General features: G+C 72.9%; 51 protein-coding genes and 2 pseudogenes (2 of these 53 running past the window's edge). 25 read left to right on the top strand and 28 right to left on the bottom strand.

Annotated features, from left to right (window positions below):
• Both ACIGXJ_RS12625 and ACIGXJ_RS12620 read right to left on the bottom strand, forming a co-directional pair.
• On the bottom strand, positions 1-411 hold the 5' portion of the coding sequence (locus ACIGXJ_RS12625; protein WP_399643639.1) for an EamA/RhaT family transporter. The gene continues 120 nt to the left of window position 1, outside the view; the window shows 411 of its 531 coding nt (coding positions 1-411); its start codon is at positions 409-411; its stop codon lies off the left edge, out of view.
• A gap of 69 nt (positions 412-480) precedes the next feature.
• A complete protein-coding gene (locus ACIGXJ_RS12620) occupies positions 481-798 on the bottom strand; it encodes an SH3 domain-containing protein (protein ID WP_399643637.1) in 318 nt (105 codons plus the stop codon).
• A gap of 180 nt (positions 799-978) precedes the next feature.
• On the opposite strand from ACIGXJ_RS12620, the gene ACIGXJ_RS12615 reads away from it, so the two are divergent.
• Complete coding sequence (locus ACIGXJ_RS12615; protein ID WP_399643635.1) at positions 979-3,066, top strand: PQQ-binding-like beta-propeller repeat protein; 2,088 nt, start codon at positions 979-981, stop codon at positions 3,064-3,066.
• Between the two features lie 52 nt (positions 3,067-3,118).
• On the opposite strand, the gene ilvD is transcribed toward ACIGXJ_RS12615, so the two are convergent.
• The 4 genes from ilvD to ACIGXJ_RS12595 form a co-directional block, all read right to left on the bottom strand.
• Positions 3,119-4,972, bottom strand: coding sequence for a dihydroxy-acid dehydratase (gene ilvD, locus ACIGXJ_RS12610; RefSeq protein WP_399643633.1), 1,854 nt, complete (start codon positions 4,970-4,972; stop codon positions 3,119-3,121).
• A 110-nt stretch (positions 4,973-5,082) separates the two neighbouring features.
• Complete coding sequence (locus ACIGXJ_RS12605) at positions 5,083-5,688, bottom strand: TetR family transcriptional regulator (RefSeq protein ID WP_399643630.1); 606 nt, start codon at positions 5,686-5,688, stop codon at positions 5,083-5,085.
• Positions 5,685-6,509 carry a sugar phosphate isomerase/epimerase family protein gene (locus tag ACIGXJ_RS12600; RefSeq protein WP_399643628.1) on the bottom strand — a complete coding sequence of 275 codons (825 nt, stop codon included), beginning with the start codon at positions 6,507-6,509 and terminating at the stop codon, positions 5,685-5,687. The genes ACIGXJ_RS12605 and ACIGXJ_RS12600 overlap by 4 nt, the downstream gene beginning before the upstream one ends.
• Positions 6,510-6,622: 113 nt before the next feature.
• A complete protein-coding gene (locus ACIGXJ_RS12595) occupies positions 6,623-7,552 on the bottom strand; it encodes a Ppx/GppA family phosphatase (RefSeq protein ID WP_399643626.1) in 930 nt (309 codons plus the stop codon).
• Between the two features lie 104 nt (positions 7,553-7,656).
• On the opposite strand from ACIGXJ_RS12595, the gene ACIGXJ_RS12590 reads away from it, so the two are divergent.
• The gene (locus ACIGXJ_RS12590) at positions 7,657-8,481 is read left to right on the top strand and encodes a hypothetical protein (RefSeq protein WP_399643624.1); all 825 of its coding nucleotides are present in this window, start codon (positions 7,657-7,659) and stop codon (positions 8,479-8,481) included.
• A 27-nt stretch (positions 8,482-8,508) separates the two neighbouring features.
• Here the strand turns inward: ACIGXJ_RS12590 and ACIGXJ_RS12585 are convergent, their stop codons facing one another.
• Positions 8,509-10,227, bottom strand: a complete 1,719-nt coding sequence (locus ACIGXJ_RS12585) for a hypothetical protein (protein WP_399643621.1) — start codon at positions 10,225-10,227, stop codon at positions 8,509-8,511.
• A gap of 232 nt (positions 10,228-10,459) precedes the next feature.
• Between ACIGXJ_RS12585 and radA the strand changes: the two genes are divergently transcribed.
• A complete protein-coding gene (gene radA / locus ACIGXJ_RS12580) occupies positions 10,460-11,869 on the top strand; it encodes a DNA repair protein RadA (RefSeq protein WP_399643619.1) in 1,410 nt (469 codons plus the stop codon).
• Between the two features lie 81 nt (positions 11,870-11,950).
• A complete protein-coding gene (gene disA, locus ACIGXJ_RS12575) occupies positions 11,951-13,075 on the top strand; it encodes a DNA integrity scanning diadenylate cyclase DisA (protein ID WP_399643617.1) in 1,125 nt (374 codons plus the stop codon).
• A gap of 185 nt (positions 13,076-13,260) precedes the next feature.
• On the opposite strand, the gene ACIGXJ_RS12570 is transcribed toward disA, so the two are convergent.
• Positions 13,261-14,136, bottom strand: coding sequence for a hypothetical protein (locus ACIGXJ_RS12570; protein ID WP_399643614.1), 876 nt, complete (start codon positions 14,134-14,136; stop codon positions 13,261-13,263).
• A 577-nt stretch (positions 14,137-14,713) separates the two neighbouring features.
• Here ACIGXJ_RS12570 and ACIGXJ_RS12565 point away from each other — a divergent pair.
• The 5 genes from ACIGXJ_RS12565 to cseC all read left to right on the top strand — a co-directional run bounded on the left by ACIGXJ_RS12565 (position 14,714) and on the right by cseC (position 19,495).
• Complete coding sequence (locus ACIGXJ_RS12565; RefSeq protein WP_399643612.1) at positions 14,714-15,664, top strand: A/G-specific adenine glycosylase; 951 nt, start codon at positions 14,714-14,716, stop codon at positions 15,662-15,664.
• 185 nt (positions 15,665-15,849) lie between these two features.
• Positions 15,850-16,389, top strand: coding sequence for a SigE family RNA polymerase sigma factor (locus tag ACIGXJ_RS12560; RefSeq protein WP_399643610.1), 540 nt, complete (start codon positions 15,850-15,852; stop codon positions 16,387-16,389).
• On the top strand, positions 16,377-17,054 hold the full coding sequence (locus ACIGXJ_RS12555) for a hypothetical protein (protein WP_399643608.1): 678 nt from the start codon (positions 16,377-16,379) through the stop codon (positions 17,052-17,054). Before ACIGXJ_RS12560 ends, ACIGXJ_RS12555 begins: the two co-directional genes overlap by 13 nt.
• 12 nt (positions 17,055-17,066) lie before the next feature.
• On the top strand, positions 17,067-17,768 hold the full coding sequence (gene cseB, locus ACIGXJ_RS12550) for a two-component system response regulator CseB (RefSeq protein ID WP_399643606.1): 702 nt from the start codon (positions 17,067-17,069) through the stop codon (positions 17,766-17,768).
• Positions 17,769-18,151: 383 nt separating this feature from the next.
• A complete protein-coding gene (cseC, locus tag ACIGXJ_RS12545) occupies positions 18,152-19,495 on the top strand; it encodes a two-component system sensor histidine kinase CseC (RefSeq protein ID WP_399643723.1) in 1,344 nt (447 codons plus the stop codon).
• A gap of 39 nt (positions 19,496-19,534) precedes the next feature.
• Here cseC and ACIGXJ_RS12540 read toward each other — a convergent pair.
• Positions 19,535-19,952: pseudogene (locus tag ACIGXJ_RS12540) on the bottom strand (helix-turn-helix transcriptional regulator); the annotation flags it as partial.
• A 171-nt stretch (positions 19,953-20,123) separates the two neighbouring features.
• Complete coding sequence (locus tag ACIGXJ_RS12535; RefSeq protein WP_399643604.1) at positions 20,124-21,689, bottom strand: MDR family MFS transporter; 1,566 nt, start codon at positions 21,687-21,689, stop codon at positions 20,124-20,126.
• Between the two features lie 139 nt (positions 21,690-21,828).
• Between ACIGXJ_RS12535 and ACIGXJ_RS12530 the strand changes: the two genes are divergently transcribed.
• A complete protein-coding gene (locus ACIGXJ_RS12530; protein WP_399643602.1) occupies positions 21,829-22,416 on the top strand; it encodes a TetR/AcrR family transcriptional regulator in 588 nt (195 codons plus the stop codon).
• A 17-nt stretch (positions 22,417-22,433) separates the two neighbouring features.
• On the opposite strand, the gene ACIGXJ_RS12525 is transcribed toward ACIGXJ_RS12530, so the two are convergent.
• Entirely contained in the window at positions 22,434-23,192 is a 759-nt protein-coding gene (locus ACIGXJ_RS12525; RefSeq protein ID WP_399643600.1) for a M23 family metallopeptidase, read from the bottom strand.
• A gap of 459 nt (positions 23,193-23,651) precedes the next feature.
• Here ACIGXJ_RS12525 and ACIGXJ_RS12520 point away from each other — a divergent pair, with 459 nt between their 5' ends.
• Both ACIGXJ_RS12520 and ACIGXJ_RS12515 read left to right on the top strand, forming a co-directional pair.
• The gene (locus tag ACIGXJ_RS12520; RefSeq protein ID WP_399643598.1) at positions 23,652-24,287 is read left to right on the top strand and encodes an HAD family acid phosphatase; all 636 of its coding nucleotides are present in this window, start codon (positions 23,652-23,654) and stop codon (positions 24,285-24,287) included.
• Positions 24,288-24,351: 64 nt separating this feature from the next.
• Positions 24,352-27,300 carry an NACHT domain-containing protein gene (locus ACIGXJ_RS12515; RefSeq protein ID WP_399643596.1) on the top strand — a complete coding sequence of 983 codons (2,949 nt, stop codon included), beginning with the start codon at positions 24,352-24,354 and terminating at the stop codon, positions 27,298-27,300.
• Positions 27,301-27,367: 67 nt separating this feature from the next.
• Here the strand turns inward: ACIGXJ_RS12515 and ACIGXJ_RS12510 are convergent, their stop codons facing one another.
• Positions 27,368-29,893, bottom strand: a complete 2,526-nt coding sequence (locus tag ACIGXJ_RS12510) for an ATP-dependent Clp protease ATP-binding subunit (protein WP_399643594.1) — start codon at positions 29,891-29,893, stop codon at positions 27,368-27,370.
• Between the two features lie 430 nt (positions 29,894-30,323).
• Between ACIGXJ_RS12510 and ACIGXJ_RS12505 the strand changes: the two genes are divergently transcribed.
• Entirely contained in the window at positions 30,324-30,950 is a 627-nt protein-coding gene (locus tag ACIGXJ_RS12505; protein WP_399643592.1) for an SCO3374 family protein, read from the top strand.
• On the opposite strand, the gene ACIGXJ_RS12500 is transcribed toward ACIGXJ_RS12505, so the two are convergent.
• From ACIGXJ_RS12500 to ACIGXJ_RS12455, 10 genes are all read right to left on the bottom strand, one after another.
• Positions 30,929-31,267, bottom strand: a complete 339-nt coding sequence (locus tag ACIGXJ_RS12500) for an Lsr2 family protein (protein WP_356697109.1) — start codon at positions 31,265-31,267, stop codon at positions 30,929-30,931. The genes ACIGXJ_RS12505 and ACIGXJ_RS12500 overlap by 22 nt on opposite strands.
• Before the next feature lie 309 nt (positions 31,268-31,576).
• A complete protein-coding gene (locus tag ACIGXJ_RS12495) occupies positions 31,577-32,110 on the bottom strand; it encodes an amino-acid N-acetyltransferase (RefSeq protein ID WP_399643590.1) in 534 nt (177 codons plus the stop codon).
• A 9-nt stretch (positions 32,111-32,119) separates the two neighbouring features.
• A complete protein-coding gene (locus ACIGXJ_RS12490) occupies positions 32,120-32,551 on the bottom strand; it encodes a BlaI/MecI/CopY family transcriptional regulator (protein WP_399643588.1) in 432 nt (143 codons plus the stop codon).
• Positions 32,552-32,737: 186 nt separating this feature from the next.
• Positions 32,738-32,914: a hypothetical protein gene (locus tag ACIGXJ_RS12485; RefSeq protein WP_399643586.1), complete on the bottom strand. Its 177-nt coding sequence runs from the start codon at positions 32,912-32,914 to the stop codon at positions 32,738-32,740.
• Positions 32,915-32,980: 66 nt separating this feature from the next.
• Positions 32,981-33,637: a hypothetical protein gene (locus tag ACIGXJ_RS12480; RefSeq protein ID WP_399643720.1), complete on the bottom strand. Its 657-nt coding sequence runs from the start codon at positions 33,635-33,637 to the stop codon at positions 32,981-32,983.
• Between the two features lie 123 nt (positions 33,638-33,760).
• Positions 33,761-34,558 carry a type III pantothenate kinase gene (locus ACIGXJ_RS12475; RefSeq protein ID WP_399643584.1) on the bottom strand — a complete coding sequence of 266 codons (798 nt, stop codon included), beginning with the start codon at positions 34,556-34,558 and terminating at the stop codon, positions 33,761-33,763.
• Between the two features lie 17 nt (positions 34,559-34,575).
• A complete protein-coding gene (gene nadC, locus ACIGXJ_RS12470; protein WP_399643582.1) occupies positions 34,576-35,544 on the bottom strand; it encodes a carboxylating nicotinate-nucleotide diphosphorylase in 969 nt (322 codons plus the stop codon).
• Between the two features lie 5 nt (positions 35,545-35,549).
• Entirely contained in the window at positions 35,550-37,271 is a 1,722-nt protein-coding gene (locus ACIGXJ_RS12465; protein WP_399643580.1) for an L-aspartate oxidase, read from the bottom strand.
• Positions 37,268-38,260: a pantoate--beta-alanine ligase gene (gene panC, locus ACIGXJ_RS12460; RefSeq protein WP_399643578.1), complete on the bottom strand. Its 993-nt coding sequence runs from the start codon at positions 38,258-38,260 to the stop codon at positions 37,268-37,270. The genes ACIGXJ_RS12465 and panC overlap by 4 nt, the downstream gene beginning before the upstream one ends.
• Positions 38,257-39,192, bottom strand: a complete 936-nt coding sequence (locus ACIGXJ_RS12455) for a Rossmann-like and DUF2520 domain-containing protein (RefSeq protein WP_399643575.1) — start codon at positions 39,190-39,192, stop codon at positions 38,257-38,259. Before ACIGXJ_RS12455 ends, panC begins: the two co-directional genes overlap by 4 nt.
• Before the next feature lie 184 nt (positions 39,193-39,376).
• On the opposite strand from ACIGXJ_RS12455, the gene ACIGXJ_RS12450 reads away from it, so the two are divergent.
• Both ACIGXJ_RS12450 and ACIGXJ_RS12445 read left to right on the top strand, forming a co-directional pair.
• Positions 39,377-40,561, top strand: a complete 1,185-nt coding sequence (locus tag ACIGXJ_RS12450; protein ID WP_399643573.1) for a threonine aldolase family protein — start codon at positions 39,377-39,379, stop codon at positions 40,559-40,561.
• Positions 40,562-40,650: 89 nt separating this feature from the next.
• Complete coding sequence (locus tag ACIGXJ_RS12445; protein ID WP_399643571.1) at positions 40,651-41,754, top strand: DUF5937 family protein; 1,104 nt, start codon at positions 40,651-40,653, stop codon at positions 41,752-41,754.
• A 49-nt stretch (positions 41,755-41,803) separates the two neighbouring features.
• On the opposite strand, the gene ACIGXJ_RS12440 is transcribed toward ACIGXJ_RS12445, so the two are convergent.
• From ACIGXJ_RS12440 to ACIGXJ_RS12430, 3 genes are all read right to left on the bottom strand, one after another.
• Positions 41,804-42,436 (bottom strand): AAA family ATPase, encoded by a 633-nt coding sequence (locus ACIGXJ_RS12440; RefSeq protein WP_399643569.1) that lies wholly within the window; start codon positions 42,434-42,436, stop codon positions 41,804-41,806.
• Between the two features lie 44 nt (positions 42,437-42,480).
• A complete protein-coding gene (locus ACIGXJ_RS12435) occupies positions 42,481-43,152 on the bottom strand; it encodes a response regulator (RefSeq protein WP_399643567.1) in 672 nt (223 codons plus the stop codon).
• An 80-nt stretch (positions 43,153-43,232) separates the two neighbouring features.
• Positions 43,233-44,435, bottom strand: coding sequence for a sensor histidine kinase (locus ACIGXJ_RS12430; RefSeq protein WP_399643565.1), 1,203 nt, complete (start codon positions 44,433-44,435; stop codon positions 43,233-43,235).
• Between the two features lie 189 nt (positions 44,436-44,624).
• Between ACIGXJ_RS12430 and ACIGXJ_RS12425 the strand changes: the two genes are divergently transcribed.
• On the top strand, positions 44,625-45,635 hold the full coding sequence (locus ACIGXJ_RS12425) for an SAM-dependent methyltransferase (RefSeq protein ID WP_399643718.1): 1,011 nt from the start codon (positions 44,625-44,627) through the stop codon (positions 45,633-45,635).
• 12 nt (positions 45,636-45,647) lie between these two features.
• Here ACIGXJ_RS12425 and ACIGXJ_RS12420 read toward each other — a convergent pair whose 3' ends face one another.
• Positions 45,648-46,799, bottom strand: a complete 1,152-nt coding sequence (locus tag ACIGXJ_RS12420; protein ID WP_399643563.1) for an NADH-quinone oxidoreductase subunit D — start codon at positions 46,797-46,799, stop codon at positions 45,648-45,650.
• 31 nt (positions 46,800-46,830) lie between these two features.
• Here ACIGXJ_RS12420 and ACIGXJ_RS12415 point away from each other — a divergent pair, with 31 nt between their 5' ends.
• Both ACIGXJ_RS12415 and ACIGXJ_RS12410 read left to right on the top strand, forming a co-directional pair.
• Positions 46,831-47,334 (top strand): PH domain-containing protein, encoded by a 504-nt coding sequence (locus ACIGXJ_RS12415; protein WP_399643561.1) that lies wholly within the window; start codon positions 46,831-46,833, stop codon positions 47,332-47,334.
• Positions 47,331-48,668 (top strand): PH domain-containing protein, encoded by a 1,338-nt coding sequence (locus ACIGXJ_RS12410; protein WP_399643559.1) that lies wholly within the window; start codon positions 47,331-47,333, stop codon positions 48,666-48,668. Before ACIGXJ_RS12415 ends, ACIGXJ_RS12410 begins: the two co-directional genes overlap by 4 nt.
• A gap of 57 nt (positions 48,669-48,725) precedes the next feature.
• Here ACIGXJ_RS12410 and ACIGXJ_RS12405 read toward each other — a convergent pair whose 3' ends face one another.
• Positions 48,726-50,027: a hypothetical protein gene (locus ACIGXJ_RS12405; RefSeq protein WP_399643557.1), complete on the bottom strand. Its 1,302-nt coding sequence runs from the start codon at positions 50,025-50,027 to the stop codon at positions 48,726-48,728.
• Positions 50,028-50,246: 219 nt separating this feature from the next.
• Here ACIGXJ_RS12405 and ACIGXJ_RS12400 point away from each other — a divergent pair.
• The 7 genes and pseudogenes from ACIGXJ_RS12400 to ACIGXJ_RS12370 form a co-directional block, all read left to right on the top strand.
• A pseudogene (locus ACIGXJ_RS12400) lies at positions 50,247-51,533 on the top strand (phosphatidylglycerol lysyltransferase domain-containing protein); the annotation flags it as partial.
• A 200-nt stretch (positions 51,534-51,733) separates the two neighbouring features.
• Positions 51,734-52,159 carry a hypothetical protein gene (locus tag ACIGXJ_RS12395; protein ID WP_399643556.1) on the top strand — a complete coding sequence of 142 codons (426 nt, stop codon included), beginning with the start codon at positions 51,734-51,736 and terminating at the stop codon, positions 52,157-52,159.
• A 100-nt stretch (positions 52,160-52,259) separates the two neighbouring features.
• The gene (gene folP, locus ACIGXJ_RS12390; RefSeq protein WP_399643554.1) at positions 52,260-53,189 is read left to right on the top strand and encodes a dihydropteroate synthase; all 930 of its coding nucleotides are present in this window, start codon (positions 52,260-52,262) and stop codon (positions 53,187-53,189) included.
• A 148-nt stretch (positions 53,190-53,337) separates the two neighbouring features.
• Positions 53,338-53,841: a nuclear transport factor 2 family protein gene (locus ACIGXJ_RS12385; protein WP_399643552.1), complete on the top strand. Its 504-nt coding sequence runs from the start codon at positions 53,338-53,340 to the stop codon at positions 53,839-53,841.
• A gap of 282 nt (positions 53,842-54,123) precedes the next feature.
• Complete coding sequence (gene folB / locus ACIGXJ_RS12380) at positions 54,124-54,483, top strand: dihydroneopterin aldolase (protein ID WP_399643550.1); 360 nt, start codon at positions 54,124-54,126, stop codon at positions 54,481-54,483.
• Positions 54,480-55,091 (top strand): 2-amino-4-hydroxy-6-hydroxymethyldihydropteridine diphosphokinase, encoded by a 612-nt coding sequence (gene folK / locus ACIGXJ_RS12375; protein WP_399643548.1) that lies wholly within the window; start codon positions 54,480-54,482, stop codon positions 55,089-55,091. The genes folB and folK overlap by 4 nt, the downstream gene beginning before the upstream one ends.
• A 51-nt stretch (positions 55,092-55,142) precedes the next feature.
• A complete protein-coding gene (locus ACIGXJ_RS12370; RefSeq protein WP_399643546.1) occupies positions 55,143-55,631 on the top strand; it encodes a DUF3180 domain-containing protein in 489 nt (162 codons plus the stop codon).
• Between the two features lie 42 nt (positions 55,632-55,673).
• On the opposite strand, the gene folE is transcribed toward ACIGXJ_RS12370, so the two are convergent.
• On the bottom strand, positions 55,674-55,997 hold the 3' portion of the coding sequence (gene folE, locus ACIGXJ_RS12365; protein ID WP_399643544.1) for a GTP cyclohydrolase I FolE. It continues 282 nt past the right edge of the window; the window shows 324 of its 606 coding nt (coding positions 283-606); its start codon lies off the right edge, out of view; its stop codon occupies positions 55,674-55,676.

Here is a 55,997-nt window from a genome sequence, read left to right as displayed (position 1 = left end):
CGAGCGGACGAAGTAGGCCAGCAGGGAGCCGACGAAGCCGATGGTGAGCAGGCCGCGCAGGGATGCCTGGCGGGCGGGGTCGGGGCGCTTGCGGAAGCTGTCCCAGGTGTGGCCGAAGGCGAGCGCGCTGCACGCGGCGAACATCACGGTGACCAGGAGGGTGACGAACGTGCCGATGTCCGCGATCTGGAGGCCCTCGTAGGCGAACCGCAGGACCAGGCAGGAGCCCGCGGCGAGAGCGAGCGAGCCGGCGGACACGGCGACGCGGCGGAGGGGGTAGCCGTTGTCGTGCTCCACCCAGCTCGTGCCGAAGAACCGGAGGGGCTCGGGCGCGGGGGTCCCCGGCCGGGAGCCCGCCGCCTGCTCCTGGATGCCGTTGCCGCCGGGGTCTCCGTGCTGTTCGTCGCTCACGGGTCGATTATGCGGGCGGGAGTCGATCACGCGGGCGGTAGGGGCGGGCTCCGATCCGTGACCCGGGGGTCAGATGCAGCGGGAGGCGACGTAGCCGTCCGTGCCGGTGTTCACGTAGGCGTCGGAGACGTACTCGCCGTCGTCGATGTTGTCCCAGATGTTCGACGTGCCGTACGGGCCCGACACCCATGTGCCGGGGGTCTGGCAGAAGATCGCGACCTTGGAGCCCTCGGGGAGGACCCGGACGATGCGGTAGCCCGTGCCGGGGCCGCTGCGGACGTTCAGGCGGACGCCCGGGGCGACCGAGTAGTAGCGCAGCATGGTCGAAGCGGTGGCGGACACTTCCTCGTTCGCACCTTCGGCTTCCGCTGCGTGCTCGACTGACATGGAGAACCTCCCCCGTTGGGCCCCACGGTCGGCGCTGGGGCTTGTTGAGCCTTCTGATCACGCCACTGATCAGGCGTGCAGAACTCGTACGCGGAGGCTAGCAAGCCGCCTCCGTCTCGTACGAGTCATCGACTAGGCTCCGTGCGTCGCGCGCGCGGACGAACAGCACGGGGGTGGTCCATGGCGCCGCAGAGCAGCACCGGGGTGGGGGCGGAAGCGGAACTTCCCGAATACGCCGGGCACTACATGCTGGAGTCATGTCTCGGCTCCGGCGGCATGGGCGTCGTGCATCTGGCGCGCAGCACCTCGGGGATGAAGCTCGCCGTGAAGGTGGTGCATGCCGAGTTCGCGAGGGATCCCGAGTTCAGGGGGCGTTTCCGGCAGGAGGTGGCGGCGGCCCGGCGGGTGAGCGGTGCCTTCACCGCGCCCGTGGTGGACGCCGATCCGGAGGCCGGACGGCCGTGGATGGCGACCCTGTTCATCCCTGGGCCGACGCTTTCGGATCAGGTGAAGCGGAACGGGCCCATGAGCGCTGAGCAGTTGCGGCGGCTCATGGCCGGGCTCGCCGAGGCGCTGCGGGACATCCACCGTGTGGGCGTCGTACACCGGGACCTCAAGCCGAGCAATGTCCTGCTGGCCGAGGACGGGCCCAAGGTCATCGACTTCGGCATTTCTCGGCCAAAGGACAGCGAACTGCGGACCGAGACGGGGAAGTTGATCGGTACGCCGCCGTTCATGGCGCCGGAGCAGTTCCGGCGGCCCCGGGAGGTCGGGCCGGCCGCGGACATCTTCGCGCTGGGGTCGGTGATGGTGCACGCGGCGACCGGGCGCGGGCCGTTCGACTCCGACAGCCCGTACGTCGTGGCGTACCAGGTCGTGCATGACGAGCCGGATCTGGCGGGTGTGCCGAGCGGTCTGGTGCCACTGGTGGCGCGGTGCCTGGCGAAGGAACCGGAGGACCGCCCCAGTCCGGACGAGCTCATGCGGGAGCTGCGGGCGCTTGCCGCCTCCTACGACACCCAGGCGTTCATCCCCACCCAGCGGACGGGCGGGGAGCCCCGGCCCGAGCCACGTCCCGCCGCACCGGACCGCCCGGCTCGCAGGCGCTGGACCCGGCGGATGGCCGTCGGCGCCGTCGCGCTGGGGCTCGTGGTGGCGGGTGCCGTCGTGGCCGTGCAGCGGGCGGCGGACGACGGACCGGGTCCCGGCGGCCGTACGGACAAGGCGTCGGCGGAGATCCTCGCCTGGGAGGCGAAGGCCGTGGCGGGGACCGCCACCGCGCCCCAGTGTTCGTACGGCGATGGTGTGCTGCTGTGCGGGCAGCAGGACGCGGTCTTCGCTCTGGACCCGTCCGACGGCACCTTGCTGTGGCGCCATGCGGGCCCCCGTTCCCGGCGCAGTGCGCCACCGCTTCTGTCCGGTGGGCTCGTGCAGCCCATGGCCGAGGAGAGTGACGTCCTGGAGGGGCTCGACCCTTCCTCGGGCACGGCGCGTTGGCGTCGTGCGATGCCCGCCCACGAGGGCATGGAGTCGGCCGGGGGCATGCTGTTGTTCACCGGGGCCGACGGGACGGTCACCGGTGTGGACAGCGCCTCGGGCGAGACCCGGTGGAGCCGCACGCTCCAGGGCCGGGGTTCCCCGTTCTTCACGTCGTTCGCCGGTGACGCCCTGGCGTATGCGACCAGCACCTCCGACGACGGGTTCACCACCGTCACCGCCGTGTCCCCGCAGACGGGTGCGGTGACCTGGGAAGCCCGGCTGCGGGGGACGTTGAAGCCGGTCGGCTCCGAGGGCGGCGCGGTCTTCTTCCTCGCCGTGGACCGGCTGTCGGGGGACACGAGCGCCGTCGTCCGCTACACGCCGCGGACCGGGGCGGAGCGCCGGGTGGAGCTGCCCGTGCCGCGCATGGTGGCGCGGGCCGGGGTGCACGGCGACGCCGTCTACGTCCTGTCCGCCGGAGGGGCGTTGGATGCCGTCGACCTGTCGACGGGCGCACGGGCCTGGTCCGTCGAGACGTCCCTCAGCCGCGGCTCCGGCCCGGTGGCCGACGGCCGGCACGTCTACTTCACCGCCCCCGACGGGCGGCTCCTCGCCGTGGACGCGCGCGACGGGCACCTTCTCGGCCAGACGCCCCCGCGTCCCAGCGCCGCCTCCGACAGGGTGCCGGGTGAGCTGCCCGAACCCGTCCTCAAGGACGCCCGCGTCTACGCCTCCGCCCCCGACGGCACCGTCTTCTCCGTGCCGGCCCGCGATCCCGCGGCCTGGTGACACGGCAAGGGCCGCCTCCCCGGTGGGGGAAGCGGCCCGGGCGGGTGGTGGGTCAGCCCAGCTTGGTCACGTCGCGGACCGCGCCCTTGTCGGCGCTGGTGGCCATCGCGGCGTAGGCGCGCAGTGCGGCGGAGACCTTGCGGTCGCGGGACTTGGGGGCGTAGACGCCGCCCAGGGCCTGCTCGCGGCGGGTCAGTTCGGCCTCGTCGACCAGCAGCTCGATCGTGCGGTTGGGGATGTCGATGCGGATGCGGTCGCCGTCCTCGACGAGGGCGATGGTGCCGCCGGAGGCCGCCTCGGGGGAGGCGTGGCCGATGGAGAGGCCCGAGGTGCCGCCGGAGAAGCGGCCGTCGGTGATCAGGGCGCAGGTCTTGCCGAGGCCGCGGCCCTTGAGGAAGGAGGTGGGGTAGAGCATCTCCTGCATGCCGGGGCCGCCCTTGGGGCCCTCGTAGCGGATGACGACGACGTCACCGTCGGTCACCTGCTTGTTGAGGATCTTCTCGACGGCTTCCTCCTGGGACTCGCAGACGACCGCGGGGCCCTCGAAGGTCCAGATGGACTCGTCGACGCCGGCCGTCTTCACGACGCAGCCGTCGACGGCGAGGTTGCCCTTGAGGACCGCGAGTCCGCCGTCCTTGGAGTAGGCGTGCTCGACGGAGCGGATGCAGCCGTTCTCGGCGTCCGTGTCGAGGGCCTCCCAGCGCTCGGACTGGGAGAAGGCCTCGGCGGAGCGCACACAGCCGGGGGCCGCGTGCCACAGTTCCTCGGCCTCGGGGGACGGGGAGCCGCCGCGGACGTCCCATGTCTTGAGCCAGTCGGCCAGGGACGGGCTGTGCACGGAGTGGACGTCCTCGTTCAGCAGGCCGCCGCGGTGCAGCTCGCCCAGCAGGGCGGGGATGCCGCCGGCGCGGTGGACGTCCTCCATGTAGTACGTACGGTCCTTGGCGACGTTCGGGGCGACCTTCGCCAGGCACGGCACGCGGCGCGAGACGGCGTCGATCTCCTCCAGGCCGAAGGGGACGCCCGCCTCCTGGGCGGCGGCCAGCAGGTGCAGGATCGTGTTGGTGGAGCCGCCCATGGCGATGTCGAGGGCCATGGCGTTCTCGAAGGCCGCGACGGTGGCGATGTTCAGCGGGAGGACGGAGTCGTCGTCCTGCTCGTAGTAGCGGTGGACGAGGTCCATGACCGTGCGGGCGGCGTCGACGTAGAGCTGCTTGCGGGCGGTGTGGGTGGCGAGCACCGAGCCGTTGCCGGGCAGGGAGAGACCGATGGCCTCGGTCAGGCAGTTCATCGAGTTGGCGGTGAACATGCCGGAACAGGAGCCGCACGTCGGACAGGCGTTCTCCTCGATGCGGAGGATGTCCTCGTCGGAGATCTTGTCGTTCACGGCGTCGGAGATCGCGTCGACCAGGTCGAGCGTGCGGACCGTGCCGTCGACGAGGGTGGCGCGGCCGGCCTCCATGGGGCCGCCGGAGACGAACACCGCCGGGATGTTCAGGCGCAGGGCCGCCATCAGCATGCCCGGGGTGATCTTGTCGCAGTTGGAGATGCAGACCAGGGCGTCGGCGCAGTGCGCCTCGACCATGTACTCCACCGAGTCGGCGATCAGGTCGCGGGAGGGCAGGGAGTACAGCATGCCGCCGTGGCCCATGGCGATGCCGTCGTCGACGGCGATCGTGTTGAACTCGCGCGGGATGCCGCCGGCCTCCTTGATCGCCTCGCTGACGATCCGGCCGACCGGCTGGAGGTGGGTGTGGCCCGGCACGAACTCGGTGAAGGAGTTCGCCACGGCGATGATCGGCTTCCGGCCGATGTCCGCACCGGGTACACCGGAGGCGCGCATAAGGGCGCGGGCGCCCGCCATGTTGCGGCCGTGGGTGACTGTGCGGGACCTCAGCTCGGGCATCGTCGCTCGCTCCTTCGGAGAGATAGGGCTGTCATCGAGCGTACGCCGGTCTTCCAGGGGTCGGGACGAAGTGTCCGGAATACGGGACAACGGTCTCAGCGGGGGGCGGCTCAGCCGCCGGTCAGATGCCCCTGCACCACGGGCGCCACCCGCCGGATGATCTGCTCGGCGTCCGCGGAGGCCAGCGGCTCGACCTTGATCACGTAGCGCAGCATCGCCGTTCCGACCAGCTGCGCCGCCGCCAGCTCCGCGCGCAGCTCGGCGTCCGGCAGGTCCAGCTGCACGGCGATCCGGCGCAGCAACTGGGAGGCGACGAGGCGGCGGAAGACGGCGGCCGCGGTGTCGTTGTTCACGGCGGACCGCACGATCGCGAGCAGCGGCGTCCGGGTGGTGGGGTTCTCCCAGATGCCGAACACGAACCGGGTCAGCCGCTCCCCCACGCCGTCCAGGGGGCCGTCGGCGATCGCCTCTGGGGCGTTCAGGGCGGGCGCGAAGGCGACCTCGATCGCCGCCTCGAACACCTGCTCCTTGGTGCCGAAGTAGTGGTGGACCAGCGCGGAGTCGACTCCGGCGGCCTGGGCGATGCCGCGGACGGACGTCTTCTCGTAGCCCCGTTCGGAGAACTCCGCCCGGGCCGCGCCGAGGATGCGGTCGCGGGTGTCCGCGGACTCGGTGCGCGGCGGGCGGCCGCGCCTGCGGGGGGCCGCCTCGGTCATCGCCGGGGCGCCTTCGCCGCGGACGCCAGGTGCAGCCGGGTGAAGGCGAGCGCCTCGGCGAGGTCGGCCTCGCGCTCCGCGCCGGACATGGCGCGGCGGGTGTTGACCTCGATCACGACATGGCCGTCGAAGCCGGTCGCGGCGAGGCGTTCCAGGACCTCGGCGCAGGGCTGGGTGCCGCGGCCGGGCACCAGGTGCTCGTCCTTGGCGGAGCCACGGCCGTCGGCGAGGTGGATGTGGCCGAGCCGGTCGCCCATGCGGTCGATCATCTGCAGCGCGTCGGTGCGGGCGGTCGCGGTGTGGCTGAGGTCGATCGTGAAGTGCCGGTAGTCGTCCTTGGTGACGTCCCAGTCGGGGGCGTAGGCGAGCATCTCGCGGTCGCGGTAGCGCCAGGGGTACATGTTCTCGACCGCGAAACGTATGTCCGTCTCGTCCGCCATCCGCCAGATGCCGGTGACGAAGTCACGGGCGTAGGAGCGCTGCCAGCGGAAGGGCGGGTGCACGACGACGGTGCTCGCGCCGAGCTTCTCCGCCGCGGTGCGGGCCCGCTGGAGCTTGGTCCAGGGGTCGGTGGACCACACGCGCTGGGTGATGAGCAGACAGGGGGCGTGCACGGCGAGGATCGGGACGCCGTGGTGGTCGCTGAGCCTGCGCAGGGCGTCGATGTCCTGGCTGACCGGGTCGTTCCAGACCATGACCTCGACGCCGTCGTAGCCGAGGCGTGCGGCGATCTCGAAGGCCGTCGCCGTGGACTCCGGGTAGACCGAGGCCGTGGACAGGGCGACCTTCGCGTCCGGGATCCGTACGACTGGTTTTGCCACGAGCTACAGCGTACGTGGTCGCCTACGTGCCGTCGGGGGTTCCGGTCAGGTGCGGGTGCGGGCCGTATCGGGCTGTTCGCGCAGTTCGCGGTGGCCTTGGAGGGGCGCTTCCGCTAGGTCGGCATGTGGTCCAGTTTGCGCAAAATCACACCCTCCCGGAGGGCCCACGGGCAGATCTCCAGCCTCTCGACGCCGAACAGGTCCATCGCGCCCTCGGCCACCAGGGCGCCCGCCAGGAGCTGGTTGGCGCGGCCCTCGGAGACGCCCGGCAGCTCGGCGCGCTCGGCCGTGGTCATGCCGGCCAGCCTGGGCACCCACGCCTCCAGGGACTCCCGCTTGAGGTCCCGCTGGACGTAGAGGCCGTCGGTGGAGCGGGCGGCGCCGCCGATGCGGGCGAGCTGCTTGAAGGTCTTGGAGGTGGCGACGACGTGGTCGGGGGCGCCGAAGCGGCTGAACTCGCCGACGGTCCGGGCGATCTGGGCGCGGACGTGGCGGCGCAGGGCCCGTATGTCGTCGGGTTCGGGCGGGTCGCCCGGCAGCCAGCCGGCGGTGAGGCGGCCGGCGCCGAGCGGCAGGGAGACGGCGATGTCGGGTTCCTCGTCGATGCCGTAGGCGATCTCCAGGGAGCCGCCGCCGATGTCCAGGACCAGCAGCTTTCCGGCCGACCAGCCGAACCAGCGGCGGGCCGCGAGGAAGGTGAGGCGGGCCTCCTCCTCGCCGCTGAGGACCTGCAGCTCGACGCCGGTCTCGGCCTTCACCCGGGACAGGACGTCGTCGGCGTTGCTGGCCTCGCGCACCGCGGAGGTGGCGAACGGCAGCAGTTCCTCGACGCCCTTGTCCTCGGCGGCCTGGAGGGCGTCGTGGATGACGGCTATCAGCTTGTCGACCCCCTCGGGGCCGATGGCTCCGGCGTCGTCGAGGAGTTGGGCCAGGCGCAGCTCCACCTTGTGCGAGTGCGCGGGCAGGGGCCGCGCGCCGGGGTGGGCGTCCACCACCAGCAGATGCACCGTATTGCTTCCCACGTCGAGGACACCGAGTCTCATGTACGGAACGCTACTGCCCGCGCGGCGGTGCTCCCTCCCCCCGGGCTTCGCGGACCTCGCGGGAGCGGTCCCGGCGGGGGTGTCCGGCGACTTACCCTGGACGCGTGCCAAAGACGAAAAAGGCGAAGGACGACAAGAAGGCCAAATCGACCCCGGGGCTGTCGAAGAAGGCCCTGAAGGCGGACGAGAAGGGCCTCGACTTCGCTCGCGCATGGGTGGAGTTCCCGGATCCGGCGGACGACGAGCAGGTCTTCCGCTGCGACCTGACATGGCTGACCTCCCGCTGGAACTGCATCTTCGGAAGCGGCTGCCAGGGCATCCAGGCCGGCCGCGCGGACGACGGCTGCTGCTCGCTGGGCGCCCACTTCTCCGACGAGGACGACGAGAAGCGGGTCGCCGAGCATGTGGCGCGCCTCACGCCGGACATCTGGCAGCACCACGACGAGGGCCTGCAGCACGGCTGGGTCTCGCAGGACGAGGACGGCGACCGCCAGACGCGCCCGTTCCAGGGCTCGTGCATCTTCCAGAACCGGCCCGGCTTCGCCGGCGGCGCGGGCTGCTCGCTGCACATCCTGGCCCTGCGGGAGGGCCGCGAGCCGCTGGAGACCAAGCCGGACGTGTGCTGGCAGCTGCCGGTCCGGCGCACCTACGACTGGATCGACCGGCCCGACGACACGCGCGTCCTGCAGGTCTCCATCGGGGAGTACGACCGCCGCGGCTGGGGTCCGGGCGGCCACGACCTGCACTGGTGGTGCACCTCGGCGACCTCGGCGCACGGCGCGGGCGACCCGGTGTACGTCTCCTACCGGGCGGAGCTGACCGAGCTGATGGGCAAGGCCGGCTACGACCGGCTGGTCGAGCTGTGCGAGCAGCGGCTGGCGTCCCAGCTGCCGCTGGTGGCCCCGCACCCGGCGGACCCGGCCGGCTGACCGGCTGACCGGCTGCACCCGCCGGTCCTACGACGTCGAGGGGCTCGGGTCGCCGCTGTCGCTGGGCGGCGGCGTCGAGCCGGGGTCGGTGGGCTCGGGGCTGGTGGGGGTCGGTTCGGGGTCGGGCGAGGACGGCGGCGGTTCGCTCGGGGTCGGCGGGTCGCTGGGGGCGGAGGTCGTCGGGGTGGGGGCGGGCGTGGTCGGTGTGGGCTCGGGGGGAGCCGTCGGCCGCGGCTCGGGGTCGAACGGGCCGGGTGCGGTGCCGTAGCCCTCGATGGAGACGACGGCCCCGGCGGGTGACACGGCCACACGCGCGCGCCAGTGGCCGGAGGGCTCGCGCAGATGGTCGACGTACACCTTGATCGTCAACGACTGGCCGGGGCGGAGCGTTCCCGAGGACCGGCTGAGGTACAGCCAGGCGGCGCCGGAGGACGCCGACCAGCGCACGGGTGCGTCCCCGGACGCGGTGAGCGTGATCAGCGTGGTGTCGCCGCTGATGCCGGCGGTCACCTCCAGCCGTCCGGCGCCCTTGTGGCCGGCGACGCTGACGACCTCGACGGAGACGTCGGACCGCGCATCGTCGCCGAAGGTCGCGCCGGGCCGGGTGCGGGCGTTGCCGGCGTTCTCGTAGCCGCCGCCCGTGGCCACCCCGTCGAGGCCGCCGGCCCCGTCCTCGCGGCTGGCGGCGGCGCCCTGGCCGCCCTCCCCCTCGACGCCGAGGGGCTCGCCCCGGTAGGCCGACCACAGGGCGATCACCGGGGCGGCCACGACGGTGGCGACGACCGTGGTCGTGACGGCACGCGCGCGGAGCCGGTCGCGCCGGGCGGCGCGGTCCTTGGGGTCCATCGGGAAGCCGCGCCGGTCGAAGCGCGGGACGGCCGCGCCCCGCGCGCGCGGGTGGTGCGTCATCGCCACATGGAGCGCGGCGCGGGGTGCCTCAAGGACGGGCAGCTCCGCGGGCGTCACGCTGGCGCCGGGCCAGCGTCCCGGCACGGCCCGCTCTGCCGCCCGCCGGCAGCGCGGGCAGTCGTCGACATGCCGGACCAGCTCCCGCCGCAGGGCGGTGCTCAGCACGAGCTGGTGGTCGCCGGTGAGCCGGGCCACACCCGGGCAGGCGGCGGTCTCGACGACGGCGAGCACCGCGCGCGTGCGCTCCACCTCGCAGGCGGCGGCCGCGAGGAGTTCCCGCGCGGCGGCGAGGTCCATGCCGAGGACCGCGGCCACCTCGTGCGCCGCCAGATGGTGGCGCACGGCAAGCTCCAGGGCCTCGCGCTGCTCCGGCGTGGTGCCGGCCGCCTCCGGCCAGGCCAGTTGGGCCAGCTCACGCCGCCGCTGCTCCCGGACCTCCTCGGCCACGGCCGCGGTGCCCGGCGCCACGGGACGCGGCCGGGGGCCGTGCCGCCCCGCCGCGTGCGTGGCCTGACGTTTCTGCTTGGCCTCGGCCATCTTGCGCAGACACGCCCAGCGGACCAGCGCGTACAGCCACGCCCTGCGGTCGCCGGCCGCCTCGGGGGCGCGGGGGCCGCGCCGCTCGGCCAGCGCGAGGGCGTCGCCCAGGGCGGCCGTCGCGGCGTCGTGGTCGCACAGGACGGACAGGCAGTAGGTGAACAGCCCGTCCAGGTACGGCTCGTAGCGCGCGGGCGTCCGCTGCGCCAACGTACGCGCCGCACCACGGTCGCGCGCCTCCCGGTGCGCCCGGTGTGCGCCGGTGGTGCGTGTCGAGGTCTCCGAACTGCTGCTCATCACCCGTGCGACCGTAGGCGGCCGGGGGCGGCCCATTCCGGCACCTTGAGCACATTTACTCCGTACGGGTGAAACGATCCCTCATAAGGGGACACCGGCCCCCGCATCCCTGGCGAGTTCCTCATGGGTGTGGCCGGTTCTTGACGGGGCGTGAGGTCGGGCGCCCCAAGGGGCGGGGGCGGCAGCGCCCACCGGCGCGGGCCTCGTTGTCAGACCCGGCCGCTACGGTTTCCCCATGGCTGCCCGTACGAAGACCACCAAGGACCGCCCGTCCTACCGCTGCACCGAATGCGGCTGGCAGACGGCCAAGTGGCTCGGCCGCTGCCCCGAGTGCCAGGCCTGGGGCACGATCGAGGAGTACGGCGCGCCCGCGGTGCGTACGACGGCGCCCGGCCGGGTCACCACCTCCGCCCTGCCCATCGGCCAGGTCGACGGCAGACAGGCCACCGCCCGCAGCACGGGCGTGCCCGAGCTGGACCGCGTCCTCGGCGGCGGCCTCGTGCCCGGCGCGGTAGTCCTGCTGGCGGGCGAACCGGGTGTGGGCAAGTCCACTCTGCTGCTCGACGTGGCCGCGAAGTCGGCGAGCGAGGAGCACCGCACCCTCTACGTCACCGGCGAGGAGTCCGCGAGCCAGGTCCGGCTGCGGGCGGACCGCATCGGCGCCCTCGCCGACCATCTCTACCTCGCCGCGGAGACCGACCTGGCGGCCGTCCTCGGCCACCTGGACGCCGTCAAGCCGTCCCTGCTGATCCTGGACTCGGTGCAGACCGTGGCCTCCCCGGAGATCGACGGCGCCCCCGGCGGCATGGCCCAGGTCCGCGAGGTGGCGGGCGCCCTGATCCGCGCGTCCAAGGAGCGCGGCATGTCGACGCTGCTGGTGGGCCATGTCACCAAGGACGGCGCGATCGCGGGCCCCCGCCTGCTGGAGCACCTGGTGGACGTCGTCCTGAGCTTCGAGGGCGACCGGCACGCGCGTCTGCGCCTGGTGCGCGGCGTGAAGAACCGCTACGGGGCGACCGACGAGGTCGGCTGCTTCGAACTGCACGACGAGGGCATCGTCGGCCTCGCCGACCCCAGCGGCCTGTTCCTGACCCGCCGCGCCGAACCGGTGCCCGGCACCTGCCTGACCGTCACCCTGGAGGGCCGGCGCCCCCTGGTCGCCGAGGTGCAGGCGCTCACGGTCGACTCCCAGATCCCCTCCCCCCGCCGCACCACCTCCGGCCTGGAGACGTCCCGGGTGTCGATGATGCTGGCCGTGCTGGAACAAAGGGGACGAATCAGCGCATTGGGCAAGCGGGACATCTACTCCGCGACGGTCGGCGGTGTGAAGTTGTCGGAGCCGGCCGCCGACCTCGCCGTCGCCCTCGCGCTCGCCTCCGCCGCCAGCGACACCCCCTTGCCCAAGAACCTCGTCGCGATCGGCGAGGTCGGCCTCGCGGGCGAGGTCAGACGGGTCACCGGCGTCCAGCGCAGGCTCGCCGAGGCGCACCGGCTGGGCTTCACGCACGCGCTCGTACCGGGCGATCCGGGCAAGGTTCCGGCCGGTATGAAGGTGCTGGAGGTCGCGGACATAGGGGACGCCCTGAGGGTCCTGCCGCGCTCCCGTCGCCGAGAGGCCCCCCGGGAGGCGGAGGACCGCCGGTAGACTTTGCCCTGGTCTCGCCCGTCCGTACGAACCGAGTGCGCGATACGGGAGCGCCCCAGAACCTGCGACCGGAGGAGAGCAGTGGCAGCCAACGACCGGGCAGCAGCTCCCGGAAAGTCCGGTGGGAGTGCCGGTTCCGATGGCCTGATGCGTGCCTCCCTGAGCGCCGTGGCACCTGGTACGGCCCTGCGCGACGGCCTGGAGCGGGTGCTCCGCGGCAACACCGGCGGTCTGATCGTGCTCGGCTGGGACAAGACGGTCGAGTCGATGTGCACCGGCGGGTTCGTGCTGGACGTGGAGTTCACCGCGACCCGGCTGCGCGAGCTGTGCAAGCTCGACGGCGGCATCGTCCTCTCCTCCGACCTGTCGAAGATCCTCCGGGCCGGCGTGCAGTTCGTGCCCGACGCGACGATCCCGACCGAGGAGACCGGCACCCGGCACCGTACGGCGGACCGCGTCTCCAAGCAGGTCGGCTTCCCGGTGGTGTCGGTGTCGCAGTCCATGCGCCTGGTCGCGCTGTACGTCGACGGCCAGCGCCGCGTCCTGGAGGACTCTGCGGCGATCCTGTCCCGCGCCAACCAGGCCCTCGCCACGCTGGAGCGCTACAAGCTGCGCCTGGACGAGGTCGCGGGCACGCTGTCGGCGCTGGAGATCGAGGACCTGGTGACGGTCCGGGACGTCTCCGCCGTGGCCCAGCGCCTGGAGATGGTCCGCCGTATCGCCACCGAGATCGCCGAGTACGTGGTCGAACTGGGCACCGACGGCCGACTCCTGGCCCTCCAGCTGGACGAGCTGATCGCCGGCGTGGAGCCGGAGCGCGAGCTGGTCGTACGGGACTACGTCCCCGAGCCCACCGCCAAGCGCTCCCGCACGGTCGACGAGGCGCTCGCCGAGCTCGACGCGCTCACCCACGCCGAGCTGCTCGAACTGTCCACGGTCGCCCGGGCCCTGGGCTACACCGGCTCGCCCGAGACGCTCGACTCGGCCGTGTCGCCGCGCGGCTTCCGCCTGCTGGCGAAGGTGCCGCGGCTGCCCGGCGCCATCATCGACCGCCTCGTCGAGCACTTCGGCGGCCTGCAGAAGCTGCTCGCCGCGAGCGTGGACGACCTGCAGACGGTGGACGGCGTCGGCGAGGCCCGCGCGCGCAGTGTCCGCGAGGGCCTGTCCCGGCTGGCGGAGTCGTCGATCCTGGAGCGGTACGTCTAGTTCGCGCGCTCAGCCGTAAGGCTGCGACCCGGAGCTCAGACCTGAGGTTCCGGGGCGGCCCCCGACCCGGCGCTCTGACCTGGAGCTACGCGGCAGCGACCGACCCGGAGCTCAGACCTGGGGCTCCGGGCAGGCGCCCGAACCAGCGCTCAGACCTGGAGCTCCGGGCCGCGCGCCCGAACCGGCTAGTCGGCCTTCAGCACGAACGACGTCTGTGCCTTCGCGAACCCGGAGGCCCGGGCCTCCACCAGATACGTGCCCGCGGCCGCCGACCCCGGCGGAGGCGTCCCGCACTCGGGGGCGCTCGGCTTGCGGTCCCACCGCACGGTGTAGGTGACGCTGCTGCCCGCGGGCACCCGGTAGACCAGGCTGCCGGCGCCCTTCGGGCAGTCGGCCGACGACCAGTAGGTGTCGTCGTCCGCGGCGTGAGTGATCGTCAGGACGGCCTTCTTCGGCCCGAGATCGACCTTGCAGTCACCGCCGGAGGAGTTCTTCGCGGTGATCTGGAAGGCGGGCGTCTGGTCGGGCGAGTAGGAGTTGTGCACGCTGCGCAGCGTCAACGTCACGGCGTTCGCGGTGCAGTTGGGCAGCGAGGAACCGGCGGGCAGGGTGCTGACCGCGCCACCGGCGCTGTCGACGGCACCGCCGGCCGACCCGGACCCGCCCGCGCCGGAGCCGTCACCGCCGGCCGGGCCGCCTGATCCGGAACCGTCGCCACCGTCGCCGGAAGCGCCCCCGGAGCCTGCGCCCGAGCCCGGCCCGGTGGTCGAACCGCCCCCGGAACCCGCCCCGTTGGAGTCTCCGCCGCCCGACTCGTCGCGTCCGCCCGGGGCTTGGCTGATCGCCGGTCCGGAACCCTCGGGACCCGGGGTGATGGTGGATGCGGAGGGAGCGGGATTCTTGCCGTTGCTGCCGTCGGCGCCATCCTTCCCGCCGCCGCCCGAGGTGACGATCCAGGTGATCAGGAGCGCCAACAGGGCGACCATGGACACCAGAACGACCCTCCGTCGCCAGTAGATGGAGGAGGGAAGCGGCCCGACCGGATTGCGCAGAGATCCCACGGCGCAAACTGTACGAGAGATCGGCCCCGTCACCCGCCCCACCCGCCGTGGAGAACGTCAACTTTTCCGGATCATCATTCCGGGACGGCGTACGCGCCACCCGTGACGACCGTCCGGGGAGAACCCGGCGACCGCTCGGTGTGACCGTCCCGGCCGTCACATGCAGTCCCTGATCACGACTCCGGCGGCACCGAGTTCCGTGACGGGTCCGCCATGACACCTGGCACGCCTTCGCGATCGCGTGCCTTGCACCTCTGGCCATCACCGGGTCGCTCCGGGTGGGCCGGCGAGGAGTGTCCGGGCAACTCCCCTGCCACTCCTTCCTTTCCGTGCCCTTCGGTCCGAAGTGGCCGACGGAGGCGCGTGGTTCCCCGAGAGCACGGCGAGCGCGTGCTGATCGCCAGGTACGCGCCCCCCGGGTGCTGCTCTTGCGGTGCCGCTGCTACCGCGGTGCCGCTGCTACCGCGGTACCGCTGCTACCGCGGTGCTCCTCCCCGGGGTGCTCCTCCCCGGGGTGCTCCTCCCGGGTGGCGGTCCTCCCGGCGGTGCGCTCGCGCATGGCAGGATCGGAAGCGCCATGACTGCGCCCACGAAACCCCCGCACAGCACACCCCCCTCCGGCACCGGCGAGGCCACGGCCGCCGATCCGTCCGGCGGAGCGGACCTGCACCTCCCCGTCATCGCCTGGTTCGACGAGCACGCCCGCGACCTGCCCTGGCGGCGCCCCGAGGCGGGTGCCTGGGGTGTGATGGTCAGCGAGTTCATGCTCCAGCAGACCCCGGTCAGCCGGGTCCTGCCCGTGTACGAGCAGTGGCTGGCCCGCTGGCCGCGCCCCGCCGACCTGGCCCGGGAGGCGCCCGGTGAGGCGGTGCGCGCCTGGGGCCGGCTCGGGTACCCGCGCCGGGCGCTGCGGCTGCACGGGGCCGCGGTCGCCATAACGGAGCGGCACGGCGGGGACGTACCGTCCGACCACGCGCAGCTGCTGGCGCTGCCCGGCATCGGCGAGTACACGGCGGCGGCGGTGGCGTCGTTCGCGTACCAGCAGCGGCACGCGGTGCTCGACACCAATGTGCGGCGGGTGTTCGCCCGCGCGGTGACCGGGGTGCGGTACCCGCCGAACGCCACGACGGCCGCCGAGCGCAGGCTGGCCCGCGCCCTGTTGCCCGAGGACGAGCGGACCGCCGCCCGCTGGGCCGCCGCCTCGATGGAGCTGGGCGCGCTGGTGTGCACGGCGAAGAACGAGACGTGCCACCGCTGCCCGATCGCCGCGCAGTGCGCGTGGCGGCTGGCGGGCAAGCCGGAGCACGACGGGCCGCCGCGCCGGGGCCAGACGTACGCCGGGACGGACCGTCAGGTGCGGGGCAAGCTGCTCGCCGTACTGCGCGAGGCGCACGCGCCGGTGCCGCAGGCCGCGCTGGACGCGGTGTGGCACGAGCCCGTCCAGCGGGCCCGCGCTCTGGACGGGCTGGTGTCGGACGGACTGGTGGAACCGCTGCCGGGCGGAATGTATCGGCTGCCGTCGGCCTGACCGCCGTATCAACCACCCTGAACCGGGACGAACCGGATCGCCCCTTTACCCCGCACCTACTTCTGTTACACAACCGACGGACAGCCGAGCGCTGTCCGCAGGCTGCCTCGGACAGCCCCGTGACAACCCCTCCGTAGCTTCATGTGCAGACCAGGCACGGGGAAGAAAACGGGAGGCGGTTGATCATGGCGCAGGGCGAGGTGCTCGAGTTCGAGGAGTACGTCCGCACCCGGCAGGACGCGCTGCTGCGCAGCGCCCGCCGGCTGGTCCCGGACCCCGTCGACGCCCAGGACCTGCTCCAGACCGCGCTGGCCCGTACCTACGGCCGCTGGGAGGGCATCGCCGACAAGCGGCTGGCGGACGCCTATCTGCGCCGGGTGATGATCAACACCCGGACCGAGTGGTGGCGGGCGCGCAAGCTGGAGGAGGTGCCGACCGAGCAGCTCCCCGAGTCCTGTGTGGACGACTCCACCGAGCAGCACGCCGACCGTGCCCTGCTGATGGACGTGCTGAAGGTGCTCGCCCCCAAGCAGCGCAGCGTGGTGGTGCTGCGACACTGGGAGCAGATGTCCACGGAGGAGACGGCCGCCGCCCTCGGCATGTCGGCCGGCACCGTCAAGAGCACGCTGCACCGGGCCCTCGCGCGGCTCCGCGAGGAGCTGGAGTCCCGCGATCTCGACGCACGCGCGCTGGAGCGTGAGGAGCGGGAGCGTTGCGCGGCCTGACCGGAGCGGGGCCCCTGCCGGGCCCCGGGGGGACGGCACGGAGCCAGGTTTCCCGGTGGGCGGTGGGCACGGCGACGGCCGGGTTCGCCGCCCTCGCCCTTGCCCTCTCGGCGTGCTCCACCGGCGGCACCGGCACCCGCGACGAGGGCCCGGCGCACGCCTCGGGGGTGACCGGCGCCGCGGCCTCCCCGTCCCTTCCTGCGGGCGCCTCGCCCCGGGTGGACGCGGTCCGGCTGGTGCAGGAGGACCCGCTGGTCTCGGTGGCGGTCAAGCGCGATCTGCGCCCGTGCAACGGCGACGAGTACCCGGTCGACGTCTCCTACGGCGAGCTGACCGGCGGCAGCGTCGACGACGTCGTGATCAACGTGCTGACCTGCGGTGACACCGTGGGCGTCGGCTCGTACGTGTATCGCAGGGAGGGCGGGCGCTACGAGAACGTCTTCCGGATCGAGGAGCCCCCGGTCTACGCCGAGATCGACCGCGGCGATCTGCTGGTGACCAAGCAGGTGTACGACGCGGGCGACCCGGTGACCGACCCGTCCGGCGAGGACGTGATCACCTACCGCTGGACGACCGACCGTTTCGTGGCGCGGCACCACTGGCACAACGACTACGGCACCACCGCCCGGGGCGGCGAGCCCGCCCCGGTGCCCGAGAGCAACTGACGGAGCATCCGGATGGCAGACCAGACCCACGTCCTGTTCGTGGAGGACGACGACGTCATCCGCGAGGCCACCCAGCTCGCCCTGGAGCGGGACGGCTTCGCGGTCACCGCCATGCCCGACGGGCTGTCGGGACTCGAGGCCTTCCGGGCGCGGCGCCCGGACATCGCGCTGCTGGACGTCATGGTGCCGGGCCTGGACGGGGTCAGCCTGTGCCGCCGTATCCGGGACGAGTCCACGGTCCCGGTGATCATGCTGTCGGCGCGGGCCGACTCCATCGACGTGGTGCTGGGCCTGGAGGCGGGCGCCGACGACTACGTCACCAAGCCGTTCGACGGGGCCGTACTGGTGGCCCGGATCCGCGCGGTGCTGCGCCGCTTCGGCCACGCGAGCGGCGGCGCGCAGGCCGAGGAGGCCGGCGCGGCGGTCGGCGGCGTGCTGACCTTCGGCGATCTGGAGGTCGACACCGACGGCATGGAGGTGCGCCGCGCCGGGCAGCCGGTGGCGCTGACCCCGACGGAGATGCGGCTGCTGCTGGAGTTCTCCTCGGCGCCGGGCACGGTGCTGTCCCGGGACAAGCTGCTGGAGCGCGTGTGGGACTACGGCTGGGGCGGTGACACCCGGGTCGTGGACGTCCATGTGCAGCGGCTCCGCACGAAGATCGGCCAGGACCGCATCGAGACGGTGCGCGGCTTCGGCTACAAGCTCAAGGCGTGAGCGGGCGGGAACTGGGCCCGGCCGGGCGGGGACGCCCCGCGGCCCGGGCCACCGGAGGGGCAGCCGGACACGGCGGGCCCGGAAACGGCGGGCCCGGAAGCGGCGGGCCCGGACAGGGCGGGCCCGGAAACGGCGGGCCCGGACAGGGCGGGCCCGGACAGGGCGGGCCCGGAAACGGCGGGCCCGGACAGGGCGGGCCCGGACAGGGCGGGCCCGGAAGCGGCGGGCCCGGAAGCGGCGGGCCCGGACACGGCTCGGGTACGGGCCGGCCGTCCTACGGCGCAGGCGGCCGGCCGTACGCCGACGACGAGGCCGGCTGCACGTCGGCCTCCCGTCCCTGGCCGCGGGCCCACCGCACCCGCCGGGCCCGGCTGGGCCGGAGGCTGGGCGGTCTGCCGGCCGGGCTCGGGCAGCGGCTGGGCGGCGACGGGCTGCGCACCGGCCTGCGCTGGAAGCTCAGCGCGGCGATCGCGCTGGTCGGCGCACTGGTCGCGGTGGCGCTCAGCCTGGTCGTGCACAACGCCGCCCGGGTGTCGATGCTGGACAACGCCCGCGATCTGGCCGACGAGCGGGTGGAGGTCGCGCAGCGCACCTACGAGCTGACCGGCCGGCTGAACTTCCCCAATGTGGTGGTCGACGACCCGAACCTGCCCGAGGAGCTGCGGGAGAAGGTCGAGCGCGGACGGCGGGCGACCTATGTGTCCGACGACCACGACGGGCCGCCGGACATCTGGGCGGCGGTTCCGGCCACCGACGGCAGGGTGCTGTCCCTGCACACCGGTTTCCCCGACCGCAGCGAGGACATCCTCGACGACCTCGACCAGGCGCTGGTCATCGGCTCCATCGCGGCCGTGCTCGGCGGCAGCGCGCTCGGTGTGCTGATCGGCGCCCAGCTCTCCAGCCGGCTGCGCAAGGCGGCCTCGGCGGCGAACCGGGTCGCCAACGGCGAGACCGACGTACGGGTGCGCGAGGCGATCGGCGGGGTCGTCCGCGACGAGACCGACGACCTGGCGCGGGCGGTGGACGCGATGGCCGACGCCCTCAAGCAGCGCCTGGAGGCGGAGCGCCGGGTCACCGCGGACATCGCGCACGAGCTGCGCACCCCGGTGACCGGCCTGCTCACGGCGGCCGAGCTGCTGCCGCCGGGCCGGCCGACCGAGCTGGTCCTGGACCGCGCGAAGGCCATGCGCACCCTGGTGGAGGACGTGCTGGAGGTGGCCCGCCTGGACGGCGCCTCGGAGCGGGCGGAGCTGCAGGACATCCTGCTGGGCGAGTTCGTCGCCCGGCGGGTGGCGGCCAAGGAGCCGGACGCCGAGGTGCTGATCGTGCACGAGTCGGAGGTCACCACCGACCCGCGCCGCCTGGAGCGCGTGCTGTTCAACCTGCTGGCCAACGCCGCCCGGCACGGGCGCCCGCCGGTCCAGGTCACCGTGGAGGGCCGGGTCATCCGGGTGCGCGACCACGGCCCCGGCTTCCCCGAGGACCTGCTCGCCGAGGGCCCGAGCCGCTTCCGCACCGGCAGCAAGGACCGCGCCGGACGCGGCCACGGGCTGGGCCTGACCATCGCCGCAGGCCAGGCCAGGGTGCTCGGCGCACGGCTGACCTTCCGCAACGTACGGCCGCCGGGTGCGCCGGAGCATGTCCCGGCCGACGGGGCGGTCGCCGTGCTGTGGCTGCCGGAGCACGCGCCGACGAACACCGGCAGCTATCCGATGCTGCCGTCCTGAGGCCGGCCGGACGCAGGACTGCGCCTCGGGGCCACCGGGTGAATTGCGGTCCTGCCCGGCCGGGCCGCGGCGCGGGAAGCCGCCGGTCCACAGCATCGCGTGGCAGCCGGGTATCAGGGCCGCCCCCGGCCGACGTGCCGGGCGCGGTAGTCGCTGGGCGACAGCCCGGTGCGGGTCTCGAAGGGCTGGAGAAGGTGCCGAGGCTGCTGAAGCCGACCAGGTGGCATATCTCGGTGACGCTGAGGCCGGCGGCGCGCAGCAGTTCCTCGGCGCGCTCGATGCGGCGGTGGGTGAGGTACTGGCCGGGTGTCTCGCCGTACGCCTCCTGGAAGGCGCGGACGAAGTGGTGGCGGGAGTGACCGGCGTGCGCGGCGACGGCGTCCAGGTCGAGGGCGGGGTCGGACCAGTCCCGGTCCATGGCGTCCTTGGCCGGCCTGAGCTGCCGGAGCTTGTCCATCCGGGCCTCCTCCGATACGCCGATGGTGACATGCCCGGAAGGGGGGCGGGGAACCGCGCGACCAGCCACGAACGACAGCCGGCCGCACAACCCGTCACCACCCACGGCGCCCCCGGGCGGAAGACTCCCGGGGGCGCACGAGGAACGTGGGTCTCGGCGACGTCGAGCCCGTCAGACGGTCTCTCCGACCGGCGCGGCGGCCTCCGCCGCCTCGCCCTTCTGCGGTCCCGCCCCCTTCAGCGGCACCTCCTTGACGAACACCGACGCGGCCAGCGCGACCACGGCGACGATCGCGCCGAGGAGGAACGCCCCGTGGGTGCCGGAGGACACCGCGTGCTGGTAGGCGTCGCGGGCCGCCTCGGGCAGCTTGGCGAGGCTCGCGGCGTCCAGCTGGGCGGACCGCTCGGTGATCTGGGAGCCGAGCTGGCCGGCCCGCTCGGTCATGACGTCCTGGACGCGGTGGTTGAACAGGGCGCCCATGATGGCGACGCCGAAGGAGGAGCCGAGGGTGCGGAAGAGGGTGGTGGAGGAGGAGGCCACACCCATGTCCTTGAGCTCCACGCTGTTCTGCGCGACCAGCATGGTGATCTGCATCAGGAAGCCCATGCCCGCGCCGAGGACGGCCATGTAGAGGCCGGAGGTCAGCCGCGAGGTGCCGGTGTCCATCAGCGACAGCAGGTACAGGCCGGTGATCATCAGCGCGCTGCCCGCGATGGGGAAGAACTTGTAGCGGCCGGTGTTGGTGGTGATCCGGCCGGCGATCATCGACACGACGAGCATCGCGCCGAGCATCGGCAGGAGCAGCAGGCCGGAGTTGGTGGCGGAGGCGCCCTGCACCGACTGCTGGTACAGCGGCAGGAAGAGCACCGCGCCGAACATCACGAAGCCGGTGATGAAGCCGATGACGGACATCAGGGTGAAGTTGCGGCTGCGGAAGATGTGCAGCGGCATGACGGGCTCGGCGGCCTTGGTCTCCCAGAACAGGAAGCCGACCAGGGCGGCCACGCCGATGCCGATCAGCTCCATGATCCGCGCGGACGTCCAGGCGTACTCGGTGCCGCCCCAGGTGGTGACCAGGACGATGGCGGTGATGCCGACGGTGAGCAGTCCGGCACCGAGGTAGTCGATGCGGGTCTTGGCGGCCTTCCTCGGCAGGTGCAGGACCGTGCCGACGGCGGCGAGGGCGACCGCGCCGAGGGGCAGGTTGATGTAGAAGGCCCAGCGCCAGCCCCAGTGGTCGGTGATGGTGCCGCCGACGAGGGGACCGCCGATCATGGCGAGGGCCATGACACCGGCGATCAGGCCCTGGTACTTGCCGCGCTCGCGGGGCGGCACGAGGTCGCCGATGATCGCCATGACGCCGACCATCAGACCGCCGGCGCCGAGGCCCTGCACCGCGCGGAAGCCGATCAGCTGGCCCATGTCCTGGGCCATGCCGCTGAGCGCGGAACCGGCCAGGAAGATCGCGATGGAGGTGAGGAAGGCGCCCTTGCGCCCGTACATGTCGCCGAGCTTGCCCCAGATGGGCGTCGACGCGGCGGTGGCCAGCGTGTAGGAGGTCACCACCCAGGAGAGGTGCTCCAGTCCGCCGAGCTCGCCGACGATCGTGGGCATCGCGGTGCCGACGATCATGTTGTCGAGCATCGCGAGCATCATCGCGATCATCAGTGCGAGCAGGACGACCCGCACATTCTGTGGCTTGTTCTCGGTCCTGTCTTTGTTTCCTGCGTCCGCCATCGTGTTCTCCCCCAGCACTTGCTACTTACTTGCCGCCCGGCTAGTTATCTACAGTGGGGAAAGTAGACCGCTTACTAGCCGGGCGTCAAGTAAGTTTGCCGGGGAGGCGGATTTCCGCGTGAGCGCGAGGAGTACGAGGATGGGCGTCACGATGGACGGCACCAAGCAGCAGCGCCGCGGCAACACCCGCCAGCGCATCCAGGACGTGGCCCTCGAACTCTTCGCGGAGCAGGGCTACGAGAAGACCTCACTGCGCGAGATCGCCGAGCGCCTGGAGGTGACCAAGGCGGCGCTCTACTACCACTTCAAGACGAAGGAAGAGATCGTCGTCAGCCTCTTCGCGGATCTGACGCAGCCGATCGAGGACCTCATCGAGTGGGGCAGCGCGCAGCCGTCCACCCTGGAGACCAAGCACGAGATCGTACGGCGCTACAGCGCGGCCCTGGCGGGCGCGGCACCGCTGTTCCGCTTCATGCAGGAGAACCAGGCGACCGTACGGGACCTGCAGATCGGCGAGACCTTCAAGGACCGCATGCGCTCCCTGCGGGACATCGTCATCGACCCCGAGGCACCGCTGGTGGACCAGGTCCGCTGCGTCAGCGCGATCTTCACGCTGCACGCCGGGATGTTCTTCCTCCAGGACCTCGAAGGCGACCCCGAGGACAAGCGCAGGGCCGTCCTGGAGGTCGCCATGGATCTGGTGACCCAGGCGCACTCCGGCGCCTGAGTCCCCGACCGGTCGGGTCAGACGGTCAGACCCTTGCCGCGCAGGAAGGCGACGGGGTCGACGGCCGTGCCGTAGTTCGGCGTGGTGCGGATCTCGAAGTGCAGGTGCGGACCGCTGGAGTTGCCCGTGTTGCCGGACAGGGCGATGCGCTGGCCGGTGGCGACGATCTGGCCGATCTTGACGTCGACGCGGGAGAGGTGGGCGTACTGCGAGTACGTGCCGTTGGCGTGCTTGATGACGATGGCGTTGCCGTACGCGGGACCGTCACCGGCACCGTTGCCGCCGGCCTTGACCACGGTGCCGCCGTGCGCGGCGACGACCGGGGTGCCGCTCGGCACGGCGAAGTCCTGGCCGCTGTGGGTGGACTGCCACATGCCGCCGGCCTGGGCGAAGCTCGCGGACTTGGTGTAGTGCTTCACCGGCGCGACCCAGGAGACCGCCTTCTTGGCGGCGGCCTTCTTCGCGGCGGCCTTCTTGGCCGCGGCCTGCTGCGCGGCGGCCTTCTGAGCGGCCGCCTTCTTCGCGGCTGCGGCCTTGGCGGCGGCGGCCTTGGCGGCGGCCGCGGTCTTGGCGGCCTCGGCGGCCTTGGCCTGGGCGGCGGCCTGCGCCTGAACGGCACCGGCGGCGCTCGCGGCACTGGCGGACACGCCGGTGTCCGCGGCCATCGCGACCCCGGTCCCCATCGCGACCGACACTCCCAGCCCGGCGGCCAGGACGGCGGCGCGGGTGCGGAGCTTGGACGGACGGAGGGAGCGGGACGTGAAGCGCTGCGACATCGAAACCTCGTGCGGTGGGGGACATGAGAACCACCCGGCACCGAGCGGCGTCCGGATGGCTATCCCTTGGTAACCGGATCGCCCATCAACCCCCAAACGTGTGATCTACGACGGAAGCTAGTACCTCGGTCGGAATATCACGCTTCCTTGACAGAGCCCCCATTCAGGACGAATCACCCAGCGCGCGGGTCAGGCACCCCGAGCACCGCACCGGATGTCCGGCTTTCAACCGCCAAGATCGCCACTATTCCCCCTAGTAACGGACAAATCACCTGTGCGGCATGTCACCGGCGGGCCCACCGCGCTGACCTGCGGATGTGACGGGGGCTACGCCGTTCGCGCCCGGCCTACCGGCCGGTAACCTGCCGGACCCCTCGACGCCACTCATTGACGCGAGCATGCTCACGACACGTCGGTTGTGTACGGGACGCCGTACGCGCGTGAGAGGACCCCCCACTGATGACCGGACGACTCCCCGGCATACGTCGCGCCGCCGCGACAGCCGCCACCGCGGCCGCCCTGCTGGCCCTGGCCACCCCCGCCCGCGCCACGACCGCGGACGTCGGCGCCGCGGCCGCGACCGCCGGCGCCACGGCCGCGGACGTCGACTACGCCACCTGGCAGCGGGACTGCCGGGCCGTGATGGACCGGGCGCTGCCCGACCTCCGGCAGCGGATCGCGGACCCGAGGCCCGGCGAGAAGCAGGCGATCGTCTTCGACGTCGACAACACCGTCCTGGAGACCGACTTCGGCTTCAGCTACCCCCAGCCGGCCAACAGCCCGGTCCTGGAGGTCGCCGAGTACGCCCAGGAGCACGGCGTCGACCTGTTCTTCGTCACCGCCCGCCCCGGCATCATCTACGCGCCCACCGAGTGGAACCTGGAGTACCGCGGCTACGAGGTCACCGGCCTGCGCGTGCGCGGCTTCTTCGACCTGTTCAAGAACGTCGCCGACTACAAGACCGCCCAGCGCGTCGCCATCGAGAAGCAGGGCTACACGATCATCGCGAACATCGGCAACAGCGCCACCGACCTCTCCGGCGGCCACGCCGAGAAGACGTACAAGCTGCCGGACTACGACGGTCAGCTGTCCTGACCCGGTAGCGGCAACTCCGGGTAGCCTCACCCTCGTTGCGTACGACGACGGGGGTGAGTCGGAGATGGAACCGGCGGTACTGGGCGGCAGACTCGCGTCCTCGATGATCGCCCCGCTGGTGAAGAGGCTCTTCCGGTCGGACGGCCCGGGCGCCGGCCTGGTCGACAAGCCGGTCCGCCTCTCCTCGCTGGTCTCCTTCAAGGGCGAGAAGCGCACGCTGACCGAGAAGGACGTCTCACGACTGGCCGCTCAGCTCGTGGAACGAGCCGTGGAGTCACCCGGCGAGCCGCCCTTCCCGTACGACGAGACGGACGCGGTCACGTACGCCCTCACCCGCCGGCTGCTGGCCCTCGGGGACCTGGACATGGACGACGTGCAGGCCGTACGGCTGGGCCACCGCGAGCTGGCGGCCCGTCTGCGCGGCGAGCCCGACGGCCTGTCCACGGACTCCGCGCACTTCCTCGACTCGGCGACCGAGTGGGCCTGTCTGCACATCCTGGAGTTCTTCACCCGGCGGTCCACCTTCGTCGCCCGCACCCTGGTGGAACAGTCGCGGGACCAGGCCGCCCTGATCGCCAAGGTCGACGAACTGCTCGCCCGCACCCCCCGCCCGCCGGCGACGGACACCTCCTTCGAACGCCGCTACCTGCCGTACGTCGCCGACCGCCACAACCACATCACCATCTACGGCCTCGACCTGCGCGACTCCCCCGACCGCTGGCCGCTGGAGGTGGCCTACCTGAGCCTGGAGGCGACGGCCACGGCGGAGGAGACCCGCTCCGGCGAGCCCCCGTCCTCCGTCCCGGTCCACCTCCCGGCCGAGCAGGCCCTGCGCGACCAGGACCGCGTGCTGCTGCGCGGCGACGCGGGCTCCGGCAAGACCACGCTGGTCCAGTGGCTGGCGGTCACCGCGGCACGGGACGGGGCGCAGATCCCCTACGTGCTCCCGCTGCGGACCCTGATCCGCCGCCCGGCGCTCCCCTCGCCGGCCGACTTCCTGCCGGCGGTGGGCTGTCCCCTGTCCGCCCCGGACGGCTGGGCGGACCGCGTCCTGTCGGCCGGGCGGGGCCTGATCCTGGTCGACGGCCTCGACGAGATCCCCGCACCCGACCGCCACCGCGCCCGCGACTGGCTGATGGACCTGATCCGCGCGTTCCCCGGCAACCGCTGGCTGCTCACCTCCCGCCCCACGGCGGTACGGCAGGACTGGCTGGCCTCCGAGGGCTTCCGTGAGCTGCTGCTGGCCCCGATGCGGCGCGGGGAGGTCGCGACCTTCGTGCGGCGCTGGCACACGGCAGCGCGGGCCCCGGAGTACGAGGGCCCTCTGCTGGACTCGCTCCGGGTGAAACGCGACCTCGCCCGCCTCGCCACGAACCCGCTGATGTGCGGCCTGATCTGCGCCCTGCACCGCGAACGCCGGGGCTACCTCCCGACCGGCCGCAAGGAGCTCTACGACGCCGCCCTGACGATGCTGCTGGCCCGCCGGGACCGGGAGCGGGGCATGGGCGCGGTGGACGCCCCTGAGCTGGGCGAGGAGGCGCAGCTGGAGCTGCTGCAACGCCTGGCGTACGCGCTGGTGCTGAGCGGGCGCACGGAGATGGACGTGGACACGGCGCAGGGCATCGTGGAGCGCTGCCTCCCGACGATCGCCGCGCCGGGCGGGGCGGACGCCCGCTCGGTCCTCTCCCAGCTCCTGCTCCGCAGCGGCCTGCTCCGCCGCCCGGCCGAGGGCGTCGTCGACTTCGTCCACCGCACCTTCCAGGACTACCTGGGCGCGCGGTACGCGGTGGCGGAGGGTCACCTCGACGTCCTGGTCAGCCACGCCGGCGACACCCAGTGGGAGGACGTCATCCGCCTGGCCGTCGCACACGCCCGCCCCCGCGAGCGAGCCTCGGTCCTAGGGCAGCTCCTGGCGCGGGAGAACCCCCGCCTGACCCTTCTGGCCCTGGCGTGCCTGGAACACGCGCCGGCGCTGGATGCGGGGGTACGGGCGGAGGTGGAGAAGCGGGCCTCGGAGCTGATTCCGCCGCGTACGACGCAGGACGCCAAGGCCCTCGCCGAGGCCGGGCCTCTCGCCCTGGAGCTGCTGCCGGGGCCGGAGGGGCTGGCCGACGAGGAAGCCCTGGCGGTGACGGTGACCGCTTCCCTGCTGGCTGCCGAGGAGCCGGACGCGGCCCTGGCCGTACTGCGCCGGTTCCGCGGACACGCCGCGCTGGGCGTACGGCGGCAGCTGGTGGGGACGTGGCACCGGTTCGACACCGAGCGATACGCCGTCGAAGTGCTGGACCACCTCGACCGGGACCGGTTGATCCTCACGTGCACGGCGTCGGAGCAGGTGTCGGCGGTGCGGCTGATGCGCCCGTGGTGGGCGCTGACGCTCCAGGCGCTCGACGCCGGGAGCCTGCACCTCCTGGCCCCGACTCCGGTGGAGCACCTGAGTCTGATCTTTCTTCAGGGGATCGTCGACCTGTCGGCACTGAGGGACTTCCCGTCGCTGTCCGGTCTCCAGATCCTGGAGTGCGGCGGCGTCTCGAACCTGGCGGCTCTGGCGGAGCTGCCGCTGACCACGCTGAGGCTGGACAGCGAAGCGGACGTCACCGGTCTCAGCGCGCTGCGTTCGCTGCGACGCCTCTCCCTGCGACGGCTTCCCGCGGACAGGCAGCTCACCGATCTCCTGCCGATCAAGGCCCCTCTGGAGTACCTCTCCCTCTCGGGAGAGGGCAGGAGCCGGCCCGGCCCTCTGCGGGGACTGCGGGCCTGGCACACGCTGAAGGAACTGGACCTGGACGCAGGAGTGCTCTCCCCTGCGGACTGGGCGGAGATCGCGGCTCTGCCGATGCTCGAAACGGTCACGCTCCGCGGCCTCCCCGATGCTCCCGCTCACACCCTCGACTCGATCCCGCCCCTGAAGGGGGTGCGCCGAGTCAGGCTGCCCGATATCGCGAGGGGGAGCGACGTCCCTGAGCTGAAGGCGATCTTTCCGCAGGCGCGCTTCGACCACCTGCCCTTCTGACCCTGGGCACGCCAAAGGGGCCGGTGCCTTGACGGCACCGGCCCCTTCTACGGCTCAACCCGTAGGGTCAGGCGTCCTTGCTCAGGTTGGGTCCGGCCCCACCGGCCGCCTGCTCGATCGGCGGGACGTCGGGGAGGGAGGACTTCTCCTCGCCGCGGAAGGTGAAGGTCTGGGTCTCGCCCTCGCCCTCGGTGTCCACGACGACGATGTGACCGGGACGCAGCTCGCCGAAGAGGATCTTCTCCGACAGCGAGTCCTCGATCTCGCGCTGGATGGTCCGGCGCAGCGGCCGGGCGCCCAGCACGGGGTCGTAGCCCTTCCTGGACAGCAGCTCCTTGGCGGACTGGGAGAGCTCGATGCCCATGTCCCGGTCCTTCAGGCGCTCGTCCACCTTGCTGATCATCAGGTCGACGATCCGCAGGATGTCGGCCTGGGTCAGCTGCGGGAAGACGACCACGTCGTCGACACGGTTGAGGAACTCGGGCCGGAAGTGCTGCTTGAGCTCGTCCGAGACCTTGTTCTTCATCCGCTCGTAGTTGGTCTTCGTGTCGCCCTGGGCGGCGAAGCCCAGGTTGAAGCCCTTGGAGATGTCCCGGGTGCCGAGGTTGGTCGTCATGATGATGACCGTGTTCTTGAAGTCCACGACCCGGCCCTGGGAGTCGGTCAGGCGACCGTCCTCCAGGATCTGCAGCAGCGAGTTGAAGATGTCCGGGTGGGCCTTCTCGACCTCGTCGAAGAGGACGACGGAGAACGGCTTGCGGCGGACCTTCTCGGTCAGCTGGCCGCCCTCCTCGTAGCCCACGTAGCCGGGGGGCGAACCGAAGAGACGCGAGACCGTGTGCTTCTCGCTGAACTCCGACATGTCGAGGGAGATCAGCGCGTCCTCGTCGCCGAAGAGGAACTCGGCGAGCGCCTTGGACAGCTCGGTCTTACCGACACCGGAGGGGCCGGCGAAGATGAACGAGCCACCCGGACGCTTCGGGTCCTTCAGACCGGCGCGGGTACGGCGGATCGCCTTGGACAGCGCCTTGACGGCGTCGTTCTGGCCGATGACCCGCTTGTGGAGCTCGTCCTCCATGCGCAGCAGGCGGGACGACTCCTCCTCGGTCAGCTTGAAGACCGGGATGCCGGTCGCCGTGGCGAGGACCTCGGCGATCAGCTCGCCGTCGACCTCGGCGACGACGTCCATGTCGCCGGCCTTCCACTCCTTCTCCCGCTTGGCCTTGGCGGCCAGGAGCTGCTTCTCCTTGTCGCGGAGGGAGGCGGCCTTCTCGAAGTCCTGCGAGTCGATCGCGGACTCCTTGTCCCGGCGGACACCGGCGATCTTCTCGTCGAACTCGCGCAGGTCCGGCGGCGCGGTCATCCGGCGGATGCGCATCCGGGAACCGGCCTCGTCGATCAGGTCGATCGCCTTGTCCGGCAGGAAGCGGTCCGAGATGTAGCGGTCGGCGAGGGTCGCGGCCTGGACCAGCGCCTCGTCCGTGATGGACACGCGGTGGTGGGCCTCGTACCGGTCGCGCAGACCCTTGAGGATCTCGATCGTGTGCGGCAGGGACGGCTCGGCGACCTGGATGGGCTGGAAGCGGCGCTCCAGGGCCGCGTCCTTCTCCAGGTGCTTGCGGTACTCGTCCAGCGTCGTCGCACCGATGGTCTGGAGCTCACCGCGCGCCAGCATCGGCTTCAGGATGCTCGCGGCGTCGATCGCGCCCTCGGCGGCGCCCGCACCGACCAGCGTGTGCAGCTCGTCGATGAACAGGATGATGTCGCCGCGGGTGCGGATCTCCTTGAGGACCTTCTTCAGGCGCTCCTCGAAGTCACCGCGGTACCGGGAGCCGGCGACCAGCGCGCCGAGGTCCAGGGTGTAGAGGTGCTTGTCCTTGAGGGTCTCGGGCACCTCGCCCTTGACGATGGCCTGGGCGAGGCCCTCGACGACGGCGGTCTTGCCGACGCCGGGCTCACCGATCAGGACCGGGTTGTTCTTGGTCCGGCGGGACAGCACCTGCATGACCCGCTCGATCTCCTTCTCGCGCCCGATGACCGGGTCGAGCTTGGACTCACGAGCGGCCTGGGTGAGGTTCCGGCCGAACTGGTCGAGGACCAGGGACGTGGAGGGGGTGCCCTCGGCAGGACCGCCGGCGGCGGCGGTCTCCTTGCCCTGGTAACCGGAGAGCAGCTGGATCACCTGCTGCCGCACTCGGTTGAGATCTGCGCCCAGCTTGACCAGGACCTGGGCGGCGACGCCCTCGCCCTCACGGATCAGGCCGAGCAGGATGTGCTCCGTGCCGATGTAGTTGTGGCCCAGCTGAAGCGCCTCGCGGAGCGACAGCTCCAGCACCTTCTTGGCACGGGGGGTGAAGGGGATGTGGCCCGAGGGCGCCTGCTGGCCCTGGCCGATGATCTCCTCCACCTGCTGGCGGACCGCCTCGAGCGAAATCCCGAGGCTCTCAAGGGCCTTGGCGGCGACACCCTCACCCTCGTGGATCAGGCCCAGGAGGATGTGCTCGGTGCCGATGTAGTTGTGGTTGAGCATCCGGGCTTCTTCCTGAGCCAGGACGACAACCCGCCGCGCGCGGTCGGTGAACCTCTCGAACATCGTTAATCGCTCCTCAGAGCGGTCAGGCAGTAAGGGGAACTTCCCCTCCCTGTCCTTCCGCAGCTTAGTCCCGCAAGCGGGGACCGCTCATTCCAACTGCCGACACCGTCGATGGCCTCCTGACCCCTGACGCCGACATCTGCTCCAACCCGATGGTGCGAGACGATGTTCCCGCAGGCCAGGCAGTTACCCCAGTCGCCACTACGCCCATGGCGAACGTGAGACGTCCTTTCCCGCGCGTCGCCCCCTCTCACTAGGGATGTCTTACCCGCTGCGACGGACGGTCCATGCCGTGCACCCCCGTTCCCTCCGCTACGGGCGAACAACCTTGCGTCTCCCCGCACGCCCACGCGCCCCCTCTTTCCGCACTCTTCGCACACGTCGGGGCACCCAGCGTAACTTGGGGGCCGTTTCGGCGGTTGCACCTGGCATGGTTGGCGCAGTCCCTCCGGCGACCCCGGCGCCCGAGGCGTCCGTGACGGTCCCGCTCCCCCGCCGGGCACCCGAGGCGAGCGCCCATGTCCGGCGGTGGTACGAGAACGAACTGGGCTGGGCGACAGTGCCCGGCGATCCGGTACTACTTTCCGTAGGTCTGCGCTTCGACGTCCTGGACGTACCGATGGAGGCCGGAACCGCCGCGCTTCGGCATCTGCGGCCCGGTTCCCCGGTGGCCGTGTGCGGCGGGCGCATGTGGCTGCTGGCGGCCGCGGGCAGCGCGGAGGAGCTGCCGGGGCTGCTGGACTGGCTGGAGTGGGGCGCGCTGGCACCGGACGTCGTACCGATCGGTCCGGGCGGGCTCATCCCGGCTCCGCCGCCCGTCGGGCCGGACGCGGTCGCCGCGGGCCCCTCAGGGGCGAGGCCCGGTTCGCTGCAGGGGGCCGCTTGGCTGCGGCCCCCCGTACCGGGCTGCGAGGTCGAGGCCTCGTTGCCGACGCTGTCGGCCCTGGGGGGCGTACAGGACGCCCCCGCTCTCGTGCGGGTGGTGGACACGGTGGCCACGCAGTGCCACCGGATCCGGCTGCGGCGAGCGGGTGCTCAGCCGTTGGCCTTCTCGTAGGCCTCACGAATCGACGCGGGAACCCGGCCGCGGTCGTTGACCTCGTAACCGTTCTCCTTCGCCCACGCGCGGATCGCCGCGGTGTCCTGGCTGCCACCGCCGGAAGCGGCGCGCGTCTTTCCACGGCCACCCGAAGCGCGGCCCCCGGTGCGCCGGCCACCCTTCACGTAGGGGTCGAGAAGGCTGCGCAGCTTGTCCGCATTGGCAGTCGTGAGATCGATCTCGTACGTCTTGCCGTCCAGCGCGAACGTCACGGTCTCGTCGGCCTCGCCGCCGTCGAGGTCGTCGACAAGAAGGACCTGAACCTTCTGTGCCACCGGATTTCCTTTCATCGATAACGTGAGGGCCGGGGGTCGGGCGTCCGCCGTTTCGCCGCCCCCTCTTATATGCAGTACTGCAGTACGTCGGAAAGCAAACCGCTTTTGCTGGAAAAACACAAACCCCCGGGAGAGCACCGCCGGCCCGCTCCGCCGCGGAAACATGCGCGTTTCGGACATAGGGGAACCCGGCGCGAGGGGATCGGTAAGAATACCGCCGCCTTAGCCGGCGGCATACCCCTGGGGATACTCTCGCGCATACCTCGTGACATACCCGGGGCATAGACCGGGCATAGACCCGGGGGACGATCACAGATGCAGAAGCATCCGGCTGTTGCCCAAGGTGTTCGGTTTCACTCGTTCGAGACCGAGGAACTCCGCGACGCCCTCGTCGTAAGAACGCAGCAGCTCCGCGTAGACATCGGTGTCGACGGGCGTCTCACCGATCTCCACGAAGCCGTGCCGGCCGAAGAAGTCGACTTCGAAGGTCAGGCAGAAAACGCGCCGAACGCCGAGCCAGCGCGCGGTCTCCAGCAACTTCTCCAGCACGCGGTGGCCGACGCCGGCGCCCTTCAGGCCGGGCCGCACGGCGAGGGTGCGGACTTCCGCGAGGTCTTCCCACATGACGTGCAGCGCACCGCAGCCGACCACCTCGGCGTTGTCGTCGCGTTCCGCGACCCAGAACTCCTGGATGTCCTCGTAAAGCGTCACGGTCGCTTTGTCGAGCAGGATGCCGTCTCGGACGTAGGCGTCAAGGAGTCGGCGCACGGCGGGAACATCGCTGGTCCGGGCCCGCCGGACGGTGATGGCTTTAGCGGAGACTTCGGGACTGGCTGCTGACATGAGCGGACGCTATCGCCCGTCGCCCTCCGGCGCCGAGCCGGGGTTGTCCCCGGCCCTCTCTTCGGCCGGTTCGACGGGCCGCACGGGTTCGGCGGGTTCCGCGGGTTCGGCGGATTCCGGTCCTTGGACGATCCGTACGGCGTCCGTGAGAGCCTGCCGCTGTTCGTCGCTCATCATCCCGAAGAACGCGACGAGAGCGGCCGCGGGGTTGTCGCTCTGCGCCCAGGCGTCGTTCATCAGGGCGGCCGCGTAGGCGGCGCGCGTGGAGACCGCCTCATATCGATAGGCCCGGCCTTCCGCCTCGCGGCGGACCCAGCCCTTCTGATGGAGATTGTCCAAAACGGTCATCACCGTGGTGTAGGCGATCGACCGTTCCTGCTGAAGGTCTTCGAGGACTTCTCGAACGGTCACCGGGCGGTTCCACTTCCACACCCGCGTCATGACCGCGTCTTCGAGTTCTCCCAATGGGCGAGGCACAGCTCAGACAATAGTGGGAGATCACGGCGATCGCGTGACGGACGTGCGCGATGGCCGTCAAACCGCAACAAAAAGGGCGTACGGCTCATCGAGCGGCCCGCCGGCCGGCGGGCCTCGGCGAGTCGTACGCCGATGTGGTGCGCCCGAGGCTCAGGCGTCGGCGCCCGTGGCCGGGCGGGCGCTCTCCACCCGCTTGAGCGCCGCGTCGACGGCCGCGTCCTCCTTGGCCTTCTGGGCGCCGCCCTGGGTCTTCACGATCACCCGGATCACGCCGATGAAGAACACGGCCATCACGACCGGGGGCAGCAGCGCGGAGAGGTAGTCCATGAATCCAGGGTAGCCACGCACACGCGTGTGCCCGCCCCGGGGTGGAGCGGGACACGCGCGGGGGGTCTAGCCCGCGGCCAGCTGCTGCGGCGGGTTCGCGGGCGGCTGCGGCGGTCTGCGCCGCGGGAAGACCTCACCCGGGGTGGGGACGGGCCGGCGGGCGGGCTCGGGCGTCCCGGGGCCCGGCCTGGGGGCGGCGGGCTCCCGCGCGGGCCGCTCGGCGGGCTTCTCCCCCGGCTTGCGCTCGGCCCCCCGCGCGGCGTCCTCCGCCGCGCGGCCGCCCGGCAGGGCGAGGAGGCGGGTGCGGGACGCCGGCACCAGCGGCGCTCCTGCGCCGACCGGGGCGACGGCGCGCCGGGCGAGACGGGCCCGTACGTCCTGCTCCGCGAGCACCTGGCAGCGTTCCAGCAGGGCCGCGGCGACGGGATTGCCGCGCAGGGCGCGCAGCGCGGCGAGGTCGTCGGGCTCCGGGCGGTGCCCCGCCGCCAGCACCTCCTCCAGCAGCGCGAGGTAGCCGGCCGCGGTGCCGGGCAGGGCGGCGCGGTAGCGGGCCAGGTCGGCCACCAGGAACGCCCGCAGCCGGGCCCCCTCCCGCAGCGCCTCGTCGAGCGAGGCGGCGAGGCGATGGCAGTCCTGGACGTCCTGGGCGGAGGCGGGACGGGGATGGAGGGCGAGGGCGAGAGCACGGCGGAGCACACGCAGCTCCTCCGCGCCGAACGCCATGCCGCCGCGGGATCCGTATGGCGTGGGCATGCGGCGACAATACGCGCTAATCAGACAAACAGGACTGTTTAGGCGTGTGTGACACGGCCGAGCCACTCACCCAGCCCTGTGGAGTCACCCGACTCACATACGCGCCACGTTCCGCTCGTACACCAGCCGCAGCCCGATGAGCGTCAGCCACGGCTCGTGCTCGTCGATCACCGACGACTCGCCCAGCACCATGGGAGCGAGCCCCCCGGTCGCGATCACCGTCACGTCCTCGGGGTCCTCCGCCAGCTCCCGCGCCATCCGGCTGACCACGCCGTCGACCTGCCCGGCGAAGCCGTACACGATGCCCGCCTGCATCGCCTCGACCGTGTTCTTGCCGATGACGCTCCGCGGCCGGGCCACCTCGATCTTGCGCAGCTGGGCGCCCTTGACGCCGAGGGCCTCGACGGAGATCTCGATGCCGGGCGCGATGACCCCGCCGACGTACTCCCCGCGCGCGGAGACCGCGTCGAACGTCGTCGCCGTACCGAAGTCGACGACGATCGCCGGGCCGCCGTAGAGGTCGACGGCGGCGACCGCGTTGATGATGCGGTCCGCGCCGACCTCCTTGGGGTTGTCGGTGAGGATCGGCACGCCCGTCTTCACACCGGGCTCGACCAGGACCGCGGGGACGTCGCCGTAGTAGCGGCGGGTGACCTCGCGCAGCTCGTGCAGGACCGAGGGGACGGTCGCGCAGATGGCGATGCCGTCGATGCCGTCGCCCAGCTCGTCGCCGAGCAGCGGGTGCATGCCCATCAGGCCCTGCAGCAGCACGGCCATCTCGTCGGCCGTGCGGCGGGCGTCGGTCGAGATCCGCCAGTGCTCGACGATGTCCTCGCCGTCGAACAGGCCGAGCACGGTGTGCGTGTTGCCTACGTCGATCGTCAGCAGCATGGCCGGTCCCCGCTCCCCTACTCCGCCGCTCGCAGGTCCAGGCCGATGTCGAGGATCGGCGAGGAGTGGGTCAGGGCCCCGACCGCGAGGTAGTCCACACCGGTGTCGGCGTACGCCTTGGCGTTGTCCAGGGTGAGCCGGCCCGACGCCTCCAGCGCGGCGCGGCCGTGCACCAGGGCGACGGCCTCCTCGCACTCGCCGGGGGTGAAGTTGTCCAGCAGGATCAGGTCCGCGCCCGCGTCGACGACCTCGCGCAGCTGGTGCAGGGTGTCGACCTCGACCTCGATCGGCACGTCCGGGAACGCCTCCCGTACGGCCTTGAAGGCCGGGGCGACGCCGCCTGCCGCGACGACGTGGTTGTCCTTGACCAGGGCCGCGTCCGACAGGGACATGCGGTGGTTGACGCCGCCGCCGCAGCGCACGGCGAACTTCTCCAGGGAGCGCAGGCCCGGCGTGGTCTTGCGGGTGTCACGCACGCGTGCCGTGGTGCCCTCCAGGGCGTCGGCCCACGCGCGCGTGGCGGTGGCGATGCCGGACAGCCGGCACAGCAGGTTGAGCGCGCTGCGCTCGGCGGTGAGCAGGTCGCGGGTGCGGGTGGTGATCGACAGCAGCTTCTGCCCGGCCTCCACGCGGTCGCCGTCCTCGACGTGCCGCTCGACCTCGAACTCGTCGGTGGCGACGATCGACACGACCGCCTCGGCGACCCTGAGACCCGCCACGGTGCCCGCCTCGCGGGCGACGAAGTCGGCGGTGGCGACCGCGTCCTCGGGGATGGTCGCGACCGTCGTCACGTCGACGCCGCCGGCCAGGTCCTCCTGGATGGCCACGTTGGCGATGTCCTCGACCTCTACGGGATCGAGCCCGGCGTCGGCCAGCAGCTGGGCGAGGGCGGGGTCGAGCCCGCTCTCCAGGTACTCCGCGTCGCCGCAGGCGCAGCCGTCGCCGCAGCCGCCTTCGTCGGCGAGGGGAAGGTGGGTGTCGCTCACTTCTGTCACTGCTCCTGAGAGGGCCGGTGCTGCCGGGTCGGGGGAAAGTCTGGGGTGTCGGTGGTGTGTACGGCGAGCGTGCGGTCCGGATTCAGCCGTACGACGATGTGGCGGCGCCAGTTCGCGTCGTCGCGGTCGGCGGCGTCCTCGCGCCAGTGGCAGCCGCGGGTCTCCTGACGCAGCCGGGCGGCCTCGACCAGGACGCGGCCCACGCACAGGAGGTTGGTGGCCTCCCAGGTGTCGACGCCGGGCTCGGCGGTCTTGCCGTTCTCGTCGAGGGCGTCGCGGGCCTCGCTGTGCAGCCGCTGGAGCTGCTCGGCGGCCTGCTGGAGGGAGTCGGCCGAGCGCAGGACGCCCGCGCCGGCGGTCATGATCCGCTGGATGGCGAACCGGGCCTCGGCGGGCTGGAGGGGGTGCTCCGGCGTCTCCGGGTAGGGCACGGGTTCGGGCACGCGCGCGTACAGGGAGTTCTCCGCGTGGCTCGCGGCGATGTCGGCGGCGATGCGCTCGGCGTAGACCAGGCCCTCCAGGAGGGAGTTGGAGGCGAGCCGGTTGGCGCCGTGCACGCCGGTGCAGGCGACCTCGCCGCACGCGTACAGGCCGGGCACGGTCGTACGGCCGGTGGAGTCGGTGCGCACGCCGCCGGAGGCGTAGTGGGCGGCCGGGGCGACCGGGATGGGCTCGGTGACCGGGTCGATGCCGTGGGCGCGGCAGGCGGCGAGGATCGTCGGGAAGCGGTGCTCCCACATCTCGGCGCCGAAGTGCCGGGCGTCGAGGTACATGTGCTCGGCGCCCTGCTCCTGCATGCGGCGCATGATGCCCTTGGCGACGATGTCGCGCGGGGCCAGCTCGGCCAGCTCGTGCTGCCCGACCATGAAGCGCACGCCGTCGGCGTCGACCAGGTGCGCGCCCTCGCCGCGCACGGCCTCGGAGACCAGCGGCTGCTGGCCCTCCGCGTCGGGGCCGAGGAACAGCACGGTCGGGTGGAACTGCACGAATTCGAGGTCGGAGACCTCCGCGCCCGCGCGCAGGGCGAGGGCGACGCCGTCGCCGGTGGACACGGACGGGTTGGTGGTGGCGGAGAAGACCTGGCCCATGCCGCCGGTCGCCAGGACCACGGCGGGCGCGTGCACGGCGCCCACACCGTCGTGCTGGCCCTCGCCCATCACATGCAGGGTGACCCCGGCGGTGCGGCCGTCGGCGTCGGTCAGCAGGTCGAGGACGAGCGCGTTCTCGACGGTGCGCACCCCACGCGCGCGTACCGCCTCGACGAGCGCACGGGAGATCTCCGCGCCGGTCGCGTCGCCGCCCGCGTGGGCGATCCGGCGGCGGTGGTGGCCGCCCTCGCGGGTCAGCTCGATGCCGCCCTCGTCGTCGGTGTCGAACGCGGCGCCGGTCGCGATCAGCCGGCGTACGGCGTCGGGGCCCTCGGTGACGAGGATGCGCACCGCCTCCTCGTCGCACAGGCCGGCGCCCGCGACGAGGGTGTCGTCCAGGTGCTGCTCGGGGGTGTCGCCCTCGCCGAGGGCCGCGGCGATGCCGCCCTGGGCCCAGCGGGTGGAGCCGTCGTCGAGGCGGGCCTTGGTGACCACGACCGTGGTCAGCCCGGCGGCCTCGCAGCGCAGGGCCGCCGTCAGCCCCGCCACGCCGGAGCCCACCACGACCACGTCGGCGTCGATCGACCAGCCCGGCGCGGGCGCGTGCAGTCGTATGCCTGTGCTGCTCACGAGGCGGCTCCGAAGGTGAGGGGCAGATTGTCGATCAGCCGGGTCGTGCCGACCCGGGCGGCGACGGCGAGGACCGCCTCGCCGGTGAAGTCGTCGTCGATCTCGGTGAAGTCGGCCGGGTCGACGAGCGCGAGGTAGTCCAGCTCCAGCGGCGGGTCCACCCGGGCTGCCTCGTCCAGGACCAGGCGGGCGGCCGCGCGGACGGCGGAGGCGGCGCCGGGCACGGCCTGGGCGACGGCGTGCGCGTCGGCGGCCGCGCGGGACTCCCCTATGGCGCTGAGCGCCTCGGCACGCGCGTGGGTGGCGGGCACGGCCATGGCACGCGCGCGCAGTGCCTCCTGAGCGGCGTGCCGGTCGCGGCCTGCGAACAGCGCGCGGGACAGCGCGAGCGCGGTGCGCCGCTCCGCCGGGGACAGATAGCGGTTGCGGCTGGACAGCGCCAGGCCGTCCTCCTCGCGCACGGTCGGCACGCCGACGATGTCCACGCCGAAGTTCAGGTCGCGCACCATGCGCCGGATCAGGGCGAGCTGCTGGGCGTCCTTCTGCCCGAAGAACGCCACGTCGGGCCGCGTCAGGTGGAGCAGCTTGGCGACGACGGTGAGCATGCCGTCGAAGTGGCCGGGCCGGGAGGCACCCTCCAGGCGCTCGCCCATCGGGCCCGCCGTGATGCGCACCTGCGGCTCGCCGCCGGGGTAGACCTCCTCGACCGACGGCGCGAACACGACGTCGGCCCCGGCCTGCTCACAGACCTTCAGGTCGGCGTCCAGGGTGCGCGGGTAGCGGTCGAGGTCCTCGCCCTTGCCGAACTGCAGCGGGTTGACGAAGACGGTGACGACGACCTCGCCCTGCGGTCCGGCGACCTCGCGCGCGGTGCGGATCAGGGTGGCGTGGCCCTCGTGCAGGGCGCCCATGGTCATCACCACGGCGCGGCGGCCCACCCGCGCGCGTGCGGACAGTTCGGCGGCGGTGCGCAGCAGGGTGGTGGTCATCGGGCGTCTCCTTCGGCGCCGTAGCTCTTGGCCTCGTTGGCGAGTACCCCGAGCAGGTCCTCGGCGAGCTCCGGCCTCAGCAGGCCGGACGCGAGCGCGCGGTCGGCGGTCGCGCGGGCCATCGCGAGGTAGCCGGTGACCGTGGCGGGCGCGTGCCTGCGCAGCTCGCTCACATGTGCGGCGACCGTGCCCGCGTCTCCGCGCGCGACCGGGCCGGTCAGGGCCGCGTCGCCGGAGCGCAGGGCGTTGTCCAGGGCGGCGCCCAGCAGCGGGCCGAGCATCCGGTCGGGGGCGGCGACACCGGCGGTGCGCAGCAGCTCCATGGACTGGGCGACCAGGGTGACCAGGTGGTTGGCGCCGAGGGCGAGGGCCGCGTGGTACAGCGGGCGGTTGTCCTCGGCGATCCACTCCGGCTCGCCGCCCATCTCGATCACCAGGGCCTCGGCGGCCAGCCGCAGCTCCTCGGGCGCGGTCACGCCGAACGAGCAGCCGGCCAGGCGCTGTACGTCGACGGGTGTGCCGGTGAACGTCATCGCCGGGTGCAGGGCCAGCGGCAGCCCGCCCGCGCGCAGGGCCGGGTCGAGCACCTTGGCGCCGTAGCGGCCGGAGGTGTGCACGAGGAGCTGTCCCGGGCGTACGGCGCCGGTGTCGGCGAGGCCCTGGACCAGGCCGGGCAGGGTGTCGTCGGGGACGGTGAGCAGCACCAGGTCGGCGCGCTGGAGCACCTCGGCGGGCGGCATGACCGGCACGTCGGGCAGCATGTCCGCGGCCCGGCGCCGGGAGGCGTCGGAGACCGCGGAGACGGCCACCGGCCGGTGCCCGGCGAGCTGCAGGGACGCGGCGAGCGCGGGGCCCACGCGGCCTGCGCCGACGACGCCCACGGTGAGCCGCGCGGGGCGGTCCTTGGGGTCTGGTTGTTGGACTGTACTCACGCGACGGTGGCCTTCCCGTTCCAGTCCGCTCGGGGTACCGGACGATTTCTCGTCATGTTAACGCGATCGGTTCGAGGGGTGTCCGGTCGTCCACAGGCTGTGGGTTTCGCCACGCGGTCCGCGGCGCGTGCGCGGGCGGTGAAATACCGGTGCCGCGTCGCACGGAGACGGCATCATCCGGGGCATGAGCGACGTGGCGGGACCCGAGGGCGAGCAGGGCACACGATCGGCCGCGGAGCGGCTGCGCGACCGGCGCGAGGCCGTGTACCCGCACGCGCGTGTGCTGTCGCGGCCCGGCTTCGGCGACTCGGTCCGCGCGCGGCTCGCATGGCTGCAGGAGGCCGCGCCCGGTGTGTACGACCTGGACGAGCGCGCGGACATGTACGGCGACCGGATCGTGGAGGCCCTGGAGGAGCGCGTCGCCGGGCTGCTGGGCCAGGAGGCGGCGGCGTTCTTCCCGACCGGCACCATGGCCCAGCAGGTGGCGCTGCGCTGCTGGGCGGGCCGCACGGGCACGCCCACGGTCGCGCTGCACGGTCTGTCCCACCCCGAGGTGCACGAACGGGACGCCTTCAGCCTGGTCAGCGGGCTGCGCCCGGTCCGGCTGACGTCCGAGCCCCGGCTGCCGACCGCCGCGGAGGTCCGCGACTTCGAGGAGCCCTTCGGTGCGCTGATGCTGGAACTGCCCCTCAGGGACGCCGGTTTCCTGCTGCCCGCCTGGGAGGAGCTGACCGGGCTTGTGGACGCCGCGCGTGAGCGGGAGGCGGTCGTCCACTTCGACGGGGCACGCCTGTGGGAGTCCACCGAGCACTTCGGCCGGCCCCTGGAGGAGGTCGCGGGCCTCGCCGACAGCGTGTACGTGTCGTTCTACAAGTCCCTCGACGGTTTCGGCGGCGCGGCGCTCGCGGGCCCGGGGGTCCTGGTCGAGGAGGCCAAGGCCTGGCGGCACCGCTACGGCGGCATGGTCTTCCAGCAGTTCCCGACCGTGCTGTCGGCGCTGATCGGCCTGGAGCGGGAGCTGCCGCGGCTGCCGGAGTACGTCCGCCACGCGCGCGTGGTCGCCGCCGCGCTGCGCGAGGGCTTCGCCTCGGCGGGTGTGCCCTGGGTGCGGGTGCACCCCGAGGTGCCGCACATCCACCAGTTCCAGCTGTGGCTGCCGTACGACGCCGAGGTGCTCGCCGAGACGGCCGTGCGCCAGGCCGAGGAGACCGGCACGCTGCTGTGTGCCTCGGGCTGGCAGCCGGGCGGTCCCGGCCTGGCCTTCACGGAGGTGACCGTGCGGTCGGCGGGGCTGGAATGGAGCGCGGACGACGCGCGGGAGGCGGCCGCCGGGTTCGCGGCGCGGCTGCCCGGTGGGAGCGGGCGCTAGGAGGGGGCTTCCTGCCCGGCGTGGCGGCGGGTTGCCCGGTGTCGTCGGCCGTCGGCACCGTTGTCAGTGGTGGGGTGCACCATGGGGCCATGAGCGTGAGCATCGACGTCACGGGCCTGCGGCCGGAGAGGGTCGTCTTCGTGCCCTCGCCCCTGGCCGAGCTCGGCATGGCGCTGCACGCCCTGTCCGAGCCGGCCCACCACCCCGGCCTGCAGGGCTGGACCACGGGAGTCACCGCGCGGCTGGACCCGCACCTGGCGGACCGGATGTGCGAGGCCGACTTCCTGTGGCGGACGACGTTCTCCGACCTGTTCCTCCCGTTCGCGGGGCTGCCCGGGGGAACCCTCCCCGGAGCCACGCTCACCGAGGAGCTGGACCTGCTGGACAAGCTGACGGACGAGCAGTTCGTGGACGCGGCCCTCGAGTTCCCGTGCATGGCCCAGTACGAAACCCACGTCCCGGACATCCTGTCGAACGCCGAGGTGCGCCGCCGGGCCCTGGAGACCGCCGCCTCCCGGGGCCCCCGGCAGGTGCGCTTCACCCGGCGCCTGCTCGACGACCCGCCCGCCGTGCGCGCCTGGCTGCGCCGCTTCCTGCACGACTGCGACGAGGCCTTCTTCGCGGAGACATGGTCCCGGCTCAGCCCCCAGCTGGCGGCGGACGCCCGGCACAAGACGGACGTGCTGCGCCGCCGCGGCCTTAAGGCGGCGCTGGCCGCGGTGTCCCCGGCGCTGACCCTGGACGAGGACGCCGGCCGGATCGTCGTGGACAAGATCGTCGAGGGTCGTACGGCCGCCGGCGCCGAGGGCCTGCTGCTGGTGCCGACGAGCCTGGGCCGGCCCCATCTGAACGTGCTGCACCGCCACGGCTGGCAGCCCCTGCTCCACTACCCGGTCGGCGTGCCCGAGCCGTCGTGCCCGCCGTCCGTCGAGGAGCTCACCCTGCGGATGACCGCGCTGTCCCATCCGGTGCGCATGCGGCTGTGCCGGCACCTGGCCCGCAGCGCGTACACCACCAGTGATCTGGCGCAGGTCCACGGCATGACCGCCCCCGAGATATCCCGGCACCTCGGGGTGCTCAAGAAGGCGGGGCTGGTCACCACGCGCCGGCGCGGCCGCTATGTGCTGCACCAGCTGGACGTGTCCGTGGTGGCGCGGCTGGGCAGCGACTTCCTGGAGGGGATCCTCAGATAGCGGTGCGGCTCACCGCGGACGGCCGGCCCGGCCCACACGGTCGTACGGCTCAGTCGAAGCGGATGTGCCGGATCCCCACCCGCGCCTGCCTCAGCCGGTTGCGCAGCGCGCCCGCGGTGTTGGGCCGCAGCGTCAGCCCGGCCAGCACCGCGATGCGGTCGGCCGTTCTGGGCACGGTGGTGTGGTCCGTCCACAGGTGCTCGGCGAACTCCGGCTCGCGCAGCCGCTCCAGGCAGCGGTCGAGCTGGGAGACGGCCCAGCTCTCGCTGCGCAGACCGGCGTTCTTCCCGGCGACGTACCGGAGGAGGTGCCCGAAGCCGCGTTCCCGCAGCCGTTCCAGCACGGTCTCGCGCTCGGCGAGCAGTGTGAAGTGGCGGACGTCGTGGCCCCGTTCGCGCAGACGGCCCACCGTCTCGGCGAAGCAGTCGGGGTCGGTGACCGTCATCGGGGCGATCACCACGCCGTCGTGCCCGGTCAGAGCGAGGTCGAGGACCTCCACGACCCCGGCCCGCCAGGACGCCAGTTCCTGGAAGTCGCCCCGCAGTTCGGGCGGGAGCATGCGGCGCAGGCCGAAGCCGGCGTGCTCGGGGTCGCAGATGACACTGCCCGGAAGCCGGCGCTGGATCTCGTGTGCGGTCTGTGTCTTGCCGCCCCCGAAGGGGCCGTTGATCCACAGGAGCATGCGCAGAAGGTACCGGCGCGAGAAGTGCCCGTCAGCCCTGTCCGTCAGCCCTGGCCGCCGGCCCGCACGAGACCGGTCTCGTAGGCCAGGACGACCACCTGCACCCGGTCCCTGAGCCCGAGCTTGGTCAGGATGCGTCCGACGTGCGTCTTCACGGTCGCCTCGGACAGCACCAGCCGGGCGGCGATCTCGCCGTTGGACAGGCCCTGGGCGACCAGCACCATGACCTCGCGCTCGCGGTCGGTGAGCCGCTCCAGCTCCTTGTGCCGGGGCTCGCCGCCGGTGGCGGGCAGCATCGGCGCGAACCGGTCGAGCAGCCGGCGCGTGGTCGAGGGGGCCACGACCGCGTCGCCGCTGTGCACGGAGCGGATCGCGCCGAGCAGCTCGGCGGGCGGCACGTCCTTCAGCATGAACCCGGAGGCGCCCGCCTTCAGCCCCGAGAAGGCGTACTCGTCGAGGTCGAAGGTGGTCAGGATCAGCACCTTGGGCGGCTCGGGCTCGGAGCAGATGCGGCGGGTGGTCTCCACGCCGTCCAGCTTCGGCATGCGTACGTCCATCAGCACCACGTCGACGGCCGTGGAGCGCAGCACCTGGAGGGCCTCGACGCCGTCGCCCGCCTCGGCGACGACCTCCATGTCCGGCTGGGCGGCGAGCACCATCCGGAAACCGGTGCGCAGCAGCACCTGGTCGTCGACGAGCATCACGCGGATCGTCATCGGGTCCTCTTCCGTCATACGGGCTTGTCGATGGGGTGTCACAGGTTCTTACAGGTGTCAACAGGGGGCGTGCGGCGGTGTCAGTGCGCCGGTTTGAGCGGGAGCAGCGCGCTGATGCGGAATCCTCCGCCGGGGCGCGGGCCCGCGTCCAGCGTGCCGCCGACCATGCCGACGCGCTCGCGCATGCCGATCAGGCCGTGGCCCTGTCCGTCGGCGCCGCCCTCCTCGTACAGCTCGTGCGGGGCGCCCTTGCCGTCGTCCTCGACCAGCAGGCCGAGACCGTCGTCGAAGTAGACCAGCCGCACGCTCGCGCCGGCGTTGGGGCCGCCGTGCTTGCGCGTGTTGGTGAGCGCCTCCTGCACGATCCGGTACGCCGTGAGCTCGACGCCGCTGGGCAGCGGGCGCGGGGTGCCCTCGACCTTGAAGTCGACGGGCAGTCCGGAGCCGCGGCACTGCTCGACGAGCTCCTCGATCTGCTCGACGTCGGGCTGCGGCACGTACTCCCCGGCCTCCTGGTGCTCACCGGTGCGCAGCACGCCGAGGAGGCGGCGCATCTCGGCGAGGGCCTGGCGGCCGGTGGAGGAGATCGTCTCCAGGGCCTTCTTGGCCTGGTCGGGCGCGGCGTCGAGGACGTAGGCGGCGCCGTCGGCCTGCACCACCATCACGGAGACGTTGTGCGCGACGACGTCGTGCAGCTCGCGCGCGATGCGGGCGCGTTCGGCGGCGACCGCGACCTTCGCCTGCGCCTCGCGCTCCTTCTCCAAGCGGGCCGCGCGCTCCTCCAGCTGCGCGAAGTAGGCGCGGCGGGTGCGCAGCGAGTCGCCGAGCACCCAGGCCAGGGCGAACGGCACCGTCTGGAACACGGCGATGGCCAGGTTGCCGGCCGTACCGGTGCCCGGGTCGTGCCAGCGGATCTGTGCCAGCGGCGCGGCGGCCAGACCGCCGATCAGGCCGAAGCGCCGGGCCCAGGTCGCGCCGGTGGCGGCCACGGTGTAGACGATCACCAGCATCGCGAAGTTGGCGACCGTGGTCGACACGTTCAGCACCAGCTGCGCGACCCCGACCACACCGGCCAGGACCAGCATCTTCTCCGGCATACGGCGGCGCAGCGCGACGACCAGGCTCAGCAGCAGCGACACCGCGACGATCCACGCGGGCTGGTCGTTGCCGGGGCTGTTCCCCTCGACCGACCCGCCCGCCACCGAGAGCCCGAACAGGACGATCGCCCAGAAGGAGTCGACCCCGGTCGGGTGTCGGCGGAGGAAGTCATAGAGGCGCTGCACGTAACCCAGCGTAGGGAAGCGCGAAGTGTGCCGGGGTCAACCGGAGGGCCGATCCGCGTGCGCTCCGTGTACTCCGCAAGGTGGATGCCCCGCTTCCCAGTGCGCATAGCCTGACGACGGAGGACGAGGTGAAGGACCGAGGTGAGGGGCCGAGTGAAGGGCAGGGTGAGGGGCGCGGTGACGGACGCGGTGACGGGCCGGGCGCGGGGCGCGGCCGGCGAGTGGCGCGGGTGGCGGGCGGCCACCCGGGACGCCCTGTACGGGCCGGACGGCTTCTACCGCAGGCCGGAGGGCCCGGCCGGGCACTTCCGTACGTCGGTGCACGCCTCGCCGCTGTTCGCGCGGGCCGTGGCCCGGCTGCTCGGCCGGGTCGACGAGGCCCTGGGCCACCCCGGGCGGCTGGACTTCGTCGACATGGCCGCGGGCCGGGGCGAGCTGGCGGCCGGGGTGCTAGCGGCGCTGCCCGCCGGCGTGGCGGCACGCGCGCGCGTGTACGCCGTCGAGATCGCCGGGCGCCCGGACGGTCTTGATCCCCGGATCGAGTGGCTCACCGAGCCGCCGCGGGCCGTCACCGGGCTGCTGTTCGCCAACGAGTGGCTGGACAACGTCCCCGTCGACGTCGCCGAGGTGGACGCCGACGGCGTGCCCCGGCTGGTGCTCGTACGGGAGGACGGGACCGAGCGGCTCGGCGGGCCGGTCTCGGGCGCTGAAGCCGAGTGGCTGGCGCGCTGGTGGCCGCTGCCGGGTGAGGAGGGGATGCGGGCCGAGATCGGGCTGCCCCGGGACACCGCGTGGGCCGGGGCGGTCTCCTGTGTGCAGCGGGGGCTCGCGGTGGCCGTCGACTACGCGCACACCGCCGGCGCACGCCCCCCGTTCGGGACGCTCACCGGCTTCCGGGAGGGGCGTGGGACGGCGCCCGTGCCCGACGGGTCGTGCGATGTCACGGCGCATGTCGCGCTGGACGCGTGCGCGCTCCCCGGGGGGAGCGTGGTCTCCCAGCGCACCGCCCTGCGCGCCCTTGACCTCACCGGCGCACGCCCCCCGCTCACGCTCGCGTCCACGAACCCGGCGGAGTACGTGCGCGCCCTCGCGAGCGCCGGGGAGGCCGCCGAGCTCACCGCGCCGGGCGGCCTCGGCGACTTCGGCTGGCTGATCCAGCCGGTCGGGATGGCGAACCCACTCGCGGAGCGGGCGCTCTGACCCCCGGACGCCCTACTTGTCGATGTCCCCGACCACGAAGAACATCGAGCCCAGGATCGCCACCATGTCCGCGACCAGCGTGCCCGGCAGCAGCTCGGTGAGCGCCTGGATGTTGTTGTACGACGCCGAGCGCAGCTTCAGCCGGTACGGCGTCTTCTCGCCCTTGCTGACCAGGTAGTAGCCGTTGATGCCGAGCGGGTTCTCGGTCCACGCGTACGTGTGCCCCTCGGGTGCCTTCAGCACCTTGGGCAGCCGCTGGTTGATCGGGCCGGGCGGCAGCTCGGCGAGCCGGTCCAGACAGGCGTCGGCCAGGTCCAGCGCGTTGTGGGTCTGCTCCAGGAGGCACTCGAACCGGGCGAGGCAGTCGCCCTCCTGCCGGGTGACCACCTTCAAGACGTCCTGCAGCTCCCCGTACGCCAGGTACGGCTCGTCCCGGCGCAGGTCGAAGTCGACGCCGGAGGCGCGCCCGATGGGCCCGCTCACGCCGTACGCGTGCACGGCCTGCGGCGTCAGCTCGCCCACGCCGCGGGTGCGCCCGCGGAAGATCTCGTTGCCGAGGACCAGGTCGTCGAAGACGTCCATGCGCGAGCGCACCGCGGCGACCGCGCCACGCGCGCGTGCGGCCCAGCCCGCGGGCAGGTCCTCCTTGAGGCCGCCGACGCGGTTGAACATGTAGTGCATGCGCCCGCCGGAGACCTCCTCCATCACGTTCTGGAGGACCTCGCGCTCACGGAACGCGTAGAAGACCGGCGTGATGCCGCCCAGCTCCAGCGGGTAGGAGCCGAGGAACATCAGGTGGTTCAGCACCCGGTTCAGCTCCGCGAGGAGGGTGCGCGTCCACACCGCCCGCTCGGGCACCTCCATGCCGAGCATGCGCTCCACCGCCAGCACGACGCCCAGCTCGTTGGAGAACGCCGACAGCCAGTCGTGGCGGTTGGCGAGCATGATGATCTGCCGGTAGTCGCGCGCCTCGAACAGCTTCTCCGCGCCCCGGTGCATATAGCCGATCACCGGCTCCGCGCGCGTGATGCGCTCGCCGTCCAGGACGAGCTTGAGCCGCAGCACGCCGTGCGTCGACGGGTGCTGGGGCCCGATGTTGAGCACCATGTCGGTGCTCTCCGCGGCGCCGCCGATTCCGACCATCGTCTCCGTCTGAGGAGTCATGGACACAGTCTCTCCTACGTACGCTGGCCGTATGGAGACGGGGAGCCCGCAGGACACACAGGCGCAGGAGACCGAACCCTTGTGGACCGGGCTGCCACCGGGACTGCTGCGGATGCGGCGGACGCTGCTGGTGCTGTGGCTGGGACTCGCGGCGCTCGGTACGGGCCTGCTGCTCGGCCTGCTCGTCGGCCCCGGCTGGGCGGCCCTCGCCCTGCTCCCGCTGGCGCTCGCCGCCTGGGGATGGGTGCTGCTCGGCCGCAACTGGCGCTCCTGGCGCTACGCCGAGCGCGCCGACGACCTGCTGATCAGCCGCGGTGTGCTGTGGCGCGCGGTCACCGTCGTGCCGTACGGCCGTATGCAGCTGGTCGAGGTCACCTCCGGGCCCCTCGAACGGCACTTCGGGCTGGCCAACGTCCAGCTGCACACCGCGGCCGCCGCGACCGACGCGACCATCCCCGGCCTCGCCCCCGCCGAGGCGGAACGCCTGCGCGACCGGCTGAACGAGCTGGGCCGGGCCCGGTCGGCGGGCCTGTGAGCGCGCCGGACGCCGACGGGGGCGCACCGGCCGAGGGTGCCGTCGCCGAACGTCGGCTGCACCCCGTCACACCGCTGCGGCGGGCCTGGGCGCCCATAGCCGTGATCATCGGATGGGCCGTGCACGACCCGGCCCAGACGCAGCGCCAGCTGGAGCGGCTCACGACCACCACGCTGCTGGTCGCGCTGGCCCTGGTCGTCCCGGCAGCCGCCCTCTACGGCTTTTTGACCTGGTGGTACACCCACTTCGCGGTGACCGGCGGCGAACTGCGCATCCGCACCGGCCTGGTGTTCCGGCGCACCGCGCACATCCGGCTGGAGCGGATCCAGGCCATCGACGTCAGCCGGCCGCTGCTCGCGCGGATCGCCGGCGTGGCGAAGCTCAGGCTGGACGTCATAGGAGCGGACAAGAAGGACGAACTGGCCTTCCTGGGGGAGCGTGAGGCGCGTGCGCTGCGCGCGGAACTGCTCGCGCGCGCCGCGGGGCTCGCGCCCGGGACGGCGCACGAAGCCGGTGAGGCACCGGCGCGTGTGCTGCTGCGCGTGCCCCCCGGCGTACTCGCCGGCTCGCTGCTGCTGACCGGCGCGACCTGGGGCACGCTGGCCGCCGCGCTCGTCGTACCGCCGGTGCTGTGGATCGCCACCCACAGCCTGTGGACAGCCCTCGCGACCGCGCTGCCGCTGCTGGGCGCGGCGGGCGCGAGCAGCGTGGGACGGTTCGTCGCCGACTACGACTGGACGGTCGCCGAGTCCCCGGACGGGCTGCGCATCGACCGCGGGCTGCTGGACCGCGCCCATGAGACGGTGCCGCCGGGGCGGGTGCAGACCGTGCGGATCGTGGAGCCGCTGCTGTGGCGGACCCGGGGCTGGGTGCGGGTGGAGCTGGACGTGGCCGGATCGCCCGACTCCGTCCTGGTGCCGGTCGCGCCGCGCGAGATCGCCGAGTCGCTCGTCGCGCGCGTGCTGCCCGGGGTGACCGTACCGCCGCGTTCGTCGCTGCGGCGGCCGCCGCATCGCGCGGGCCGGTGCCTGCCGTTGTGGTGGCGCGGGCAGGGGCTCGCGGTCACCGACGCGGTGTTCGCCGCGCGGCACGGGCTGCTGCGCCGCCGCCTCGCCCTCGTCCCGCACGCCAAGGTGCAGAGCGTACGGCTCACCCAGGGGCCCTGGCAGCGCCTGTGGCGGCTCGCCGACGTCCACGTGGACACCGGCGCCGACAAGAGCGTCACGGCCCGTCTGCGGGACGCCGAGGAGGCGGAGCGGCTGCTGCGCGACCAGGCGGAGCGGTCCCGCACCGGACGCCGGGACGCCCTGCCCGACCGGTGGATGACGCCGTAGACGCCGAGAGGGCGGCACGCGTGCGCGTGCCGCCCCCCGGACGTCGGTGACCGCGTGTCAGGAAGCCGCGCTGCGCAGCCCCTGGACGTCGATCTGCTCGGTCTCGTCGTGCGCGGTCAGGTCGATCACCTGGCCGACGCCCCGGGTCTGCGCACCGGCCGGGCGGAACCGCGCCTCGGACTCGGCCTTGTGCAGATCGAGCGCCTCCTGGCCGACGACGTCGGCGAGGTCCTCGTTCTGCACCGCCTCCAGCGCCGCGGCCTCGGGCGACTTGGTGCCGAAGAAGTCGAACCCGCCCTCGACCGACGGACGCCGCGCGGGAGCGGGCGGTACGACGGCCACCGCGGTCGGCACGGCGAAGTGCCCGCCGGGCGGCGGCACGGGCGCGGCGGCGGCCTCGCCGGACTGCGCCGCGGGGGTCTGTCCGCCCTGGTCGGCGACCGCCCGGGTGTCCTGGGCCGCGGGGGTCCGGGCGTCGTGCGCGGAGGTGCGTACGGCCTCGTCGGCGCCGGGCGCGCGGTCCCGCGCGGGGTCCGGGGCCTGGTCCTCGGGGGCGTTCGGGGTGGCGGCCGCGCGCTCGTGTCCGGCGGCCGCCCCGGCCTTCCCCCGCGCCTCGTCCTCCGGCGCGGCCTCCGGGGCGGCGGGGCCGTCGGTGTCGCCGTTCGCCTCGGGGGCGGCGGTCTTCGCGGCCGCCTCGGTGCCGCCGGCGCCCTTGCCGTCGGCGGCGAAGCGGCTCAGGGCGGCGTTCGCCCGCAGGAACAGCTGGGAGCCCTCCGGCGAGAACACCGCGGGCCTCTTGGGCTCCTCCGCACGCGCGTGGTCCGCCTCGGGCTCCTGCGGGGCCGACTCCACCTCGGCGGGGCGCGGCGCCGGTACGGGCGGCAGCGCCGCACGCGCGGGTGTGCCGGCCTCGATCTCCAGCAGACGGCGGCCCTCCAGCGCGCTGGCCCGCTCGGTCTCCGCGGTGGCGTAGCGGCGCAGCAGGGACGCGTGTTCGTTGCGCAGCTTCGCCAGTTCGGCGCGCTTGGCCCGCAGCCGCTGCTCCAGCTTGCCGCGCAGCTCGCGCGACTCGTCGAGGTCGGACTCCAGTTCGGCGACCCGCTCCTCGTATCGCCACTCGTCGCTCGCACGCGCGCGCGTGAGGTCGGCGACCTGCTTGCCCGCCTGCGTGTCCCAGCGGCGCATGACGACCGCGCCGGTGACCGCGGTGACCGCGGCCACCGCGGCGAGAGAGCGCAGCAGCGCCGCTTCCGTGAACACCCAAGGGCCGAGCGCGCAGACGACGGAGACGCCTGCGATCGCCGACGGCGGCAGCAGCCTGTGCAGAGGCGGGGAATGGCGGTGACGTCCACGTGGCATGGCCAGAAACTTACCGCGCGTAGGGGAATCGTGGTGCCCTGGGTCACAAAAACACCGGCACTCCAGAGCCTTCACAGGGCATCAGGCGTTCACGGCGCCCGGGCGGGTGCGCGCGCCGAGTGAACCTCCCTCCCGAACTCACCGTCCTAGAGGGCGCAATGTCGCCGGATGCCCGAATCGGCACCGGCACCGAGCCCTCTCGCGGAACCACGGGAAGCGATGTCTGCCAGGGAAGTACACGACACGACGGGCAGGGCTCCCGCCCCGCCCGGCCGCGCGGGGCAACCGCCGCGCGGCCCACGGCCGAGGTCCGTGCCCGTCCTCGTCGCCCGCGCGGGCGCGCTGGTGGGCGTGCTCGACATCGCCGCCGGCGTCTTCCCGCGTTTCCACCACGGCCGTACGCACACCCTCGCCGGAGTCCTGCCCGACGTCCTCCCGCGTACGTTCGGCCCGTTCGCCGCCGCGCTCTCGCTGAGCACCGGTGTGCTGCTGCTCCTGCTCGCACACGGCCTGCGGCAGGGCAGGCGGCGGGCCTGGTGGGCGGCCGCGCTGCTGCTGCCCGTCGGGGCCGTCGCCCAGTTCACCTACCGCGGTTCCGTCCTGGGCGTGGTCGTCCCGCTGGCGCTGCTGTGGCTGCTGCTGCGCCACCGCGACCGCTTCGCCGCGCCGAGCGATCCGCGCGGACGCCGGCACGCCCTCGCCAACTTCGTGCTCATGGGCGCCTTCTCGGTCGTCATCGGGCTGGTCGTGGTCAGCGCCCACCCCGGCCGGACGGTCGGCAACCCCAGCCTCGCCGACCGCCTCACCCACGTCCTGTACGGCCTGTTCGGCCACCAGGGCCCCGTCGACTACCGCGGCACGACCTCCTGGACGGTCTCCCTCTCCCTCGGCGCCCTCGGCCTGCTCACCGCCGTCACCACCCTCCACCTCGCCCTGCGCCCCGAACCCCCCGCCGCCCGCCCCACCCCCGAGGACGAGACCCGGCTGCGCGCCCTGCTGGAGCGGCACGGCGGCCCCTGCTCCCCCGGCGACTTCGCCCTGGGCCGTGACAGGGCCGTCGTGTTCTCCCCCAGCGGCAAGGCCGCCGTCACGTATCGCGTCGTCTCCGGAGTGATGCTCGCAAGCGGCGACCCCATCGGTGACGTCGAGGCCTGGCCCGGCGCCATCGAGCGCTTCATGGACGAGGCCCGCGCCCACTCCTGGACCCCCGCCGTCACGGGTTGCTCGGAGACCGGCGGGCAGGTGTGGACCCGCGAGACGGGCCTGGACGCCCTCGGACCGGGCGACGGGGTGGTGGACACCGCGGATTTCTCCCTGGCCGGCCGCCCGACGCACAACGCGCGTCAGATGGACGAGCGCGTCGAGCGCGCCGGTTACGCGAGCCTGGTACGACGTGTCCACGGCCTCGGTGACACCAGTTGGAGCGCGCCGGTCACGAGAGCCGGGCAGGACTGGTCGGCAACGCGGGTGACGCCGCGCTGGAGCGCGCCGGTCACGAGAGCCGGGCAGGACTGGCCGGCGACACGGGTGACGCCGCGCTGGAGCGCGCCGGTCACGAGAGCCGGGCAGGACTGGCCGGCGACACGGGTGACGCCGCCCTGGAGCGCGCCGGTCACGAGAGCCGGGCAGGACTGGTCGGCAACGCGGGTGACGCCGCGCTGGAGCGCGCCGGTCACGTGAGCCGAGGAACACGTGTCCACGGCACCGTGAAACGCCTCTCTCACGCCGCCGACGGCCGGCGCGGCACGGGCAGCGGCACCGGCCGCGGGGCGGACGGAGAGCGCGGCCTCCCCACGCCTCTGGGCGGGGCCGGCGCCCCGGCCGGCGGCGGCTGCCTGAACGCCACCGCACTCCTCGCCGACGACACGCCCGGCGCCTGCCCGGACCTGGGGCGGCGCGACGGCTCGGCCGACGCCGGCGCCGGGGAACTCCCCGGCGCCGCCGGCCTCCGCGCCGCGACCCGCCTCGACAGCACGCGCGTGCCTCGCAAGTTCACCGTCCTCCGCTCGGGCCGCGCCCGCGGCAGACTCCCGGCGCAGAGAGCTCTGCGCCCCGACCCGCGCGCCCCGCACCACCCCACACCCCCCTCGCGGCCCCGCGCCCTGCCTGAGCACCGGCTTCGCGCGGCCTGACCCGGGACAGGCCCGGGCACGGACCCCGCCCCCTCCGCTCCCGGGGGCCGTGCCCGGGCCGCACGCCGTGCCCGGCCCCCGCGGGGCCTACGCTGAACATATGAGCAAGCAGAGCGGACGCGGGCGCGTCACGGGCCTCCCGGAATGGGACCGCTGCGCGGTCATGGGGGTCGTCAACGTGACCCCCGACTCCTTCTCCGACGGCGGCCGCTGGTTCGACACCACCGCCGCCATCAAGCACGGCCTGGACCTCGTCGCCCAGGGCGCCGACCTGGTCGACGTCGGCGGCGAGTCCACCCGCCCCGGCGCCACCCGGGTCGACGAGGAGGAGGAACTGCGCCGCGTCATCCCTGTCGTCCGCGGCCTCGCCTCCGAGGGAGTCGTCGTCTCCGTCGACACCATGCGCGCCTCCGTCGCCGCCCGGTCCCTGGCCGCCGGAGCCGCCCTCGTCAACGACGTCAGCGGCGGGCTCGCCGACCCCGCCATGATCCCGGCCGTGGCCGACGCGGGCGCGCCCTTCGTGGTCATGCACTGGCGCGGATTCCTGGAAGGCGGCAACGTCAAGGGCCGCTACGCCGACGTCGTCGCCGAGGTCGTCGACGAGCTCCACGCGCGTGTGCAGGCCGTCCTCGACGGCGGCATCAGCCCCGACCGCGTCGTCGTCGACCCCGGGCTCGGCTTCTCCAAGGAGGCCGAGCACGACCTCGCCCTCCTCGCCCACCTCGACCGCCTGCGCGACCTCGGCCACCCGCTGCTGGTCGCCGCCTCCAGGAAACGCTTCCTCGGCCGCGTCCTCGCCGGCCCCGAGGGCGCCCCGCCTCCCGCCCGGGAGCGAGACGCCGCCACGGCCGCCGTCTCCGCCCTCGCCGCGCACTCCGGCGCCTGGGCGGTACGCGTCCACGAGGTGCGCGCCACGGCGGACGCCGTACGGGTCGCACGCGCCGTGGAAGGAGCGCGCACCACCCCCTGCACGCCCGGCGCGCACACCGAGCGCCCCGCCCGCGACGCCCCCGCGCCGGAGCGATCGTGAGGCGCATGGCGCCCCTGAACGACCCCGCACCGGGCGCCGCCGCCGGACGCCGGGCTCCCGGGGACGACTTCACGTCGGGCGCGAGCGCGAGCCGCCCGGCGCACACACCCGACCGCGCGCCCGGCGCGCAGCCTCACGAAGGAGCCCGGTGAGCGCCCCTCACACCGACGTCGAACAGGTCGAAGCCGCCAACACCGCCTTCTACGAGGCCTTGGAGCGCGGCGACTTCGAGGAACTCTCCTCGCACTGGCTCACCCCGTCCGACCTGGGCGTCGACGAGGAGTACCACGACCCCGCCGACACCGGGGTGGTCTCCTGTGTGCACCCCGGCTGGCCCGTCCTCACCGGCCGCGGCGAGGTGCTCAGGTCGTACGCGCTGATCATGGCGAACACCGACTACATCCAGTTCTTCCTCACCGACGTCCATGTCTCCGTCACCGGCGACACCGCAGTGGTCACCTGCACCGAGAACATCCTCAGCGGCGGCCCCGCCCCCGAGGGCGGCGGTGAGCTGGGCCCGCTGGTCGGCCAGCTCGTGGTCGCCACGAACGTGTTCCGGCGCACCCCGGACGGCTGGAAGATGTGGTCCCACCACGCCTCCCCGGTCCTGGCCGAGAACGACGAGGACGACGACGAGGACACCCCGGCCTGAGGCGGGTGGACGGACGGCAGGCAGCGCGGCCACGGCAGGCGGCACACCCCCACAAGGACCAAGAAGTGGTTGGAATCACGGCCCTCTGGGTAGGGGCGGCTACCGACCTGCGAGGCACCGGGTTCCCCAGGGAGAACACCCGCCGACCCCCCTGGCCCCGGCCCGGAGCCACGCCCCGTGGCCCGGCGCTGTCAGTGCCCGCAGGTAGATTCGTTCGAGGCCGGTGTACCGCCCGCACGCGGTAGGGACCGGCCGTCACCGACGATTGCAGGAGTGATTCGCGTGGATCGTGTCGCGCTGCGCGGCCTGAAGGCCCGCGGGCACCACGGTGTGTTCCCCAAGGAACGCGAAGAGGGCCAGACCTTCATCGTGGACCTCGTCCTGGGCCTGGACACCCGACCGGCCGCGGCCGACGACGACCTGGCGAAGACCGTGCACTACGGCATCGTGGCCGAGGAGGTCGTGGCCGTCGTCCAGGGCGAGCCCGTCAACCTCATCGAGACCCTCGCCGAGCGCATCGCCCAGGCCTGTCTGAAGCACGAGGGGGTCCAGGAGGTCGAGGTATGCGTCCACAAACCGGACGCGCCGATCACGGTCCCCTTCGACGACGTGACCATCACGATCACCCGGAGCCGAGTATGACCGCATCGTTCACCGAGGGTCCCAGCGACCCGACCGTACAGCCGGTGCCCGCCTCCGTCGTCGAGAAGGTCGACGCCGCCGACACCACCCTGCACAACCCGCGGCGCGCCGTGCTCTCCCTCGGCTCCAACCTGGGCAACCGCCTGGAGACCCTCCAGGGCGCCATCGACGCCCTGGAGGACACCCCGGGCGTCCGCGTCAAGGCCGTCTCCCCCGTCTACGAGACCGAGCCGTGGGGCGTGGAGCCCGGCAGCCAGCCCTCGTACTTCAACGCCGTCGTGATCCTCAAGACCACCCTGCCGCCGTCCTCCCTGCTGGAGCGGGCACACGCGGTCGAGGAGGCCTTCCACCGGGTGCGCGAGGAGCGCTGGGGCGCCCGCACCCTGGACGTCGACATCGTCGCCTACGCCGACGTCGTCTCCGAGGACCCCAAGCTCACCCTGCCCCACCCGCGCGCCCACGAGCGTGCCTTCGTCCTCGCCCCCTGGCACGACGTGGAGCCCGGCGCCCGGCTGCCCGGCCGGGGCTCCGTCGCCGAGCTGCTGGACACGGTCACCGTCGAGGGCGTCGCGCCGCGCAAGGACCTGGAACTCCGGCTGCCCGAGTAGTCGTTAAGGTCAACACGACCAGGCACGTCCGGGGGGAGCTGAAGGGACACCGTGAGAGAGCTGCGCATCAGGGTGCTGGCGGGTGTGTTCGTCATCGCCGGGATCCTGTCCTGGGCGGGCGCCCGCCTGTGGAACTCGGTCGGAACCCTCCCCAGCGTCCCCCTGGCCGCCCCCATCGTGCTGGCCGTGATCGCCGCGATCCTGCTGGCCACGGCCCTCTCGCTGCGCGCCCGCCTCAAGGCCCAGCGCGAGCGCCGCCCCGGCGCCAAGGGCGTCGACCCGCTCATGGCCGCCCGCGCCGTCGTCTTCGGCCAGGCCAGCGCCCTGGTCGCCGCCCTCGTCGCCGGCATGTACGGCGGCACCGGCGTCTTCCTGCTGGAGTACCTCGACATCCCCGCCCGTCGCGACCAGGCCATCTACGCCGGCTTCTCCGTCCTCACGGGCATCGGCGTCATAGCGGCGGCCATCTTCCTGGAACGCGTCTGCAAGCTCCCGGAGGACGACGAACACAACGGCACGGGCGCGGCGCCGGCGGCGTAGCCCCGTCCCGCCGCCCCAGCGGCCGTCACGCTGGGCGCGACGTCAGCGGGCCATGATCAGGCTCATCGCCTCGTTGCGCGTCGCCGCGTCCCGCAGCTGGCCGCGCACGGCAGAGGTGAGGGTCTTGGCGCCGGGCTTGCGGATGCCCCGCATCGACATGCACATGTGCTCGCACTCGATGACGACGATCACCCCGCGCGGTTCCAGGATCTCCATGAGGGAGTCCGCGATCTGCGTGGTGAGTCGTTCCTGCACCTGCGGCCGACGGGCGTAGACGTCCACGAGCCGGGCCAGCTTGGACAGGCCGGTGATCTTCCCGGAAGTGGCCGGGATGTAGCCGACGTGAGCGACGCCCCTGAACGGCAC

This window comes from Streptomyces sp. NPDC053367 (genome assembly GCF_044545925.1).
Taxonomy (GTDB): Bacteria; Actinomycetota; Actinomycetes; order Streptomycetales; family Streptomycetaceae; genus Streptomyces.
The sequence above is the reverse complement of the archived record's forward strand: the minus strand, read 5'-3'. Positions and strand labels throughout refer to the sequence as shown.

Coding starts and splice junctions, on each gene's coding strand:
- ACIGXJ_RS12515 (WP_399643596.1), top strand. CDS start 24,352: ATGGAACCGGCGGTACTGGGCGGCAGACTCGCGTCCTCGATGATCGCC.
- ACIGXJ_RS12495 (WP_399643590.1), bottom strand. CDS start 32,110: ATGTCAGCAGCCAGTCCCGAAGTCTCCGCTAAAGCCATCACCGTCCGG.
- ACIGXJ_RS12475 (WP_399643584.1), bottom strand. CDS start 34,558: ATGCTGCTGACGATCGACGTAGGCAACACGCACACCGTGCTCGGCCTG.
- ACIGXJ_RS12565 (WP_399643612.1), top strand. CDS start 14,714: ATGACTGCGCCCACGAAACCCCCGCACAGCACACCCCCCTCCGGCACC.
- ACIGXJ_RS12420 (WP_399643563.1), bottom strand. CDS start 46,799: ATGACTCCTCAGACGGAGACGATGGTCGGAATCGGCGGCGCCGCGGAG.
- ACIGXJ_RS12560 (WP_399643610.1), top strand. CDS start 15,850: ATGGCGCAGGGCGAGGTGCTCGAGTTCGAGGAGTACGTCCGCACCCGG.
- ACIGXJ_RS12485 (WP_399643586.1), bottom strand. CDS start 32,914: ATGGACTACCTCTCCGCGCTGCTGCCCCCGGTCGTGATGGCCGTGTTC.
- ACIGXJ_RS12480 (WP_399643720.1), bottom strand. CDS start 33,637: ATGGCGTTCGGCGCGGAGGAGCTGCGTGTGCTCCGCCGTGCTCTCGCC.
- ACIGXJ_RS12435 (WP_399643567.1), bottom strand. CDS start 43,152: ATGACGATCCGCGTGATGCTCGTCGACGACCAGGTGCTGCTGCGCACC.
- ACIGXJ_RS12405 (WP_399643557.1), bottom strand. CDS start 50,027: ATGCCACGTGGACGTCACCGCCATTCCCCGCCTCTGCACAGGCTGCTG.
- ACIGXJ_RS12445 (WP_399643571.1), top strand. CDS start 40,651: ATGAGCGTGAGCATCGACGTCACGGGCCTGCGGCCGGAGAGGGTCGTC.
- cseB (WP_399643606.1), top strand. CDS start 17,067: ATGGCAGACCAGACCCACGTCCTGTTCGTGGAGGACGACGACGTCATC.
- ACIGXJ_RS12605 (WP_399643630.1), bottom strand. CDS start 5,688: ATGACCGAGGCGGCCCCCCGCAGGCGCGGCCGCCCGCCGCGCACCGAG.
- folK (WP_399643548.1), top strand. CDS start 54,480: ATGACCGCATCGTTCACCGAGGGTCCCAGCGACCCGACCGTACAGCCG.
- ACIGXJ_RS12615 (WP_399643635.1), top strand. CDS start 979: ATGGCGCCGCAGAGCAGCACCGGGGTGGGGGCGGAAGCGGAACTTCCC.
- ACIGXJ_RS12440 (WP_399643569.1), bottom strand. CDS start 42,436: ATGCTCCTGTGGATCAACGGCCCCTTCGGGGGCGGCAAGACACAGACC.
- ACIGXJ_RS12450 (WP_399643573.1), top strand. CDS start 39,377: ATGAGCGACGTGGCGGGACCCGAGGGCGAGCAGGGCACACGATCGGCC.
- ACIGXJ_RS12595 (WP_399643626.1), bottom strand. CDS start 7,552: ATGAGACTCGGTGTCCTCGACGTGGGAAGCAATACGGTGCATCTGCTG.
- ACIGXJ_RS12505 (WP_399643592.1), top strand. CDS start 30,324: ATGGTTGGCGCAGTCCCTCCGGCGACCCCGGCGCCCGAGGCGTCCGTG.
- ilvD (WP_399643633.1), bottom strand. CDS start 4,972: ATGCCCGAGCTGAGGTCCCGCACAGTCACCCACGGCCGCAACATGGCG.
- ACIGXJ_RS12490 (WP_399643588.1), bottom strand. CDS start 32,551: ATGACGCGGGTGTGGAAGTGGAACCGCCCGGTGACCGTTCGAGAAGTC.
- ACIGXJ_RS12415 (WP_399643561.1), top strand. CDS start 46,831: ATGGAGACGGGGAGCCCGCAGGACACACAGGCGCAGGAGACCGAACCC.
- radA (WP_399643619.1), top strand. CDS start 10,460: ATGGCTGCCCGTACGAAGACCACCAAGGACCGCCCGTCCTACCGCTGC.
- folP (WP_399643554.1), top strand. CDS start 52,260: ATGAGCAAGCAGAGCGGACGCGGGCGCGTCACGGGCCTCCCGGAATGG.
- ACIGXJ_RS12520 (WP_399643598.1), top strand. CDS start 23,652: ATGACCGGACGACTCCCCGGCATACGTCGCGCCGCCGCGACAGCCGCC.
- ACIGXJ_RS12525 (WP_399643600.1), bottom strand. CDS start 23,192: ATGTCGCAGCGCTTCACGTCCCGCTCCCTCCGTCCGTCCAAGCTCCGC.
- ACIGXJ_RS12620 (WP_399643637.1), bottom strand. CDS start 798: ATGTCAGTCGAGCACGCAGCGGAAGCCGAAGGTGCGAACGAGGAAGTG.
- ACIGXJ_RS12535 (WP_399643604.1), bottom strand. CDS start 21,689: ATGGCGGACGCAGGAAACAAAGACAGGACCGAGAACAAGCCACAGAAT.
- ACIGXJ_RS12530 (WP_399643602.1), top strand. CDS start 21,829: ATGGGCGTCACGATGGACGGCACCAAGCAGCAGCGCCGCGGCAACACC.
- ACIGXJ_RS12510 (WP_399643594.1), bottom strand. CDS start 29,893: ATGTTCGAGAGGTTCACCGACCGCGCGCGGCGGGTTGTCGTCCTGGCT.
- panC (WP_399643578.1), bottom strand. CDS start 38,260: ATGACCACCACCCTGCTGCGCACCGCCGCCGAACTGTCCGCACGCGCG.